At 46.3% G+C, this 57,671-nt stretch carries 55 protein-coding genes; 18 read left to right on the plus strand and 37 right to left on the minus strand.

From position 1 onward, the window contains the following. The 8 genes from mutL to ABD014_RS15595 all read right to left on the minus strand — a co-directional run. Window positions 1–1,205 (minus strand): DNA mismatch repair endonuclease MutL (mutL, locus tag ABD014_RS15560; protein WP_343862718.1); only part of this gene is annotated, 1,205 nt, incomplete at its 3' end. A gap of 482 nt (window positions 1,206–1,687) precedes the next feature. Then, window positions 1,688–4,606 carry a DNA mismatch repair protein MutS gene (mutS, locus tag ABD014_RS15565; RefSeq protein ID WP_343862719.1) on the minus strand — a complete coding sequence of 973 codons (2,919 nt, stop codon included), beginning with the start codon at window positions 4,604–4,606 and terminating at the stop codon, window positions 1,688–1,690. Between the two features lie 95 nt (window positions 4,607–4,701). Next, window positions 4,702–6,150: a putative amidoligase domain-containing protein gene (locus ABD014_RS15570; RefSeq protein WP_343862720.1), complete on the minus strand. Its 1,449-nt coding sequence runs from the start codon at window positions 6,148–6,150 to the stop codon at window positions 4,702–4,704. 678 nt (window positions 6,151–6,828) lie between these two features. Next, the gene (cotE, locus tag ABD014_RS15575) at window positions 6,829–7,371 is read right to left on the minus strand and encodes an outer spore coat protein CotE (protein WP_126998118.1); all 543 of its coding nucleotides are present in this window, start codon (window positions 7,369–7,371) and stop codon (window positions 6,829–6,831) included. Between the two features lie 272 nt (window positions 7,372–7,643). Further along, window positions 7,644–8,627 carry an aromatic acid exporter family protein gene (locus ABD014_RS15580; RefSeq protein WP_343862723.1) on the minus strand — a complete coding sequence of 328 codons (984 nt, stop codon included), beginning with the start codon at window positions 8,625–8,627 and terminating at the stop codon, window positions 7,644–7,646. Window positions 8,628–8,783: 156 nt separating this feature from the next. After that, window positions 8,784–9,620, minus strand: coding sequence for an ABC transporter permease (locus ABD014_RS15585; protein WP_343862725.1), 837 nt, complete (start codon window positions 9,618–9,620; stop codon window positions 8,784–8,786). Further along, window positions 9,592–10,401, minus strand: a complete 810-nt coding sequence (locus ABD014_RS15590) for an ABC transporter ATP-binding protein (protein WP_343862728.1) — start codon at window positions 10,399–10,401, stop codon at window positions 9,592–9,594. The genes ABD014_RS15585 and ABD014_RS15590 overlap by 29 nt, the downstream gene beginning before the upstream one ends. Before the next feature lie 27 nt (window positions 10,402–10,428). Continuing rightward, entirely contained in the window at window positions 10,429–11,433 is a 1,005-nt protein-coding gene (locus ABD014_RS15595) for an ABC transporter substrate-binding protein (protein WP_343862730.1), read from the minus strand. A 177-nt stretch (window positions 11,434–11,610) separates the two neighbouring features. On the opposite strand from ABD014_RS15595, the gene ABD014_RS15600 reads away from it, so the two are divergent. Further along, a complete protein-coding gene (locus tag ABD014_RS15600) occupies window positions 11,611–12,153 on the plus strand; it encodes a hypothetical protein (protein ID WP_343862732.1) in 543 nt (180 codons plus the stop codon). A gap of 116 nt (window positions 12,154–12,269) precedes the next feature. Here ABD014_RS15600 and ABD014_RS15605 read toward each other — a convergent pair whose 3' ends face one another. Further along, complete coding sequence (locus tag ABD014_RS15605) at window positions 12,270–13,787, minus strand: carboxypeptidase M32 (RefSeq protein ID WP_343862734.1); 1,518 nt, start codon at window positions 13,785–13,787, stop codon at window positions 12,270–12,272. Window positions 13,788–14,142: 355 nt separating this feature from the next. Here ABD014_RS15605 and ABD014_RS15610 point away from each other — a divergent pair, with 355 nt between their 5' ends. Both ABD014_RS15610 and ABD014_RS15615 read left to right on the plus strand, forming a co-directional pair. Further along, window positions 14,143–14,703: a beta-class carbonic anhydrase gene (locus ABD014_RS15610; protein WP_343862736.1), complete on the plus strand. Its 561-nt coding sequence runs from the start codon at window positions 14,143–14,145 to the stop codon at window positions 14,701–14,703. A 63-nt stretch (window positions 14,704–14,766) separates the two neighbouring features. Next, window positions 14,767–15,942, plus strand: coding sequence for a MalY/PatB family protein (locus ABD014_RS15615; RefSeq protein WP_343862737.1), 1,176 nt, complete (start codon window positions 14,767–14,769; stop codon window positions 15,940–15,942). 291 nt (window positions 15,943–16,233) lie between these two features. Here the strand turns inward: ABD014_RS15615 and ABD014_RS15620 are convergent, their stop codons facing one another. Continuing rightward, window positions 16,234–16,815 (minus strand): GNAT family N-acetyltransferase, encoded by a 582-nt coding sequence (locus tag ABD014_RS15620; RefSeq protein WP_343862739.1) that lies wholly within the window; start codon window positions 16,813–16,815, stop codon window positions 16,234–16,236. A 333-nt stretch (window positions 16,816–17,148) separates the two neighbouring features. On the opposite strand from ABD014_RS15620, the gene mprF reads away from it, so the two are divergent. Then, window positions 17,149–19,857, plus strand: a complete 2,709-nt coding sequence (gene mprF / locus ABD014_RS15625) for a bifunctional lysylphosphatidylglycerol flippase/synthetase MprF (RefSeq protein WP_343862741.1) — start codon at window positions 17,149–17,151, stop codon at window positions 19,855–19,857. Window positions 19,858–19,954: 97 nt separating this feature from the next. Here mprF and ABD014_RS15630 read toward each other — a convergent pair whose 3' ends face one another. Further along, a complete protein-coding gene (locus tag ABD014_RS15630) occupies window positions 19,955–20,998 on the minus strand; it encodes an HD-GYP domain-containing protein (protein WP_343862743.1) in 1,044 nt (347 codons plus the stop codon). 227 nt (window positions 20,999–21,225) lie between these two features. Here ABD014_RS15630 and ABD014_RS15635 point away from each other — a divergent pair, with 227 nt between their 5' ends. From ABD014_RS15635 to ABD014_RS15650, 4 genes are read left to right on the plus strand one after another with little or no spacing between them, the layout of a single operon-like run. Next, entirely contained in the window at window positions 21,226–22,815 is a 1,590-nt protein-coding gene (locus tag ABD014_RS15635; RefSeq protein ID WP_343862745.1) for a spore germination protein, read from the plus strand. Next, window positions 22,812–23,996: a Ger(x)C family spore germination protein gene (locus ABD014_RS15640; protein WP_343862747.1), complete on the plus strand. Its 1,185-nt coding sequence runs from the start codon at window positions 22,812–22,814 to the stop codon at window positions 23,994–23,996. The genes ABD014_RS15635 and ABD014_RS15640 overlap by 4 nt, the downstream gene beginning before the upstream one ends. A gap of 28 nt (window positions 23,997–24,024) precedes the next feature. Further along, window positions 24,025–24,246 (plus strand): hypothetical protein, encoded by a 222-nt coding sequence (locus ABD014_RS15645; RefSeq protein WP_343862749.1) that lies wholly within the window; start codon window positions 24,025–24,027, stop codon window positions 24,244–24,246. A gap of 21 nt (window positions 24,247–24,267) precedes the next feature. After that, the gene (locus tag ABD014_RS15650; protein WP_343862751.1) at window positions 24,268–25,371 is read left to right on the plus strand and encodes a GerAB/ArcD/ProY family transporter; all 1,104 of its coding nucleotides are present in this window, start codon (window positions 24,268–24,270) and stop codon (window positions 25,369–25,371) included. 47 nt (window positions 25,372–25,418) lie between these two features. Here ABD014_RS15650 and ABD014_RS15655 read toward each other — a convergent pair whose 3' ends face one another. Both ABD014_RS15655 and ABD014_RS15660 read right to left on the minus strand, forming a co-directional pair. Next, on the minus strand, window positions 25,419–26,258 hold the full coding sequence (locus tag ABD014_RS15655) for a prohibitin family protein (protein WP_343862753.1): 840 nt from the start codon (window positions 26,256–26,258) through the stop codon (window positions 25,419–25,421). A gap of 85 nt (window positions 26,259–26,343) precedes the next feature. After that, entirely contained in the window at window positions 26,344–27,126 is a 783-nt protein-coding gene (locus ABD014_RS15660) for an ABC transporter ATP-binding protein (RefSeq protein WP_343862755.1), read from the minus strand. Window positions 27,127–27,296: 170 nt separating this feature from the next. On the opposite strand from ABD014_RS15660, the gene ABD014_RS15665 reads away from it, so the two are divergent. Further along, window positions 27,297–28,130: a GNAT family N-acetyltransferase gene (locus ABD014_RS15665; RefSeq protein ID WP_343862757.1), complete on the plus strand. Its 834-nt coding sequence runs from the start codon at window positions 27,297–27,299 to the stop codon at window positions 28,128–28,130. Here ABD014_RS15665 and ABD014_RS15670 read toward each other — a convergent pair. After that, window positions 28,127–29,845 (minus strand): ABC transporter ATP-binding protein, encoded by a 1,719-nt coding sequence (locus ABD014_RS15670; RefSeq protein ID WP_343862760.1) that lies wholly within the window; start codon window positions 29,843–29,845, stop codon window positions 28,127–28,129. The genes ABD014_RS15665 and ABD014_RS15670 overlap by 4 nt on opposite strands. Before the next feature lie 241 nt (window positions 29,846–30,086). Between ABD014_RS15670 and ABD014_RS15675 the strand changes: the two genes are divergently transcribed. Continuing rightward, window positions 30,087–30,950 (plus strand): class I SAM-dependent methyltransferase, encoded by an 864-nt coding sequence (locus ABD014_RS15675; RefSeq protein ID WP_343862762.1) that lies wholly within the window; start codon window positions 30,087–30,089, stop codon window positions 30,948–30,950. After that, on the plus strand, window positions 30,950–31,714 hold the full coding sequence (locus ABD014_RS15680; RefSeq protein WP_379341005.1) for an RluA family pseudouridine synthase: 765 nt from the start codon (window positions 30,950–30,952) through the stop codon (window positions 31,712–31,714). The genes ABD014_RS15675 and ABD014_RS15680 overlap by 1 nt, the downstream gene beginning before the upstream one ends. Before the next feature lie 96 nt (window positions 31,715–31,810). On the opposite strand, the gene ABD014_RS15685 is transcribed toward ABD014_RS15680, so the two are convergent. From ABD014_RS15685 to ABD014_RS15720, 8 genes are all read right to left on the minus strand, one after another. Then, window positions 31,811–32,512 carry a DinB family protein gene (locus ABD014_RS15685; RefSeq protein WP_343862764.1) on the minus strand — a complete coding sequence of 234 codons (702 nt, stop codon included), beginning with the start codon at window positions 32,510–32,512 and terminating at the stop codon, window positions 31,811–31,813. A 46-nt stretch (window positions 32,513–32,558) separates the two neighbouring features. Then, window positions 32,559–33,311, minus strand: coding sequence for an alpha/beta fold hydrolase (locus ABD014_RS15690; protein ID WP_343862766.1), 753 nt, complete (start codon window positions 33,309–33,311; stop codon window positions 32,559–32,561). A gap of 49 nt (window positions 33,312–33,360) precedes the next feature. Beyond that, the gene (locus tag ABD014_RS15695; protein ID WP_343862768.1) at window positions 33,361–33,810 is read right to left on the minus strand and encodes a GyrI-like domain-containing protein; all 450 of its coding nucleotides are present in this window, start codon (window positions 33,808–33,810) and stop codon (window positions 33,361–33,363) included. 34 nt (window positions 33,811–33,844) lie between these two features. Continuing rightward, window positions 33,845–34,186, minus strand: coding sequence for a GRAM domain-containing protein (locus ABD014_RS15700; protein ID WP_343862770.1), 342 nt, complete (start codon window positions 34,184–34,186; stop codon window positions 33,845–33,847). A 230-nt stretch (window positions 34,187–34,416) separates the two neighbouring features. Then, the gene (locus ABD014_RS15705) at window positions 34,417–36,309 is read right to left on the minus strand and encodes a cellulase family glycosylhydrolase (protein WP_343862772.1); all 1,893 of its coding nucleotides are present in this window, start codon (window positions 36,307–36,309) and stop codon (window positions 34,417–34,419) included. A 63-nt stretch (window positions 36,310–36,372) separates the two neighbouring features. Further along, the gene (locus ABD014_RS15710) at window positions 36,373–38,802 is read right to left on the minus strand and encodes a glycoside hydrolase family 6 protein (RefSeq protein ID WP_343862775.1); all 2,430 of its coding nucleotides are present in this window, start codon (window positions 38,800–38,802) and stop codon (window positions 36,373–36,375) included. A gap of 622 nt (window positions 38,803–39,424) precedes the next feature. Then, window positions 39,425–40,018 carry a histidine phosphatase family protein gene (locus ABD014_RS15715; protein ID WP_343862777.1) on the minus strand — a complete coding sequence of 198 codons (594 nt, stop codon included), beginning with the start codon at window positions 40,016–40,018 and terminating at the stop codon, window positions 39,425–39,427. A 132-nt stretch (window positions 40,019–40,150) separates the two neighbouring features. Next, entirely contained in the window at window positions 40,151–41,962 is a 1,812-nt protein-coding gene (locus tag ABD014_RS15720) for a glycoside hydrolase family 30 protein (RefSeq protein ID WP_343862779.1), read from the minus strand. 269 nt (window positions 41,963–42,231) lie between these two features. Between ABD014_RS15720 and ABD014_RS15725 the strand changes: the two genes are divergently transcribed. Beyond that, window positions 42,232–42,912 (plus strand): M50 family metallopeptidase, encoded by a 681-nt coding sequence (locus tag ABD014_RS15725; protein WP_343862847.1) that lies wholly within the window; start codon window positions 42,232–42,234, stop codon window positions 42,910–42,912. Window positions 42,913–43,013: 101 nt separating this feature from the next. Here the strand turns inward: ABD014_RS15725 and ABD014_RS15730 are convergent, their stop codons facing one another. The 8 genes from ABD014_RS15730 to ABD014_RS15765 form a co-directional block, all read right to left on the minus strand. Further along, window positions 43,014–43,214 (minus strand): hypothetical protein, encoded by a 201-nt coding sequence (locus tag ABD014_RS15730; protein WP_343862781.1) that lies wholly within the window; start codon window positions 43,212–43,214, stop codon window positions 43,014–43,016. A 48-nt stretch (window positions 43,215–43,262) separates the two neighbouring features. Next, entirely contained in the window at window positions 43,263–43,892 is a 630-nt protein-coding gene (locus ABD014_RS15735) for a hypothetical protein (protein ID WP_343862783.1), read from the minus strand. Between the two features lie 148 nt (window positions 43,893–44,040). Further along, a complete protein-coding gene (locus ABD014_RS15740; protein WP_343862785.1) occupies window positions 44,041–44,463 on the minus strand; it encodes a DUF1801 domain-containing protein in 423 nt (140 codons plus the stop codon). An 81-nt stretch (window positions 44,464–44,544) separates the two neighbouring features. Beyond that, complete coding sequence (locus tag ABD014_RS15745) at window positions 44,545–45,072, minus strand: GNAT family N-acetyltransferase (protein ID WP_343862787.1); 528 nt, start codon at window positions 45,070–45,072, stop codon at window positions 44,545–44,547. A gap of 15 nt (window positions 45,073–45,087) precedes the next feature. Then, window positions 45,088–45,756 carry a VOC family protein gene (locus tag ABD014_RS15750; protein WP_343862789.1) on the minus strand — a complete coding sequence of 223 codons (669 nt, stop codon included), beginning with the start codon at window positions 45,754–45,756 and terminating at the stop codon, window positions 45,088–45,090. Window positions 45,757–45,774: 18 nt separating this feature from the next. Beyond that, window positions 45,775–46,575, minus strand: coding sequence for a phosphotransferase family protein (locus ABD014_RS15755; RefSeq protein ID WP_343862792.1), 801 nt, complete (start codon window positions 46,573–46,575; stop codon window positions 45,775–45,777). 74 nt (window positions 46,576–46,649) lie between these two features. Continuing rightward, window positions 46,650–48,035, minus strand: coding sequence for a sensor histidine kinase (locus ABD014_RS15760; protein ID WP_343862794.1), 1,386 nt, complete (start codon window positions 48,033–48,035; stop codon window positions 46,650–46,652). 1 nt (window position 48,036) lies between these two features. Next, window positions 48,037–48,747, minus strand: coding sequence for a response regulator transcription factor (locus tag ABD014_RS15765; protein ID WP_343862796.1), 711 nt, complete (start codon window positions 48,745–48,747; stop codon window positions 48,037–48,039). Window positions 48,748–48,912: 165 nt separating this feature from the next. Between ABD014_RS15765 and ABD014_RS15770 the strand changes: the two genes are divergently transcribed. The 4 genes from ABD014_RS15770 to ABD014_RS15785 are packed head-to-tail and all read left to right on the plus strand — an operon-like array spanning window position 48,913 to window position 51,737. After that, complete coding sequence (locus tag ABD014_RS15770) at window positions 48,913–49,824, plus strand: ABC transporter ATP-binding protein (RefSeq protein ID WP_343862798.1); 912 nt, start codon at window positions 48,913–48,915, stop codon at window positions 49,822–49,824. Beyond that, window positions 49,824–50,573, plus strand: a complete 750-nt coding sequence (locus tag ABD014_RS15775; RefSeq protein ID WP_343862800.1) for an ABC transporter permease — start codon at window positions 49,824–49,826, stop codon at window positions 50,571–50,573. The genes ABD014_RS15770 and ABD014_RS15775 overlap by 1 nt, the downstream gene beginning before the upstream one ends. Window positions 50,574–50,618: 45 nt before the next feature. Further along, window positions 50,619–51,350 (plus strand): ABC transporter permease, encoded by a 732-nt coding sequence (locus ABD014_RS15780; protein WP_343862802.1) that lies wholly within the window; start codon window positions 50,619–50,621, stop codon window positions 51,348–51,350. 21 nt (window positions 51,351–51,371) lie between these two features. Further along, the gene (locus tag ABD014_RS15785; protein ID WP_343862804.1) at window positions 51,372–51,737 is read left to right on the plus strand and encodes a YxeA family protein; all 366 of its coding nucleotides are present in this window, start codon (window positions 51,372–51,374) and stop codon (window positions 51,735–51,737) included. 83 nt (window positions 51,738–51,820) lie between these two features. Here the strand turns inward: ABD014_RS15785 and ABD014_RS15790 are convergent, their stop codons facing one another. The 7 genes from ABD014_RS15790 to ABD014_RS15820 form a co-directional block, all read right to left on the minus strand. Continuing rightward, complete coding sequence (locus ABD014_RS15790) at window positions 51,821–52,705, minus strand: IS3 family transposase (RefSeq protein ID WP_343862806.1); 885 nt, start codon at window positions 52,703–52,705, stop codon at window positions 51,821–51,823. Then, the gene (locus tag ABD014_RS15795; protein ID WP_343862808.1) at window positions 52,645–52,974 is read right to left on the minus strand and encodes a helix-turn-helix domain-containing protein; all 330 of its coding nucleotides are present in this window, start codon (window positions 52,972–52,974) and stop codon (window positions 52,645–52,647) included. Before ABD014_RS15795 ends, ABD014_RS15790 begins: the two co-directional genes overlap by 61 nt. Before the next feature lie 111 nt (window positions 52,975–53,085). After that, complete coding sequence (locus ABD014_RS15800) at window positions 53,086–53,595, minus strand: YcxB family protein (RefSeq protein WP_343862810.1); 510 nt, start codon at window positions 53,593–53,595, stop codon at window positions 53,086–53,088. A 50-nt stretch (window positions 53,596–53,645) separates the two neighbouring features. Then, on the minus strand, window positions 53,646–54,137 hold the full coding sequence (locus tag ABD014_RS15805; RefSeq protein WP_343862812.1) for an HIT family protein: 492 nt from the start codon (window positions 54,135–54,137) through the stop codon (window positions 53,646–53,648). Between the two features lie 22 nt (window positions 54,138–54,159). Further along, on the minus strand, window positions 54,160–54,429 hold the full coding sequence (locus tag ABD014_RS15810; RefSeq protein ID WP_343862814.1) for a PQ-loop domain-containing transporter: 270 nt from the start codon (window positions 54,427–54,429) through the stop codon (window positions 54,160–54,162). Between the two features lie 56 nt (window positions 54,430–54,485). Further along, on the minus strand, window positions 54,486–54,956 hold the full coding sequence (locus ABD014_RS15815) for an NUDIX hydrolase (RefSeq protein ID WP_343862816.1): 471 nt from the start codon (window positions 54,954–54,956) through the stop codon (window positions 54,486–54,488). 156 nt (window positions 54,957–55,112) lie between these two features. Then, complete coding sequence (locus ABD014_RS15820; RefSeq protein ID WP_343862817.1) at window positions 55,113–55,532, minus strand: MarR family winged helix-turn-helix transcriptional regulator; 420 nt, start codon at window positions 55,530–55,532, stop codon at window positions 55,113–55,115. 454 nt (window positions 55,533–55,986) lie between these two features. Between ABD014_RS15820 and ABD014_RS15825 the strand changes: the two genes are divergently transcribed. Next, window positions 55,987–56,802: a MerR family transcriptional regulator gene (locus ABD014_RS15825; protein WP_343862818.1), complete on the plus strand. Its 816-nt coding sequence runs from the start codon at window positions 55,987–55,989 to the stop codon at window positions 56,800–56,802. Between the two features lie 116 nt (window positions 56,803–56,918). Next, window positions 56,919–57,395, plus strand: a complete 477-nt coding sequence (locus ABD014_RS15830; RefSeq protein ID WP_343862820.1) for an SAM-dependent methyltransferase — start codon at window positions 56,919–56,921, stop codon at window positions 57,393–57,395. The last annotated feature ends 276 nt before the right edge of the window (window positions 57,396–57,671 follow it).

Genomic DNA, 57,671 nt, shown 5'->3' on the forward strand with positions numbered 1-57,671 from the left:
GCTTCCCGGCCCGCGGCCGCCTGCTCGCGAGCGGCCGTGTTATCCACGGTGCCCGACACATCACGGGCAACCGAACCATCGGCAGCGCCGCTCGTTCCCTCGCGGCCCTCCTCTGCGTCCTTCGTCACCTCAGGACGCGTGAAGTGGAACTGTTCTTGAATCACAGCCTGGGTGTTGCCTCTGCCGATATTCTGCTTCACCACCTGGGGAATCAGCACCTGCTCAGACAACAGGGAGCGGATGCTCTCCTCAACGAAGCCGTTCAATTCCGGCTCCTTACTGAATCGCACCTCCAGCTTGGCCGGATGCACATTGACATCGACCAGTGAGGGATGCATGTCCAGCATCAGCACGCCAAGCGGATAGCGATTAATCGGCAGCAGCGTGTGATAGGCGCGAAGGACCGCCTGATGCAAGCCCTGGTTGCGGATATATCTGCCGTTAACGATCGTCGACATTCCGCTGCGATTCGAGCGTGTCAGCTCAGGTCGGCCAATATAACCAGTTAAGCGATAATCCAGGTTTTCCGCCTCGATAGCCACCATTCCCTTAGAAGTGTTCACTCCATAGATCGCCGCAATGACCTGCAGCAGATCTCCGCCACCTTGGCTTTGCAGCAGCGTATTTCCGTTGTGGCGGAAGGTGAACGCAATCTCTGGATGGGAGAGCGCCTGCCGATACATGACATCAGAGATATGACCGAGTTCGGTCTGAATCGTCTTCATATATTTCAGCCTTGCCGGCGTGTTGTAGAATAATTCCTTAACGGTAATATCTGTTCCCTGGGGGGTGGCGATTTCTTCGTTCAGCTTCAAATTCCCGCCTTCGATCTCAATAGCCCGTCCCAAGCCCTGATCGCTATTCGCCGTAACCAATCTTACCTTGGCAACAGCAGCGATACTTGGCAGTGCCTCGCCTCGGAAGCCAAGGCTGCGGATTTGGAACAAGTCGCGGCCCTGCAGCAGCTTGCTCGTCGCATGACGATAGAACGCCGCCTCACAGTCGTCAGGCTCGATCCCCGAGCCATTATCGATGACCCGAATCAGGGACAGTCCCCCTTCCTCCGCCTGTACCTCGATGCTCGTAGCACCTGCGTCGATTGCATTCTCCACCAGCTCTTTCACCACAGAGGCGGGCCTTTCTACTACTTCCCCTGCGGCGATCTGATTAGCAATATGCTCATCTAGGACTACAATTTTAGCCATTGTTCATTCCCCCCTCAGTCAACCCATTCATCATCATGCTTCAATATGGTGATTCAACCTAATTGCAAACAGGACAACTAAAAAAGTAACAATCAGTATAAACATCATTTTAAATGTATGACGTACACTTAAAGTGTTTGTTATTACAAGCTCTACGAGCACGAGCAATTTCAAGTGCACAAATTACAATTACTACAGCAAAATTCGATTACTTGAGATTTTTAAGTGTATGTTATGCGCTTATTGATCGTTTTTGGTTATTAACCGCATTTAGCAATCTCTAACGAAACTGGATATCGCTATTTAGTAGTATCAGTGACGATAGAAATCGTAACGAAACTGGGGATCGTTATTTATGCAAATTATCAGCTTAAGGCGTTGATTTTTGCCGAATAAGGTTCTGTAGTTTCGTTAAACTTTTTTAGCCGCTGTTTTTGCGGAAATAACGATCTATAGTTTCGTTAGAGTTTATAGAAACTTGATCACAGCTCATTCGCCTTCATTTTCAACTCATTAATCAACTGCATCGCCTGAATCGGTGTCATGTTCATCAAGTCGGCATGCTTCACCATGCTTACCATCTGCTTCAGCGCAGCCGGCTGATGAACAGCAGATGCTTGCTTGCCGTGTCTCGGCTCGGGCAGATCATCCTCAAACATCGATAGCTGGACAACCTCGCTGGCAGCATCCTGAACTTCTCTAGGATTATCAGTATCAACTACATCCAATGGGACGCCCATACTTCCTGTTCCACTGCCACTAGTACCAAGCCCTTCCGGTTGACTAGTTCTGGCCATATCCGAGCCTTGCAGTGCCGTGTAATCCGCACCAGCCTCACTAACATCGGAGTCAGCTCCAATTCTGTCCGCAGAGGCCTGTTGGCTCAAAACCACGCTCTTCACATCTTCAGATGTATGTTGACGGCTCATACCAAGGCTAGCATCATTTGTGCCACGATTTCCGGTAACCGTTGCAACATGATCTTCCTGCTGAGCTGCCGCCGCTTCCACTGCCGACAGTTCAAAGCCCTGCAGCAAACCGTATGCGCGGCCAATGATGCCTTCCGGCAGCCCTGCCAGTCGAGCACAGTAGATCCCGTAACTGGAGTCTGCGGCGCCTGGAATCAGCTTGCGTAGGAAGTGGACCTTATCACCGCTCTCCTGAACAGCCATGCTGTAATTGCGGAGATTCCCCAGACTCTTCTCCAGCATAGCCAGTTCATGGAAATGCGTTGAGACGAGCGCCTTACAGCCGATATGATCATGTACATATTCAATCACGGCCTGGGCGATGGCCATGCCTTCGCTTGTCGACGTACCGCGCCCTAACTCGTCGATAATAATCAAACTGCGAGGAGTCGCTTTCTCTGTCATGATCTGAATGTCGGCCATCTCGACCATGAACGTGCTCTGCCCGCCGATTAAGTCATCGGCCGCCCCGATCCGTGTAAATATTCGGTCAACCAGTGGTATTTCCGCTTTTCCCGCCGGTACGAAGCTGCCGATTTGCGCCAGGATAGAAATAAGTGCAACCTGACGCATATACGTACTCTTCCCGGCCATGTTCGGACCGGTAATCAATAGAATACTTGCTGCATCCTTGCGCAGATCAGTCCCATTGGCAATAAATGCCGCATCGTTCATCACCGACTCCACCACAGGATGGCGGCCCTGTTCAATCACCATGTCATAGCCTTCGCTGAGGACCGGACGGACGAATTTGCCATCCGATGCAACAACAGCCAGTGAACGATACACATCGATCTCAGCGATTCTCTCCGCCAGCGACTGCAGTCTCGTTATCTCGTCGGCGATCTTCTCGCGCACTTCCTGGAACAGCACATACTCCAGATCAACCATTTGCTCCTCAGCTTCAAGGATGAGACGTTCTTTCTCCTTAAGCTCCGGCGTTACATATCGTTCGGCATTCGCCAGTGTCTGCTTCCGTTCATAACGGCCCTCCGGCAGCATGGACAAATTGGCCTTCGTTACCTCAATGTAGTAGCCGAATACTTTGTTATAACCGATCTTCAGCGACTTGATCCCGGTCAATTTCCGCTCTGACGCCTCAAGCTCGGCAATCCAGCGTTTTCCGTTCACGCCCGCTTCCCGGAGCTCGTCCAGATGAGCATGGAAGCCCTTCTTAATAATTCCACCATCACGCAGCGATATCGGGGGCTCGTCTGCAATCGAGGTCTCGATCATCTCGGCCAAGTCCTCGCATATATCTATGCTGGCAGCGATTTTACGCAACGTGTCAGATGCTGAAGTCGCGCACAGCTGCTTCAGTGCTGGTGCTCGTCGTAAGGAAGATTTCAGGGCGATCAGATCCCGTCCATTTGCACTACCAAAGGCAATCCGTCCGGTCAGACGCTCCAGATCATAGATCTCCCCAAGCAGGATGCGTAGATCCTCGCGCAATATGAAATCGCGATGCAGCGCATCAACCGCCTCCAGTCGCTCCTCGATCCTGCTCTTCTGCAATAGCGGTTTATCAACCCATCGACGGAGCAGGCGGGCGCCCATCGATGTCTCAGTCTTATCAAGTAGCCACAACAGAGATCCTTTCTTAGAGCGTTCCCGCACCGTCTCGACTAGTTCCAGATTACGACGGGTAAACGGATCGAGGATCATATATTGCTCTGGCTCATAGGCAGTGATCTTTGTAAGCTGCCCGAGCGAACGCTTCTGGGTCTCACTTAGATATCCGACAAGCAGAGAGATACCATGCTGGCGCTCCGGTTCAAGTCTCAGCCATGCTGCCTCACCGAATTGCTTGCGTCCCGTCTCTTCCTTCCCTCGATCCCAAGGGGTATACACCACTGGCTTACCAAGCGTGGATGCCTGACTCTTGATCCATTCAAGCAACTCGGCGTCGCCAATAATCTCGGACGGATCATACAATCCGATCTCATCACGCAGCCATTCTTTATTGGCAGGAGCCGATGTGACATAGAGCTCGCCTGTTGAGAGATCGCAGACCACCAGCGCCATATTTCCGCCTTGTTCAGTAACGCATAGTATGTAGTTATTCGTATGCTCCGCTACCGTCTTACCTTCCATAATCGTGCCTGGCGTGACCACACGAACAATTTCACGTCGGACGACGCCTTTGGCCGTGGCAGGATCTTCAACCTGTTCGCAAATCGCTACTTTATAGCCTTTTTCAATTAGACGCTGAATATAGTTCTCAGCCGAATGATAGGGAACCCCGCACATCGGAATCTTCTCAGAAGTGCCTCCATCGCGGCCGGTTAACGTAATCTCCAGCTCCTTGGATGCCAGAATTGCGTCATCAAAGAACATTTCATAAAAATCACCCAAACGAAAAAACAGAAAGGAATCCTTCGCCTGAGCCTTCACACTCAAATATTGTTGAATCATCGGCGTATAGTTAGCCATGACAAACCTCCACATTACCATTCATAAAAAGACATTCAAAGAGTCCATTTTTAAACTCGCACTAGAAGTCTATTATAACAGAAAGGAATGGAGGCTTACGAGTGATTTTGTATTTTCCAGGGCCTGCGAATGTCGGTGGATTCATCCCAAGTTACCCCTGACTTTACCGCTGCTAGAAAGGGACCCAAATATTTCTCATAACGACTAAAGCCTTCAGCCTCCACGATATCCGATAATAGCGGAAGTATGGATTGGCGGATTCGCTCCGGCTGGCCGTTGTAAAAAGCACGGAACACTTCCTCGTTCTGCAATGGTCTCTGCTTGAAATGCCCTGGATCTTCCGCGATTAGCTTAGCCAGGGCAATGACTCCTTTGGTGACTAAAGGCGAGATGAGAAAACTTGGCAGTGTGCGGTATTCGAATCCACCATAGCTCTTGATTCGGTAGTCTCCTAGAAATCCATAGTTTGGCCTGCGGCGAAAGCTGCTGTTGTCCTCGAGTAGAAATACGGGCAGCGCCAAGTAATTGTCTAGAACTCGTAAAAATTCGCTCGTCAGTGGGACTCCGCTGAAATGAACATGCCCGCCTAACGGAAAGCCGCGTTGTGGCATCCCCCCGGCCTGCCAGAGCAGATTCCGGTCGGATATGTAAGTATTCGCCGTTCGAAAAGCATGCAACAGATGGCGGACAATCTCCTCAGGGTCGCGCCCTGGCGCAGGACGCAGTTCCGCCAGCGGCAGCAGTCTACGTCCCTGGAAACGCAGCACATCACAACCCGCTTCTCCATGATGACTGAGGAAGCGCGAAGCAGGTACGACTTTGCCTGTATGGTGGTTAAAGAGTATAAATTCTGGATCCATACCGATAAGCCCCTCAGACTCCTCGTTAGAGAACTGATCCAGCTCCTGCAAATGATCCTCCATCGCATCCGCGTACAGCTGTACTGTTGCGGTATCAGTAAAATCAGGAATCGGTGAGACCTCTTCGACCGTATACTGGCCTTCCTCGCCTGCAGCGATAACCACATCCCCCATGTCAAGACCGAACGCGTACAGCGCCCGGATCGCCGTCTTCCCCAGTCGCCTCCATAGTGATGTCCCCTGTTCCGGCTCAAGCCCGGGAGAACGGACAATTCCTGAGCGTCCTAGCGGAATTGCGCGCAGGGCACGCAGATGAAATACGCTCACTACGAATCGGCGCTTGTATATTCGTTGTCTGCCCGATTTTGAGGATTCAAAAGAAGCAAGTAAACCAGCAGTAACCAGACGTCGCTCTCGTTCGGTTGAGGTAAGCTTCATATAACAGTCCAGTTCGTGGTTGATATTCCATTCAACAACCTCATCCGCCAGATAGGCCTCTGGCAGCCCATAGACGACGTTGTTCGTGCCAGTCCCAGATTCATTCCCCCACGTTCGGGGATTGGCGACAGGGTCTTGCAGAACACGATAGGGCCCAGCCAACGAGTTGAGCTTATAGGTCATTTCGCGTGAAGATGCACTGGTGGGCATACAAATTCGTAGGATATGGCTTTTTTTAGAATTCATTTCATTGACACCCCCACTCAGCTTGGAATAACAAAGTTTGGATTTCCCATCATAGATAACCGTTAACAACTACCTAGGCATGGACCACTCAATCCTCAAAATTAAAAACAAAAAGAGGGCAGCCGCCCTCGACGACGACGCCCCTCCCGCATATAGTAGACTATAATCCAATTACCCGCTTCTTAAGAGGTAGCTCAAAAAGTCCGCTTTTGATAAGAAAACCGATCGAAGTCATTCTAGGATGAACGACCGCGATTCAAAGGTAGGTTTTCTTGCGATATAGAATTTCATCAGCTTCCACTGATCACGAATAAATTCTATATCTAACACGAAGTAAATCAGGATGTATCTTCAACATCGAATCTTGAATTAGGCCGGGCCCTCCGGGGTTCATGTACACACTACGTACACTCCACTCCTCAGTCCCTAGCTTCATTCAACTTTCTCGGTGCTGAAAACCGGTCTTTTTGAACCGCACTTATAAGAGGTAGCTCAAAAAGTCCCCTCGGATCACGATTTAGACGATCAGCCAAAGCTTATCAAGACAACGCTTATCGGAGCAGGAATCTCGGTGCTGCTTGATGCTGATGGTCTGACTTTTTGAACATACGTGTTAAGGATGTCAAAAAGCTTCGGGGCTCAAACTGCAATGCAGCAGCTCGCTCTTGAAGCACTCTCCTAAAGCTCGTCGTCGAGGAGGTCTGGATCTAAATCCTCGTAATCCTCGGAGTCAGATCCGAAATCATATTCTTTGTCTTCAGCATTGCCAGGCACGACAAGAACATTCAATTTCGTCTCTGCCACGAGTTCTACGGCGAATTCACGTTCTACACGAATCGATACCCGTCCGTCGCCAGTCACACTTGCCTCAACAGTGCTAGGCTCCTGCGTTGCCTCCGCAGTAACCTCTACCGTTGAAGGGCGGTGTCTGGAATCCAGGTAATTGAGCGGAACGTTATCTACATAAGACACCGTTTCCTTTGCTACTTCAGTCTGCGAATTTTTATCATAGGAGTACCAGATGTTGATATCGTAAGTACCAATAACTTCAATTCCGTCGCCGGCCGCTACCGCTTCATACTGGTGGTTGATAATCCAGGCCCCCAGAATGCTAGACGGCTTATGAGGCGGAGTCACGGTATGTGTTACGGTAGAGAACTTACGACCTTTTCCGCAGATCGCTTTCGTGATAATCTCTCTACTTTGATATTTCAATGACATGTTAGAACCTCCTCCATACATCATTCCATACATATGTATGCGGGACATAGGCAAATGTTGAATATGTAAGCATAAATAATTATGTGAATGCCTATAAGTCAAGCACTATCCATCCATAATCCTTAAAATATATATATGTAATGATAACTCAAAATATTTGTTCTCTGGTTATTCTGCAATTGACAAAGAACCTCTCGGGCTTCTGTGCAAAAGCACCCCCGAGAGGTTCGTTATTGCCTACCATATGAACTAAACATACATATTTCCTTGGCTCAAGACTCTTCTGCATCAGCTTCAGCCGAATTAATAACCGTACGACGTGACTTGTCCTTCTTAGCGATCTCAAGGAAATAAGCTAGCTCGCGGGAGAGTTGTAGGAGATGGGCTCGTAATTCGAACTCTTCCCTCGATGCAGGGAGCTTCATCTGTTTGAATTGCTGGTCAAGCTGGATCTGCATTTCCTCCGTCTGCCCCGAATAGAACTCCCGGGTTACATCGACACTAAGCTGGTCAAATAGTGTGGCCACGGCTTCACCTTGTGGAATCCGTTCATAGACGAGAGAGATCAGCTCAAGCATCCCTTCGATTCGATCCAATTGCTGTTTACGCATATAGAAGTAGACATTCCATGCCTCGTTCGGCGAGATCAACTGGTTCTCAAGGGCTCGATTTGCAGAGGCTAGTCCTTCATCAACCCATTTGCCTGCCTCAATTAGCTCTTTGCCATCCCATAGATGCTCCGGATCACGAAGGGATGTCGCAATATGCTTGAAAATAACCGAGAATAGCCCGTCTACTTTATGGCGGATCTTGAACAGCTTATCTTCCTCCTTCGGCATATATAGCAGATTCACGATCATGGCGGAGCCAAGGCCGATCAATAGTAATTCGATCTGCGTTGCCATCACCTGCAGACTGATCACCTCGCCACCAAATACACGGAACACCACGACAGAGCTCGTGACGATTCCTTCTTTGAAATTCGCGCGGGAAAGGAGCGGGAATGCGATTAAGATGTAGACGGCCAACACCCAAATATGGAAGCCAAGTATGTAGAAAAGAATAAACGCCATAATTAGGCCCAAGATGGAGGCGAAGAATCGGGAAGATACCGTTGCAATGCTGCGCTTGCGCGTTACATCAACCCCCAGAATGGCCAGCAGGCCGGCGGATAGTGCGCCTTCGATGTTAAACGCGTCAGATATGATGATAGCCAGTACCGTGGCGATCGCTGTCTTAATTACTCTGAATCCCATCTAATCACCCTTTATTAACAGACTATAGATATACCTTTTGAACATTTACGCAAAAATAACCTGAATTTCTAGACACAAAATTCATCTATTTCACTTCATCATCGTACTCGATTTGCCAACGGCGGGCAATGCGATGGCAACAAAAAAAGAAGGAGCTTACCGCTCCTTCAGCAGTTTGCGTTCAATATATACGACCAGTTGATACATCGCCGTCGCCACAATAGCAATAATGACCAGGCTGGACAGCACCAGGGTGAAATTAAAGACCTGAAAACCATAGACGATCAAATAGCCTAGCCCTATTTTTGCTACGAGGAATTCTCCGACGATGACACCTACCCAGGCCATCCCGACGTTCACCTTCAAGGTTGATACGATCGTAGGGAATGAGGCAGGCAGAATCGCCTTTAAGAACACGTCTCGGCGTGTGCCGCCAAACGTTCGAATAACTTTGATCAAGTTCTGATCAACCTCGTTAAAGCTGTTATATACCACTAGGGTCGTAACGATGACCGTAATGGACAGTGTTGTAATGACGATCGCTGTATAGCCCGCTCCGAACATCACGATAAATATCGGCCCTAGTGCAACCTTAGGCATGCTGTTGAACACGACCATATAAGGATCCAGCACTCTGCACAAGAATGGCGACCACCAGATTACAACCGCTAGAGCCGTTCCGATTAACGTTCCAAGCAAGAAACCGACCGCCGTCTCAGCCACCGTAATCCCAAGGTGCGGCCACAGTTCTCCGGACATGGCATCCTTGGCAATTTGACGGGCGACCTTGGATGGGTAGCTGAAGATTAAGACGTCAATCCATTTCAATTGGCCAGCTAGCTCCCATAACCCGATGAATATAAACAGAAGCGATAATTGAGTACTTAGTACAAGATGTTTACGCCTGCTCTTTTGCCGACGGTGTTTATGCCATTGCTCCTTGATCCAATCCTTCTCCTTATGTTTAACTTTCAAAGTTTGTGTGAGCGACATCCTTCGCCCCCCTCTCCTCCGAAGTCTCCAGATCGCGCCATATCTCCTGGAATAACTCGTTGAAGCCTTCTTCCTCTCTGGCATAAAAAGGTTGTAGTTCTCGAATGTTGTCCGGGATATCATAAGTGCTCTTCATTCTCCCCGGCTTCGCGGCAAGGACAATAACCCGATCGCTCACCGCAATAGCCTCTGACAAATCATGCGTGACCAGTATCCCGGTCTTGCCCCTTTGCCTAAGCGTATCCACGACAAGATCCTCCAGCTGAAGCTTCGTCTGATAATCGAGCGCTGAGAAAGGCTCATCCAGAAGCAGCAGATCCGGGTCCGTTGCCAAAGTACGGACGAGTGCCACCCGCTGCCGCATCCCCCCTGAGAGTTGATGCGGATACTGATTCGCTGTATTTCCTAGCCCCATCCCCTCCAGAAGCTCCATCACCATAAGGGTGCCACGTTCATTCAATCTTCCGGTTAATTCAAGACCAAGCTGTGCATTACCTAGAATCGTCCGCCAAGGAAATAAATAGTCCTGCTGCAGCATGTAGCCGATCTCAGGTGTTGGCCCCATTATCGGCTTGCCATGCAGCAGCACCTGTCCCCGGGACGGGGACAATAATCCGGCAATCAGTGATAGAAGCGTGGTCTTGCCGCAGCCGCTAGGGCCAACCAAGCTGATAAATTCACCCGCATTCACGGCCAGATTGATCCCCTTGAGTGCAAGTATCGCTTCCCGATCCGTTAAATATAAATGATCCAAATCCTTCAGTTCTACGACAGGAACCACCGCTCACACTCCCTTCCGTCCGGTTAATTATTTGGAACCTGCCTTAACTGCGGATTCCGCAAAATCATTGTTAACCACCTTCGCCATCTCTACGCGTTCCTTCAGTTCTCCCGCACTATCCATAACATCAAGCAGATTGTTCCAGGCTTCTTCATGTAGGACTGGTGTTGAAGCGTAGGTTCCTTGCTCGAGATAGCGCTTCACTGAGCTGGTGAGAATGTCCATATCTGTATCCTTGAAGTAGGGTGCTATCGTCTTCGCCGTCTCCTCCGGCGTATGTGATCCAACCCACATCTGTGCTTTATAGATCGCGTTCGTAAACTTCTGGACTGCATCTTTATGCTTGTTCATATAACTCTGCTTGGTCATGAATATGGTATAAGGCAGCTGTCCACTCTCCGTCCCAAACGAAGCTACAACATGGCCCTTTCCTTCACGTTCAAATATCGAAGCTTGCGGTTCGAACAATTGAACATATTGTCCCGTACCTGATGCGAACGCAGCGGCTATGTTGGCGAATTCAATATTTTGGATCAACTCCAATTCGGCATGAGGGTCGATTCCATGCTTCTTGAGTGTAAACTCACCAGCCATCTGCGGCATACCGCCTTTTCTTTGACCAAGGAAGATACTCCCATTCAACTTCGACCAATCGAATTCACCTGTCTCTTCCCGTGCAACAAGGAAGGTACCATCTGTCTGTGTCAGCTGGGCAAAGTTAATGACCGGATCTTCCGCACCTTGTTGGTATACGTATATGGATGTTTCAGCTCCGACCAGAGCTACGTCTATTGCACCGGACAGCAACGCCGTCATGGTCTTGTCTCCACCAGCTGTCGTCTGCAGCTCAACATCAAGACCTTCTTCCTTGAAGAATCCCTTCTCCAGAGCAACATATTCGGGTGCATAGAAGACCGAACGCGTAACCTCACCGATTCTGATCTTCGTCCCGCCACCGCCTGCACAACCCGCCAATCCCGACGTGAACAGCACCAGGAGAGCAATCATCAGCATCGCATTTCGCTTGAACATGCCTGTCACCTCTTTCACAGTCACCATAAAATTAAGCTTTGTTCTATGTGTATGCGTGAACTGGGCAAATGGTTAAGTACACAGGAAGGGTGAAGATCCATTGTCAAGATGCCACATCATGTTTATCCCATTTCGATCTTCTACTGTATAATGTTGGAGAGGAGAGTGATTTATATATTGATTTCAAAGGTGAAAAGATGGGAATTGGATTCGCTAAGTCTTGAAGAAGTGTGCAATGTTTGTTTCGAGCCGCTAATACGCGCTTACAAGCAAAGAATGGCCGATCATACTTTAGAAAATAGCTCGATGATCAAGGAAGAATTTTATAGTGATCTTACCGAGGGTCAACGGGCGTTGTTCTCTTTTCACGTATTTTATGATCACGCCGTTGAATCCCTAGAAGAATTTTATTGGTGGAGTGCTTATTTTTTTGCGCAGCCTAAAATTTGGTCAGCAATCAAATCCGGAGTTCACTATTATGGGGACGAACATATGCTACAAATCCTCGAAAGCGTCGAGTCGCTTCTTAAAACATATCATCATCCGAGAAGTTTGGATGAGTTTAATGTGACGCGTGAAGATTTTGTCCGTAATCAAAAATTGCTTGAATCAATATACCCTTTATCCAATAGATTTAATGAAGCCTCTCCATTAACCATACAGAAAATTGGCAGTTATATTCGAGACAACCTTCAAGAGTTTATTTTGATTGAAGACTAATTATAGGAAATTACCGCTATACAAAAGTTGGTGGTCACAAAGACAGGGTACGAGAACCTTTATGGTTTTCGTACCCTGTTTGCTACGTATAGTAATTATTCAGAGGTTTTTTGAAATTATAATTTGTAAACCTCTTTGTATTTCTGCTCCAAATAATCGGCCAGATAGTCTGGATTGAGATCTTCGCCAGTGACTTGCTTAATAATTTCCGCAGGCTTCAGCGACTTGCCGTATTTGTAGATTTTATCAGTAAGCCAGTCCTTGATCGGCCCCAGATTGCCAGCAGCAATCAGGCTGTCGAACTCAGGCAGCTCCTTGCGGATCGTATGGGCAAATTGGGCTGCGTACATATTGCCAAGCGCATAGGAAGGGAAATACCCGAAGCTGCCCCCGGACCAGTGCACGTCCTGCAGTACTCCTTCTCCATCATTGGAAGGGGTTACTCCGAGATAGGACTGGTATTTCTCATTCCATACTTTCGGCAAATCACTAACTGCCAAGCCTTCGTTGAAGATCATCTTCTCGATCTCATAACGAATAATGACATGGAGGTTGTAGGTTAACTCGTCTGCCTCAATACGAATAAGCGAGCTCTCCACCCGGTTGATTGCCCGGTAGAATTGATCGACAGAGACATCCTTCAGTTGTTCAGGGAAATGCTGTTGCAGTTCTCCATAGTAGCGATTCCAGAACTCACGGCTGCGACCAATAAAATTCTCCCAGAAGCGGGATTGGGATTCGTGAATTCCCATCGAAGTACCTTGGCTAAGCGGAGTACCATTCAGCTTGGAATCCACATTCTGTTCATAGAGCGCGTGACCGCCCTCATGCAGCGAACTGAACAAAGCGCTTGTCAGATCATCCTCGTAATAATGCGTAGTTATCCGCACGTCTCCCGGATTAATCGTCGTCTCGAATGGATGCTCTGTCTCATCGACCCGACCACCGTCGAGATCATAGCCAATTTCCTTCAGCATATCCAGACTGAATTTATGCTGCTTTGCAATATCAAATGTATTGTCCAGGAAGGACGCATCCGGTCTGTCCGAAGCTTCTGCAATTTGCTGGACCAAAGGTACAAGCCGATCACGGAGGCGTCCGAACACTTGATCCAATTTCTCCACCGTCAGCTCCGGTTCATACATATGTAGTAGCGTATCGTAACGGGTGGCCTTCGGTCCCCAATAGTCGATGAATTCCTGTGTTTTCTCAACAATCTTAGTTAGATAAGGCTCGAATCCGGCATAATCACTATTTCTCTTGAAGTCGGTCCAGAGTGTCTCCGCATGCGAGACGAGCTCCGTGTACTCCTGGAACTTCTGCGGCGGAATCTTTACGTTATAGTCATATTCCTCCTGTACGGTGCTAACGAGACGTCTATCCGTCTCATTAAGCTCAGCCAGCACCTCAGGCCGGTTCAGATAAGATAAGTAAACGCCCATTTCCTCGGAAGTTTGCAGCTTGAAATTTTCCGTAGCCAGCATGCCGATGGTAGCGGCACGCGCCTCGGCCCCATTCTTCGGGGCCCCAGTTCTCAGGTCCCAGTGTAATAAGGCGAGCGCTTCCCCATAACTTGTCATTTTACGAAGAAGATCCCGGAACTGCTCCCATATTTCCGTCGTTTTTTGATCCATCCGATATTCACCTCTTTTTTTAATTTGAGCCCATCTTTGTTCATTATCTAAGAAGATGTTATCCAGCCACATAACGTAGAACGAACACACCATGACATTATCACAGAAGAGCCACATAATTCAACGTAACCTGAAGCTGGCCCCCCTTAGCCCGAGCCAAGAATAAATGGGTGTATGAAATGCACGCAAATTTTATCTTCATCGTATTTGGTTGCAGCAGATTGGCAGATTCTTTATTTATTTGATCACTTCTCTTGCTGATACTTTTTCAAATACGTATAATTAAATTTTAAGCGGATTTATTATTTGTCATCCATAATCAGAGCTCCGCTTAATTTGAAAGGAGGTTCACACTATGAACCGTGTAGAAACTATTCTAGAGCATAACCGCCATTTTGTTGCCCACAAGGACTACGAGTCTTATATTACTGACAAATTTCCCGATAAGAAGCTAGCCATTGTCACCTGCATGGATACAAGATTAGTGGAATTGCTTCCAAAGGCAATGAATTTGAAAAACGGCGATGCGAAAATTATTAAAAATGCCGGTGCAATTATATCGCAGCCTTTCGGTAGCGTTATGCGTAGTCTTATCGTAGCTATCTATGAGTTAAAAGCAGAGGAAGTGTTCATCGTCGGACACACCGGATGCGGGATGGCTTCCATAAACTCGGATAGAGTTATCGAAACGATGCGGGAACGCGGCATTTCCAACGAAGTCCTGGACACCTTGGAGCATTCTGGGATTAGACTGAACAAATGGCTGCGTGGTGTGAATAATGAGAAGGAAGGCGTCATCCATACTGTTGGCATTGTTAAAAATCATCCCCTGCTTCCAGCCAACCTTCCAGTTCACGGCATGCTGATCGACTCGACCACAGGGGAACTGGAACTGGTCATTAATGGTTATGAATAACAGCATGATACATCTGCAGATTAATAGATAATATCGCAGCTTAGAAAGGAAGGCAGCAAATCTATGACTTATCATTTTGACGAACAGTTCGAACGAAAAGGCACACTTTCTTTAAAATGGGACCTAGCTGAAAGCTTGTTCGGCGATCCAGATGTTCTCCCATTATGGGTAGCAGACATGGACTTCCGTTGTCCGCCAGCTGTCATCGAGACCGTTAAGCAGCGAGCTGAATTAGGAATGTATGGTTATACGATTAGAACTCATGAGTATTTAGATGCCATTACGAGCTGGTTCAGTAGGCGCCATCATTGGCAGATCCAGCCTGAATGGCTGACGGATACGCCAGGAGTTGTTCCTGCGCTCGGTATTGCTATTCAAGTATTATCCGAACCGGGTGATTCGGTTATTCTTCAGTCACCAGTATATAATCCATTCTACGATGTCATTCGCAAGAATGGCCGTCAAGTTGCCCTGAACCCTTTATTGCTCCGTAACGGTCGTTATGAGATGGATTATGAACAGTTGGAGAATCTGATGCGTGACGGTGCCAAGTTATTGTTGCTCTGCAGTCCCCATAACCCAGGCGGCCGCGTATGGGATCGTGAGGAACTAGAGCATTTGGGACGGCTATGCGAACAATATGATGTCCGCGTCATCTCCGATGAGATCCATTGTGATTTGATACTGGCCGACAAGAAACATATTCCGTTTGCAACGCTATCGAAGTCGATCGCCGATCGGACAGTCACCTGTCTCGCACCGTCTAAGACCTTCAATATGCCTGGCCTTAATTCCTCGTTTACTTGCATCTCGAATCCAGGGATGAAGCGGTTATTCGATGAACAGGTTCAGTCACTTGCTGTAGGTGGAGTCAGCTTCTTCGGACCTCCTGCTACAATTGCTGCCTATAACGAGAGTGAAGATTGGCTTGAAGCACTGTTGGGCTATGTACGCGGCAATATGGAGTATGCTATCTCCTTCATCAAGGACCAGATGCCTTTGCTGAATCCAATCGTATCGGAAGGAACCTACCTGCTATGGGTGGATTGCCGCAAGCTCGAACTAAACCCGGATGCTCTGAAGCAATTGATGTATCAAGAAGCCAAGATCGCCTTCAACGAAGGCTCAATCTATGGTGAACAAGGAACAGGTTTCCTTCGTATCAATTTGGCCTGTCCCCGCGCTCTGCTTAGCAAAGCGCTAGATCAATTCAATGGAGCTATTGAAAGAATGCTTTAATAGCAGCTATAGGGGACCTCTTTGGGGTCCCCTACATTGTATATTGACTATTGACTTATGTGCCCAGTAGCATGAATTGCTGTCCTCTTGCGCTTTAACAATATGTAAACCAGATAAATTCCATATAACAGATACAATATATTCAGAATTGATACGGCCAGAACTTCCCAATAAATGTCATTATAAGTAAACATAAGAATAATAAAGAGCATCCTCCGTCAAGTCGAAAATGCTCTTTCTTATGATATTTACTGTGCGAAAGCTTTAGAAGCAGAGCCGTTTACAATTACATCAATAATGCAGCAGACAATACTGCTGCAATGAACTTCCCGGCAATGGAATTGTCTTGACAATATGGTAATTATAATGCTCATACATCGGCAGATTGCTCTCCGTCTGTGTCTCCAGTGAGCATATCGCCTTTTCCTCCTGGCATTTCTTCAATAGAGGTCCAACAATCTGCGAAACATAGCCTTGCCCCTGATACTGTTCCTGAACGGCTAACATATCCAGATGTAAATATTTATGTCCTCCAAGCATTGACAGCCAGGTAGAGTCCATTTGGCGAAGAATCGATATGCCGCGTACGAACCCTCGAAGCCCTATATAGCGGCAGATCGGCAAAGATTTACCTATAGCCCTAGCGATTTCACTCCAATAGCTCACTTTTGAACGCCATGTCTTCGGCTCCAGTTCCGAATGGAAGATCAGGGCTACCGCTTCATAGCGATCCGAGGTTGTCACTAGGTCGGAATAGGGGTACAGCATCTCGATATAATGCTGGAAAAATATATTCAGCACTTGCAATCTTGACTTCTCATTCGGCAAAATATACTGATATAGCGGGTCATCCTTAGCAAAAGCTTGGGCCATTATAGCAGCCACTCTAGGAATGTCCAGACGACCGACTTGAAGTAATTTACTACAAATAGTTCCACCTCATTGGTATAAATCCAAGTGTATATCCGATACCCCATTATATCATTTCATACCAAGAATTTCAGGATCCTTTCATGTTCGAAGATACATTTGTCGATTCATTATAATTCAGAATATGCCCAGAAGAGATGAATGACACTGGTAAAGTTGCCTATTGGATCCATCCATAGCAACGCCTATTATGATCGGTGTGACGGCAATGTTTGACATATTCTTTCACCGGACACCATAATATAATTACTTATGTCATAGGGGAGCTTATTCAATATGCAGCGCATTCGAAGTCTCATCGATAGATTACAGATAAAAAAATGGATCTCCACCCTGTATCAAATTAAAGTACTTCGGCTCATTCCTCCGATCGTTATCATCGGTCTCGTATATTGGGAAGGGCAAAAGGAATTCCGCACGATTCATTGGGGCAAAACCTTGTACTACCTACGCCATATTCACCCAGAGACATTATTGTTCTTATTCTGCTTCTCCCTCATCGCAGTCTCGATCATGACCCTATATGACCTGTTAATCAGACGCCATTTCCAGCTTCCACTAAGCCGCTGGCAGACTTTCAGATATGGATGGATCGCGAATACCTCCAGCAACCTGCTAGGCTTCGCTGGTCTGACCGGAGCAGGTATCAGGACTGCGCTGCTACGCAGCCGCGGAACTTCGTACTCCACAATTGCCGCTGCTGTTGGTTTCCTATCGACCATCCCGTTTACCGGATTATCTTTGCTTGCCTGGTTCAATATTTTTGCTGTCTTCCCTGCCCGTCAAATTACAGAGGTTCATCACTGGCTCATATATGCAGTATGGGGTTCCGCTTTATATTTGCCGTTATTTGTACTTCTACAGCGAACGACGCTGTTCTCTAAATGGTTCAATCGCGACCGTGGACAAATGCAGTGGCGAACGATCTCCTCGGTCATTACCGTCTCTTTCATGGAGTGGTTGTTCGCAGGGCTCACTTTCTGGTTCATTTGCAGAGCTTTTTTCCCGAATCTATCCTTTAGTGCTATCTTCGGGATATACATATTAGCAGCAATTGCCGGTATGATCAGTATGGCGCCTAGCGGGATTGGCGGGTTCGATCTGACGGCCCTCCTTGGACTTCAACTGCTGGGGCATTCTCCTGAAAAAAGCGCAGTTGTACTTATTCTGTTCAGACTCCTGTATTACATTCTGCCTTGGTTGATCGGCCTTATTATGGCGGCCTTCGAGTTTTCACGGGATCGTAAGAAAGGCACTTCTCCTGTATCTAATGAATCTTCACAAATGTCGCCTGCAAAGAAGTCATTGGATGAGAGCGGTGAGGCGGCAAATGTCACAAATACATGGCTGAAGCTCCGCAGTTGGCCTGGCCCTCTCGGTTTCATCGGAGAAGTCAGCGCCTGGTCATTAAGCAAGCTTGTGTTCATCGCGGGTGCGCTGTTGATTCTATCGGCGGCTACTCCCGCCCTTCTATACCGGTTTCATTATATAGAGAATATTCTTTCATTACCGATTATGCGATTATCCCATCAGCTCAGCATCGTCATCGGCATTATGCTGATTGTGCTGTCGAGGGGAATATCACTGCGCGTCAAACGCGCTTATTCCTGGACACTGCTCCTGCTTTGTACCGGTGCTATCTTTACTTTTGCCAAGGCATTTGATTATGAAGAGGCCATCATTCTACTGCTCATCGCACTCTTACTTTGGATGTCCAGACAACAATTCTACAGATTGTCGGTTCCCCTAAGAAAATATCATATCATCGGTTGGATGATCATGACGGCATGTATTACTGGAGTTTATTACTTCATCGGGGCCAGTACACGCCCTTTTCTAAAGAAGCCTTTTCATTTTCACGTCGGCGAGCATGCGCCAAAGCTGCTCGGATCTAGTGCATTCATTCTCTCGGCAGTGAGTGGGCTGCTTCTTGCTTGGCTTCTGCTAACCCTTTATTACTTACTTCGTCCAAAGCAGCTGAATATGCCTAGCATTAGTAATACAGATCGTGCTAAATTAAGTGATTTCCTAGAGCGCTATCCTGGTAATATGCTTACCCATATGTTATTTGCGGGAGATAAGAGCTTCTTCTGGGCGATAGACAATCAGGTTCTGATCCCTTATGCGAAGATTCATAACAAGCTTGTCGTATTGGGAGATCCGCTAGGGCCAAGGGAAATGGTTAGCGAAGCTATCCAGCAATTTCAGAACTATGCTGACCAATATGCATTAGAGACTGTGTTCTATCAGACGACTCCTGACTATTTACCGCTCTACCATGAGAATGGGTACCGCTTCTTCAAGCTGGGCGAAGAAGCGCTAGTTGACTTGAGCAGCTTCACCTTGAGCGGCAAGCGAAATGCTGCTCTCAGAGCGGTTCACAACCGCTTCGAACGAGAGGGCTTCCGGTTCGAGATTGCATCTCCTCCCCATCAAGAGAAGCTGATGGAGAGGTTGAAATATATTTCAGATCAATGGCTTCGAGGGAAAAAAGAAAAAGGATTCTCGATCGGCTGGTTCGATGAGAATTACTTACAACTCGCTCCGCTTGCTCTGATTACCGATCAAGAAAATAAGGTTATCGCCTTCGCTTCCATCGCTCCTGTCTACGACCATGACGTTACTTTGTCCGTGGACCTCATGCGCCATCTTCCTGAAGTTCCAAATGGAACCATGGATCAACTGTTCATCAGTCTGTTCGAATTCGCTAGGGAACAAGGCTATTCTTGCTTCAATCTTGGGATGGCTCCGTTAGCTAGTGTTGGCAAGAGTCGCGCAGCGATGCGGGAAGAGAAGCTCGCGCATATTCTGTTCGAGCATGGCGAGAGTCTTTACGGATTTACTGGCCTCAGGAACTATAAAGAGAAATTTTCGCCCCGATGGGAGCCCCGATACCTGGCTTATCCGACAAACATATCTCTGCCTGTGCTGCTGCTCGAGTTGGTCAGCTTGGTATCACGCAAGCCACACAAACTGCGGAATTAAACTGAGCAGCTTCATCTAAAAATATGGAGCTGAAACCCTATAAACAACATCAAGGCCGCTGACCGGGAAATTCCGGCAGCGGCCTTGATGTTGTAAATTACATAAAAACATCTGTAATCTCGATATTCCGTTCCGTCGATAAATCGTAAAAATTCTGCTCGGATTGAACTAACGGTCTGAAGATATCCGAAGGGTTCGTCCATACAATGGTTGCGATCTCCCCGTTGCTGAGTCGTACCTTCTTACCAATAAAGTTGGGCATCAGATTACGGGTCAGTACTTGAACTACGCGTTCATTCAATACACCGAAACCAAGTTCATATATTTTCCGAAGCACCGTCAATAACGCAAGCTTGTTGCCGTTCTCATCCGGGGCGGTCATATCAACGTAAGCATTCGCTACCGCCACGATTTGAGCATACGGATGAATTTGATCTTTGTATAATCCGTGCGGATGTCCAGATCCATCATCTCTTTCATGATGCTGCAAAGCCGCCAAGGCGATCCGTTCATCAGACATCGAATCCCGGATAATCTCATAACCGTATCTCGTATGTTTTCGAAGCTCCACCTTCTCCTGATCGTTCAAAGGATGGGACTGATTGCGAATTTCCTGTGGTACCCTGCTCTTGCCTATATCATGCAAATATCCCGCTTTACTGACAGCTACACACTCTTGCTTAGAATAACCTAACCAATATGCGATGTAATAAGACAAGAGTCCTACTTGTAAGGAATGATTATAAATATTGACGTCATCTTGCCCGAAATAAATCAACAAGGACACGACATCCTTCTTCTCGTCTATCACCTCAAGCATGGGCTGAAGCTTGTCATCCACCATTGCTTGATTGAACTTCCCGGTAGTCAACGCCTCCAGGAAGATCGACTGGTACCCCTTGATCGTGAGCTCGAAGTTCTCTTGCAATCGGCTGGAGAATCCGCTGCGATCAAGCCCGAATAGAGCGGTTGAATCCACCCTTGGCTCGATATCGATATAGTCGATGCTCTGCCTGTACAGAAGAGCAATTTCTTCTTTATGTACGCTCGTTCCCTTCGCTAATACGTGGAGCCCGGCACGATTGAACAAATCGGATTGTAACCGGTCCCCGTCCTTGAGATCGGTAATATGCATTTTCATAAATATTCAGCCTCCTCTCGACAAATTTAGGCCTTCTTAGTCTGACGGATCTATTACGTATAGGTGTATGTAACTGAATCACAATAATCACGATACTTTGCACTATTAATATCGAATAAAAAGCGCTTTCTCTAAATAGTACTTAAGATTCATTTGCATAAAACTTCCTCTATTCGCGAACCTTATAGTCTGAACGGAAATTATTTTGGTTGAAAGGAGATGTTAACATGTGGCCCTGGGGACGCAAAAGACGCGTTCATGATCGCAATCCAAAATCATCACCTTCCAAAAGCGGACAACCTCCACGTACAGAATTGCCCGCCCTAAAGACGACCGACAAGCGCCTCAAACCACGTCTGGACTGGTTCAAGCAGCAATTTAACAATTGCTCGGACGTTATTTTTCGGGAATTTGAATTATCCTCCGGCGAGGGCTGTGCCATTATCTATCTCAATGGAATGATAGACCAGAACTCACTTCAACACTTCATATTGCACGATCTATTAGCTGATACATCGGACTCTTCAAATGTGTACAAGACTCTATTTGAACGCAGGTCCCTGTCTGTCTCGCACTATACTATTACTTCCGATCTGAACGAATGCCTAACCCATATCCTTAGTTCCTGCGCCTCCCTGCTCATCGATGGTGATAACCGTATGATCAATTTTGAAGTGGCCTCTTATCCGACTCGTTCCATCGAGGAGACACCGAATGAGTCCATTATCCGCGGTTCAAGGGAATCTTTCATCGAGGATCTGCCAACCAATCTAACCTTAATGCGTCGTCATTTGAAGTCACCGGCCCTCAAGACAGAGAGCGTTATTATCGGCAAGAAGACCCACACAAAAATAATCATCAGTTATATAGAGGGTGTATGCAAGCCAGAGCTCGTAGTCGAACTGAAACGCAGATTATCCTATATTGAGATAGATGGGATCGTAGGGACATTTTACATAGAAGAGTTCCTTAAGGACAACCCATATTCTCCGTTCCCTCAGATTGAATATACGGAAAGACCGGATACCGTTAGCGCCTCTCTGCTGGAGGGAAGGATAGCGATTATGATGGAAGGAACTCCTGTCTGCCTGCTTGCACCGGTTACTATGTCTATGTTGATGCAATCGCCGGACGATTATAATATGTGGTTCATCGCCGGTTCTATGATTCGACTGATCCGTTATTTCTTCTTGTTTGTCTCCTTGCTGCTGCCGTCTTTATACATTGCCATCGCTACATTTCATCCGCAGATGATCCCCTTTCCTCTACTGGTTACGATCGCTTCCTCCCGGGAGATTGTACCCTTTCCGGTTATCTATGAAGCGTTCATGATGGAGATCGCCTTTGAGGCATTGCGGGAAGCTTCGATTCGTATCCCGAAATCGATCGGTCAGGCGGTGTCTATTATCGGAGCGCTCATTATCGGCACGGCTGCGGTACAAGCCGGGATTGTATCAGCTGCTATGGTAATTATCGTCTCGTTAACTGGCATCGCCTCCTTCATTATCCCGCACTATGATCTTGGAATTGCAATTAGGGTACTGCGATTCCCTACCATGATTCTGGCATCCATGTTCGGACTTTACGGAATTGCCTGTGCTCTGATCTTTATCTACATTCACCTGGTCAATCTCAAGTCATTTGGAATTCCTTATCTATCTCCATTGACGCCGTTTATTGAGGAAGATCAGAGCGATACGTTAATAAGACTGCCTTGGACATCTATGCGTACCCGCTCTCCCCTAACCTCTAACAATCGCCACAGAGTTTCAAAGAATGCCCGTGGATGGGCCAAGCCAGAGGGTGAGAATGAATGAAGAAATGGCCAGCTAGGCTATGCTTTAGTGTGCCACTACTATGGTTAGTGCTTATGTTGAGCGGATGCTGGTCATCCACTGAATTGAGTAATAGGGTTTTCCCTACGATTATGACTGTCGATCTATTGAAGGATGGCAATTTGGAAGTCTCATTCGGCATTCCTCTCCCTAATCAGATGGTCCCGAGCCAGACCGGGGGCCAAAGCAAGGGTGGCGGAGAGCCGTTCACCTTCATTTCCAAAAAAGGTAAAGAGATGGGACAAATCTTGCGGGATCTTCAATTAGACACAACGAGGGATATCTTCTTCGGCCAGACCCGAGTCATTGTCGTTGGTAGTCGCTTCGCCGAGCAAGGGATGGATCCAGTTATTGATCTAGTTAGTCGGCAACCTAATTTCCATATTAGCGCCAATTTATTCGTAACCGAGGATACGGTCGAGGATATTAAAAATTCTCCTGCAGTAGGAGAACGCTTCATATCAACGGTCCTCACCAAGTTTATTGACGAACATCTAACACTCAATACAACGGTCAAGGACTTCTTAATGTCCAAGAATAAGAGCGGGGATATTCTAATACCACGGCTCAGCTTCAAAGAGCGTCTAAATAGCGATGTTGTAAATCCGGACAAACATCTCTGGGCTAGACCGGACGGGGCTGCATTGTTCAAGAATGGCAAAATGATCGCCGGTCGCCATCTAAACTCTGATGAGCTTAGGGGTGCTCTCTGGATCACATCACAAATTAATGATTCTATATCTTCTATCAAATCACCAACGGACAATAAAGAAATCACATTTAGAATTACTAATATTAAAACAAAGATAAAGCCTATACTCAAAAACAATCAAATCAGCTTTCAGGTCAAGAGCCAGGGAAGCGCGTATATCTTCTCATCCAACTCGAATCTTGATATCAAGAATAGTGAGGTGTTGATCAAACTGCGGGAAACATTAAATAAAGACCTGGCACAACTTATGCATCAAACATTTCAATCTACGAAACAGATAAAATGCGATGCTTTCCGGCTCAGCGACTACTTGGACTGGCGTTATCCGAAGGCATGGAGACAGATACAGCATCAATGGGATGACTATTATGCCGATCAACTGAAGATCGAAATCGATGTAGATATTACATTAAATCATACGGGGACTTACTATCGCTCTATAGAACGATAGAGAGAAAATTGAGCTGCGGAGGGAGGATATGGGCTGGATCGGATTCGTGTTTGTTCTGATTATCATCTTTGACTGGTTCAAACTGCGTAGCCTAAAGGCAAGTCTGAAGAAAAGAATTATCGGTCTATCGATAACAATCCTTCTACTGATCCTGATTGAACTGCAGTACGCATTCAAGGAGACGTACAACCTTTACACGGTGTTAGACTACATTGAAAATCACATCATTATAAAGCCGGGAAGAAAATAGCCTAGAAAAGGAGCAGCGAAAATGAAGAAAATTACTTCACTGCAGATTTTTACGTTGTACAGTATGTCCATGTATACGACTTTCGCAGCCTTTATTGAAAACACTCTGGCTGATACCAGCAAATATTCCTCTCTCCTTGCCTCACTAATAGGCCCACTTCTGGCCTGGCTGCTGATCTACCCTGCCTTGAAAGTAAGCAGGGCCAGACCAGATGAATTTGCTGTCGAATACGGGCATGAACTGGTCGGTAAATGGCTGCATACATTTTTTATGATTTTAATAATATTTGCCAATATCATGCTTAGCGCGATCAACATAAGACAAATGTCAAACTTCCTGCTCACAGAGTATTTAATCGGCACGCCATCCTGGGCTGTTCTCCTCACCTTCAGTCTGGCTATAGCTTATGCTGTCTATTCCGGGGTGTTTACGATATTCCGGGCTGCACAGGGCATTTTTCTACTTAGTGCCCTGTCCTATTTTATTCTTCCGTTTCTGGCTGCCGGTGAGCTACAGGTAGCGATATTACCGGCCTTCTTTACGCATCTTGAACCCGCCCATTTGGGGAATGGGATTTTTTTAAACATCGCCTTATTCGGCGAAATATCTTTCCTGTTCCTATTAATGCCTTATATAAAAACTCCGAAAAAAGCGCATAAAACGATACTGGCGGCGATTTTACTCTCAGTCTTTATGAATTTATCGCATCTATTCATTGTAATGTCCGCCTTCGGACCCGAGATCACGGCAAATTTGTCGTACCCCGATCTAGAAATAACGACCTTCATTTCGACCGGTTCATTCCTGCAAACAGGTGACCCGATTCTGATCATCCTGTGGCTAACGAGCTTATTTGTCAAAATATGCTTCACGGTCTTCATGACTACGTTCTGCATTTCACAGCTCACTAAGGTCAAGGATCATCGACCTTTTACACTGTCACTGACCGCCTTCATAACGATACTATCCATGATTATAATCAGGACTCAGACCGAACTGAATGATCTACATTCCTTCAAATTGCCCGGATTGCTAATCGTGTGTGAGATTCTAATTCCTATCATCTATTGGATCGCCTATCTGATTCGTAGTCGTTCCTCTAAGCCTGAGCAGCAGCAAACATAAAAATGCCGCCCAAAGAGGGCGGCATTTTGAAATTATACAAATGTAGGTTATTTGTTAGTTAACGATTGAATATCGATGAATGGCGTTGCTCCTCCTGTTACAGATGGAAGCTTCCCATCCCATTTCTCCAGCGCCTTCTCTTGAACTTCGATCTGCTTCAATTCGATGAGCTCTGGCGTAACTTCCTGCTTCTTCAGCTTAAGAGACTCCGCCTCGGCCTCAGCCTGGGCAACCTTCTGTTTGGCCTCTATCTCAACCCGCTTCAGATCATTGCTGGCTTTGAGTGCCTGTTGCTGAGCTACCTGCTTCGCTTCAATAGACTGATTGAAAGCATCGGAAAATTTAAAGTCGACGATGTTAATCTCATTGACGATAAGATCATACTTCGCGAGGCGGGCTGTCAGCAGCTCGCTAATCTCTCCAGCAACAACATCCCGCTTGGCAATCAGATCCTCGGCCTGATATCTCGCAGTGACCTCTTTTACAATCTCCTGTACGGCCGGGTTAATAATGATCGTGTCGAAGGACCCGCCGATATTATTCATTAGATTGTAGGCCGATTCCTTATTCACTGAATAGTTGACGGCAACATGTGTCGACACGGGCTGTAAATCCTTCGAGGAGGCCGTTGTATCCGTCTCCGCCTTGGTCACCTGGGTGTTCACTTGAATGACCGACTGAATGAACGGAATCTTGAAGTGGATCCCTGGGGACAACACCTCGCTATTCAATTTCCCAAATGTCTTATACAACCCAACATGGCCGAATTCTACCTGAGTGAAACTGCCCATTCCTATAATTCCAACAACGATAACCGTGATAATAAGGCCTGATAATCCACGCAGCTTGACTGTCTTCTTTGATCCAGGGTTTGTTCCCGCCTCCATTGACATCCCTCCGTCTATTCATATCTTGCCACATTACTAATAGTACGTTGCACCCTGGAAAAAGTAGCAAAATTTGCAACAGAGTTTATTTCCGCGACAGCCAGGCCCGTCCTTGATTCCAATTGAGATCAACCGGAATCTCGAAGAACTCGGACAATCGTTCACCATTCAGTACCTCCTGTGTCTTGCCCTGGGCGAAGATCTCCCCACGCCGAATCAATAAGGAATGGGAGAAGATCGGTAAAATTTCCTCCGTATGGTGTGTCACATAAATCATGCTTGGGGCATCAGGTTGCTTCGCCAGCTCACTGATACTGTCAAGCAGGCCTTCCTTCGATATAAAGTCAAGCCCATTTGCGGCTTCATCAAGAATAAGCAGACGCGGTGCCGCCATCAAAGCTCTGGCAATCAACAGCTTCTGCTTCTCACCTTGAGAACAGGTTTGGTATGTTCTATCCATGAGATGTCCACAGCGTAATTGCTCCATGAGGGCGGCTGCCTGCCCGAAATCAGCCTCCGTAGGCTTATCATAAAGACCGATTGAGGCGAATTTGCCACTTACAACGAGATTTTGTGCCTTCTCATTACCGTGCAGCCGTTCTTGCAGCGAAGAGCTGACCCATCCGATTGACTTACGTAATTCTCTTAGATCTATCTCACCAAATTTATGACCAAGTACACTGATCTGTCCGGTTGTCGGCCAGATGTAGCCGCAAAGTAAATTTAGAAGCGTGGTCTTGCCTGAGCCATTCAGGCCAAATAAAGCCCAGTGCTCTCCTTCCCGTACGTTCCAATCGATTTGCTGCAGCACCGTCTTCCCTTCACGCCGCCAGCTAACATCCTTCATCTCTACAACATTCTTCTCCATAGCTCCACCCTGCCTCTCCCCGTTTTTTGTATAATAATCCCAAGCTACTCTGCTGTGATGATTTTGTCAAGAATTTGATATATTCTGCAGAAGAACGAAAAACACGGATCCTTTCCGTTGCTATTTCTTTATTCCTTTACTAGAATACTAGCAAAGGATGGTAGATACATATGTTGAGACTAAATGTAGATGAATTGCAAGAGCTGCAGGTGATCTGTGAACAAAATGATCAGATCAGCCTCAAGCTGAATTGGGATATGCTGCTTAATCCGGAAGAAGACAACAGCCATCACCTCACAGAATATCGGGATGGACGGCTCATTGCCTTCTTAGGCAAGTATATCATCGGCGGAAATATGGAGATTTGCGGGATGGTACATCCTGATTATCGAAGACAAGGGATTTTCACAAGATTGCTGCAAAGTGGAATTACTAGAGAAGAAGCCGTAAGGTACTCTTCCATCTTGCTGAATACGCCTGCGGCATCTGCCTCAGGCCAAGCTTTCCTGAAGACTGTCAGCTGTCGCTATTCCTTCACCGAATACCAGATGCAATATGTTGTGGCGGAGAATAAACTCAGCAATGTGCGGCCAGGCATATCGCTTCGTCCTGCCACACCGGAAGATGCGGAATCGCTCAGTCAGCTGGACGCTGACGGCTTTCAGTGTGACTATGAACAGACGCTTCAGGATTATATCCGGTTGAGCCCGAAGGACATGGCCGAGAACGAACTGATCATTGCAGATGGCCAGACCGTCGGCAAAGTTCGCGTCACGAGGCTAGAAGACCGAAGCTGGATCTATGGCTTTGTCATCCACTCCCGTTATAGAGGCGAAGGGATCGGACGTGCTGTTCTAGAGCAAGTTATCGCTCGTGAGCATGCCGCCGGACACAGCATATGGCTGGATGTAGCCATAGAGAACCCGGCTGCCATGAAGCTCTATGAGACAGCCGGGTTTCAGTTGCGCTGCGCACAGGACTATTTTACTTATGATCGAACTTAAATAGCGCCAAATTGTGCCTGGTGCAGGCGGCTGTAATGGCCGCCTGCGGTCACGAGCTCCTGGTGACGCCCCTGCTCTGATATGCCCTCTTCCGTTACAACAACGATGCGATCGGCATTTTTGATCGTTGCCAGTCGATGCGCAATCACGAGCGTAGTTCTCCCTTCCGATAATTCGGCAAGAGATTGCTGGATCGCCAGCTCCGTCTCTGTATCCAGTGCCGAGGTGGCCTCGTCCAGGATCAGAATTGGAGGATTCTTCAGGAACATACGGGCAATAGCCAGACGCTGCTTCTGTCCGCCAGAGAGCTTGACGCCACGCTCACCAATTACAGTATTCATTCCCTCGGGTTGTGCTTCAATGAAATCCTCAAGCTGGGCGCGGCGCGCCGCCGTCCAAATCTCTTCGTCACTGGCCCCTAGTTTACCGTAAGCAATATTCTCGCGGATACTGCCGGAGAATAAATACACGTCTTGCTGGACGATCCCGATGTTGCGGCGTAATGAAGATAGGGTAACATCTCGGATGTCTGTGCCATCAACTGTAATCCGGCCCCCATCCACCTCATAGAACCGTGGCAGTAGACTGCACAAGGTTGTCTTACCGGCACCGGAAGGACCGACAAAGGCGATGGTCTCCCCAGCGTGAATATTCAGACTAATATGGTTCAACACTCTGTCTTTGCCGTCGTAACCAAAGCTCACATTCTGGAAGGCGATATCTCCCTTTAACTGACCCGCTTCCAATGCGTCCGTTCTATCCGCTACATCTGGCTCCGTATTCATAATCTCCATATAGCGCTTGAATCCGGCAATCCCTTTCGGATAACTTTCAATGATCGCATTGATCTTCTCGATCGGTCGAACGAAGACGTTAGCCAGAAGCAGGAATCCGACGAATTCCCCATAGGACAGCTCGCCGCGAATAACGAACCAGGTCCCGCAAATCATGACGAATAAAGAGACAAGCCGCATCAGCATATAGTTAACCGAGAAGCTACCGGCCATGATCTTATAGGCGCGTAGCTTCGTACGACGGTATAGACCGTTGTTCTCGGCGAACAGCTTCTTCTCATGCTCTTCATTGGCAAAAGCCTGAACGACACGAATGCCGCCAATGTTCTCTTCAACTCGAGAGTTAAAATCCGCCAGCGCCCCGAACAGCCCACGATAGGTTTTCGTCATCTGCCGATTGAAATGCAGTGCAGCCCAGACGAGAACGGGCACAACTAAGAAGGTCAACACAGCCAGCTTCCAATTGATCGATAGCATAAGCAGAAATGAACCGACCAAGGTCATACCCGCGATAAATACATCCTCCGGCCCGTGATGAGCGACCTCCCCGATATTATCGAGATCATTCGATAAGCGGGACATTAGGTGACCGGTCTTGTGATTGTCATAGAATTTGAAGCTCAGCTTCTGTAAGTGCTCGAACATGTTCTTACGCATATCCGTCTCGATGTTAACCCCTAGCATGTGTCCCCAGTAAGTAACAATATAGTTCAATACCGTGTTCAAAATATATATTCCGAGCAGCGCGGCACAGGCCATCGCGATTAGCGACCAGTCCTTGCCGGGAAGCAGCTTGTCCACGAATTGGTTGACTGCAATCGGGAATCCCAGCTCCAACAGCCCTGCGACGACAGCGCAGGTGAAGTCTAACAGGAACAGATTCTTATAAGGACGATAATATGAAAAAAAATCTCGAAGCATTTCGGCGTTCTCTCCAATCTGTCATGCAGGAAGCATTTTTTTGTAAAGATTATCATAGTTATGGGTCATTTCACAGTCCTAAGTCGGTTATAATTATTTATGGTTCGGTCAAGATTCGTCAATCAGTAGCATGGAGACCATTAAATAAGGTACAATAACTACCGAATGAATCGTCCCGGAGGTCTACTGGTGATCGGGAATTCAATGAACTACCTTGTCTTGGAAGGATGGATTATAGTAAATGTACGTTTCTAATGAATGGAATGACTATGAAGTTATCGATACAGGAAATGGAGAGAAGTTGGAGCGTTGGGGCGACGTAATTCTGCGCCGTCCAGATCCGCAAATTATCTGGCCGATCGCTAACGAGGATAAGACATGGCGGGATGTGCACGGACACTATCACCGCAGTTCTTCCGGCGGGGGCAGCTGGGAGATGAAGAAGCCGATTCCTGAACGCTGGACGATTTCTTTTGATCAGCTCAAATTTTATATTAAACCGACTAGCTTCAAGCATACGGGTCTCTTCCCGGAGCAAGCTGCCAACTGGCGCTGGATGATGGACAAGATCTCCAATGCGAAGCGCCCGATTAATGTACTTAATCTGTTCGCCTATACCGGCGGCGCTTCCGTCGCTTGCGCATCTGCTGGCGCTTCTGTCGTGCATGTCGATGCGGCAAAGGGAATGGTGCAATGGGCCAAGGAGAATCTCGCTCTATCTGGACTCGGCGATCGTCCTGTCCGTTTCATTACGGACGATGTATTCAAGTTCGTGCAACGCGAACAGCGGCGCGGCAATCGTTACGATGCGATCATCATGGACCCCCCTTCTTACGGCAGGGGACCATCGGGGGAGACGTGGAAGCTGGAACAGAGCCTGTATCCGTTCGTGGAATCCTGCTTGTCGATCCTGTCGGATAAGCCGTTGTTCTTCCTGATTAATTCCTATACAACAGGAATTTCACCAACGGTACTGAACAACATTTTAACGATGACTGTGAAGAAGCGGTACGGCGGACGTATCTCTGCTGGTGAGCTCGGTCTCCCGATTACGAAGTCCGGCATGAATCTGCCTTGCGGTATTCTAGGCCGCTGGGAGGAATAATGATGGAGCCTGCATTGTCTTGGACGACGGGACATCCAGCAATGAAAATTTTGTATGAGGACAATCATCTGCTCGGCATTGAGAAGCCTGTGAACATACCGACCCAAGAGGATGCTAGCGGAGATCCGGACTTATTAAATCTGCTGAGAGCAGATATTAAGGAGAGATATAATAAGCCCGGGAATGTATATCTAGGCCTTGTCCACCGACTGGATCGTCCAGTCGGCGGTGCCATGATCTTCGCGAAGACGTCCAAGGCTGCCTCGCGCCTCTCAGATGCTGTGCGTACCCGGAAATTCGCGAAGTCCTACGTTGCCATCGTTCATGGACAGCCACCGCAGCAGCTTGGACGCCTGATCGACACGCTGCTGAAGGATGAGCGGACCAATACGGTATCCGTCGTGGCCAAGGGGACGCCTGGCAGCAAGGAGGCAATTCTCGATTATCATGTGCTTGGCGTTTCAGCTGAGCACGAGCTGGCGTTGGTACAAATCGAGCTGCACACCGGGCGTCCACACCAAATCCGCGTGCAAATGAATCAGCTTGGCTGTCCGTTATATGGTGATCAGAAATACGGAGCACATATTAACAAGCCAGGCCAGCAAATCGCACTCTGGTCGCTGTACGTTGGATTCCCTCATCCAGTAACCAAGGAGCCTGTCGACCTTGTCTCCTCCCCCCCGTCCCAATTTCCATGGGATTTGTGGGATTCTCGGACGTATTCGCAGATTGCTGAGAACTTAGTCTCGAGCAGTAGTATGTAAATGCGTATAGACGCTTCTAAACCACGATATTATCAGGTAGAAGCGTCTTTTTATACATATTCACTACTAGCGGCAGATCCATTTCCTAACCATTCTTCATCCAAGTTCATTGTGTTTTTGCAGTTTCTCTTTTATCCGCACCGCTTTATTCAAATGCAGAAAAATATGTCGGGTCGCAGGCATCAGAATTAAACCACCTAGCCTTTTATTACCCCAATATTCAAGCAGCCATGATTCTTCCTGCTTAACAGCACCATTATCATTCAGCTTCTTGATTCTGTTCGGGTCAACCTTCTGGTTGAACTGTCCAGGCAGCATAGAGGCTGCGATCTCACGAGTCCTGTGCCCAACTTCAAGCCGATACGCTAGCAATGCAGAAAGATTTATTTTCGAACTCAAATCAGCAACTTCTTCCTCCGTCATCCCGTTCCCAGTGTGGATATAATTCACCTGCAGCCTATCTTTCCAATTCCCCATTTCGAAGACTTGATCCACATCGTTCAGAAGGACATTCATTGTCATATCCTCGATTCTGGTGATATGCCATAAATGCCAGGCAATGGAGTTCTTCGTACCCGGCACTTTCACAGGATAAGTGCGAAATGTATGCTCCGCCATCTGGTCTAATAAATGATCTTCTAACGTCGTTACACTCGAATGGTTCATTTGTGAAGAATGTAAAAGAGCGTGCTGATTCAGAAAAAGCTCAACTGCCTGCGAATGCTTTTCCTCCGCGAAGATCAGGCTCGTTAATTGCTTGTGATTCTCGTTCCAACGCTTTCTTTGCCCTAGGTCCATATGTACCCCACCTTCTAACCTAATATAAGAAATAGCTCTGACAAGCTTAGATTGAAGTTCGACTAAGAAACTGAAGGATCGAATCATTAACGAGCACCGGCTTCTCTTTAACTGTGTGTGGCCTATGGCTGCAATCGGAGATCACCAGATACTGCGACTCTTGAACGAGCGAGCTTAACTTCCGAATCTTCTCTTCTCCTGCAAAAGGATCATGTTCACCAGTAATGAACAAGGATGGGCAGCGAATCCCGCTTAACTGCTCCTCCGTCAACTGTGGATAATAACGCCATTCATGGGCCGATTGACGCATAAATTCCTGCCAATTTCCTCGGTGCGCTTCTTCATGTCTTTCGAGCATTTGTTCGATCAGCTCTTGCTGTCCGTGCCGGGCCAGCCACTCCGGCTCGAACTCCTCGACACCGGCGGGTTCAGCAAAGCCGCTTGTTCCAATCGTAACTATGGAGGCAACCCGCTCCGGGTGCTTAACAGCACAATACAGCGCTACATTCGCTCCTAAGCTATAGCCAATCAGATGGGCCTTAGGAATATGAAGCACATCCATGAAATTAATGATATCTTCAGCCAATATGGGAGAATTCCAATCCATACTCTCGCAACGTGTCCGGCCATGTCCTCTTAAGTCGGGATAATAACAAGTGTAACTCTTTTGGAAATCGAGCAGTTGGCTGGCAAAAGCCAGAATCCCCCGTGAATAGCTGCTATGTAAAAAAATGATCGGTTTTCCTGTACCGAGCTTCTCGTAAAACATCTGCAAATCTTGAACTCGTACGTGCGGCATACGCCTAACCTCCGACATTTGTATGATAGAGAAATATCCGTATCTTCGACTATACTTCCTTAATCGGAACAAACACATCGACTTTTCCCGGCCATTCGGGATCAGCAAATTGATATATTTCCAAAGCAAGAGCTGTTGGATTATGATCGATTTGATTGTCTTTGATGTAGGTATGGAGTACTTCATAGGGGTCAGTATCCGATCTCGTTGTCACATAATTACGCGCTGGAATCGTGAAACCGATCATCCCTTCCGGTATATCCTCAAGTGTACTAACTTCCATACAGTAGAAATAAGTAAACAATACCTCTGAGGCAAAGTGTGGGCACACGTATACTTCAGGATTGACAATATCTCTGATCTCATGCTTGCGCTCAAGGAACTGACGTTTTGCCTCCTCTATCCGGTTAGGATCATGGAATGAAAAGCTGGAAGTGACGGGGAACCCGACGAATTTCTTCTCTTCCAAATGCACTGTTTTAATCGGATTTTGACTCATTATACACTCCTCCTAAAATAGTTATTATAAATCTTTATAAGATCTTATTAGAATCTGGTGACATTCCGTAAACCCTGTACTGATTAATAAGTTCAATCAATTGAGCCCTTTTGTATACGACAAACTTGAATTCACTACCATAGCGATTCGTGATCTTGATGCCATTAGGTACTAGCCCCATCGTGTTCCGCTTCTCGACTCCGACTATGTCAGCCATATTGATCTCAATAGGTTCTGTCTGAATGTTGATCATATGCGGAGTGAACAGCAGCCTTTCATTGGTAATTGTTAATCTCCCCCCGACCGCTTCAACACTTTTAAATAGATTGGCCGGTATTCGTTCCTTCACTACATATTCCGACGGACTCAATTCCATATTTTTCACGCACCTCCGCATTGTTTTCATACCGAACCGACATATTTTGCGATTCGATCCTTAACTATCAGATTTCAACACTCTTTTCAGTTATATCATGCATTCCATATTTTGAGAATCACCCTATATAATGAAATTGACTTATTTAACCTGACATATAAATTGGGGCTATAAAATACAAAGAAAAGAACCGCCGAAGCGGTCCCTTTCCCAATTCAATATTATTCCTCTTAAGGCTCTACTCCCCATACCAACGTGCCATTCTGATACAAGGTTACCTTATTCCAATCAGCAAAGGCTGTCTTGGTTGGATCAAAGGAATAGTCATTCGTCTCATCGAAGTTCGACCAATCCGACTTGGCCATTCGCAGCTGAATTTCTCCCGTCTGGCCTCCTGCCTGGATTGAGCCTGCTGCAGAAGTAAAGCTGAGTTCAACATAAGTGTCGTTAAAGGTCCGTTGAATGTTAGCTACTCCGATGGACGCCCAATCGATCCAGGACTCCATGCTCTGTGAGCCATCCTTCGAGAAATAATATCGAAGCTTGAGATCACTTAAGTTTACAGCTGTTGTCCCGTTGTTCTTAATATTGAAGAAAGGCTTAATCTGGTTATCTGTTGCGTTAATATCACCAGCTCGATATTGTACAACTAGATTGCCAATAGGAGTAGATCCTCCTCCTGTTGGCGTAGCAGATACAGCAGCTGAATTTGCACTTTCACCTGCGGAATTTGCAGCACTAACTGCATAGTAATACACGGTTCCGTTCGTCAGCCCCTGGTCGGTATAAGACGTACCTGTAACTCCTGCAGCCACAGTCGTGTATGGGCCGCCGCTCGCCGTTGCTCTCTTCACATGATAAGTGCTCGCTCCAGCAGAAGCCGACCAACTGAGATTCACCTTGGCATCACCTGCCGTAGCCGTCAATCCGGTCGGAGCGGCAGGTACGGTCGTTCCCCCGCCTCCACCACTTAGCGGCTGCATAATCTTATCCAGCATCGTCTGCTTCGGTGCATTCCACGTAGTCCAGTCATCCAGCAGGAGCCCCCCCGTATCCCCGGAATTCGGGTTCAAGCACCAATAAGTCCAGTAAAGATTGTTCGCACCGATATAATCTACCAGTTTGTTCTGCCATTTGCCTTCGACACTAGTCAGATCAACACCGCGACCGCCAAATTCACCGACGATGACCGGAGCGATGTTCTGTTTGCTGATATATCCCCAGTACGCATCCCAAATCCCCGGCATATTATTGGGGAATGACGGATCTGAGAACCATGTCTGATTAGAGACGCCAGGACCATAATCATGGGCGGAATAGACAAGTTGATTCGGAACGTTCAGTCTCACTGGATAGTTGGCAACTCCCTTGAGATTGCCTCCCCACCAGTAGCTGTCACTGAAGCCCTGCACATTCTTCTCGATCCCTTCTACAATGATAAGCCAGTTCGGATTCACGGATAGAATCGCATTGCCAGCACGCTCAGCAGCGAGTCTCCAATCTGTTGCTTGATTCCCGGTCCCCCAGCTGGCTGTGCCGTGTGGCTCATTGTGCAGATCTCCACCGATAACGGTGTCATTTCCATTGTAACGAGTGGCCAGCATCTTCCAGTCATCGATCCAGCGTTGCTCCGAATAGGCGGAAGTGTACCAAAGCTCGGATTGTCCACTGGAATCGGGGCGATGACGATCCAGGAATATTTTCATTCCACGGGCGCCCGCTTTGTCAACCAGCTTATCCATGATCTGTATCGGAGTTAGACCGTTCAGATCCGGATTCTTCGCATAATCGATCCCGTTCGCGGCAGAACCTGAATCAAACATCTGGTTGCTATATGGAAGACGGATCAAATTGTAGCCGTGAGACTTCATCTGATCGAGTACATCATCCATAGATCTGGTCCACAAGCCATGGGGCGCATAATTCGCTGTCTCGAATCCGAACCAGTTAATCCCGTTGAACACGGCTGGCTTTCCAGCAGAATCGACGATCTTATTCCCTGATGTATGGTAATAATTAGCGGCAGCCTTAGCCTGCTGAGTTCCGGCACCCACTACGCCTAATCCCATAGCTCCAACAACCAGCGAACCGATCAAGAGAGTTTTAGCTAATATTTTGAACATTCATTCTCACCATCTTTCATGGATTCAACGAACTTGAATGAATATGAGATGGTCCAGGCTTCATTAAGGCTCAATTCCCCAGACCAGTACACCGTTCAGATATAGGGTTACATGATCCCAATCTGTGTAGGCTGTTTTTGTGGCGTCATAGGAATAATCATTGCTCTCGTCAAAATTGGACCAGTCCGCCTTCGACATCCGAAATTGAATATCCCCCGACTGCCCTCCTGCTGCAATAGATCCGGCTGCAGCGGTAAAGCCCAGCTCAATATAGGTGTCCGCATTTGTAGCCGATGCTGTACCAAAAGTACTATTAATATTAGCTGAGCCTACTTGGGCCCAATCGATCCAAGCATTAACGTCCTGATTACTATCCTTCGTGAAATAATAGCGAATTTTAAGGTCACTTAAGTTTATAGCAGAAGTGCCGTTATTCTTGATATTCAATTGAGGCTTAATCTGATTGTCAGTAGCGCTAGTGTCTCCAACCCGATATTGAAGAACCAGATTGGACGTTCCCGTTCCACCACCGCTTGGCGTTGCCGTCACCTGCGTGGAATTGGTGCTCTCGCCTGCGCTGTTCACTGCACTGACGACATAGTAGTACGGCGTGCCGTTCGTCAGACCCGTATTCGTATAGCTCGTCGCCGTTACTCCGCTCGCTACTGTCGTATATGGACCACCGCTTGTCGTTGCCCGCTTCACGTTATAGCCTGTCGCTCCGCTTGTAGCTGCCCAGCTCAGGGTTACTTGGGCATTCCCCGCTGTTGCGGTCAATCCTGCTGGTGCTGCTGGTACAGTCGCTGTCGCTTGCGGCGTTGCCGTCACCTGCGTAGAATTCACGCTCTCGCCTGCGCTGTTCACTGCACTAACGACGTAGTAGTACGGCGTGCCGTTCGTCAGCCCCGTATTCGTATAGCTCGTCGCCGTTACTCCGCTCGCTACTGTCGTATATGGGCCGCCGCTTGTCGTTGCTCGCTTCACGTTATAGCCTGTTGCTCCGCTTGTGGCCGCCCAGCTCAGGGTTACTTGGGCATTTCCTGCTGTTGCGGTCAATCCTGCTGGTGCAGAAGGAACCGTAGGTGTTCCACCGCCACTTGTTGGAATCGCCGGATATGCATTTTGGACCAGCTCTACGAATTGATTATGGAACCAGTGTCCGGATACGGGAGCATTTGGCAATGCGCCTGTCAATGTTCCATTGGCATTGGTGTAAGTTGGGTCACACATTCTATCGAAGCCTTTGCCTTCATTGTTCGGAATCTCCGAGCTCGAACCGTCCGATTCACCTGGCGGCTTCACCCATACAAAGGCATCGAGATGCGAGTTCGGATAACCTGCAGGTGCAGCTTGCGGTGGTTGGCCAATACCGGCACCGCTGACATTACACCAGTTGCCACGATGAAGACGTTTGTCGACACGTCCGGAATCAACATATGCATTAACAGTTGTACCGCTTGCGCTAGTTGGTCGGTTCGGTCCACCCCAGCCGTTCCGAGATGTATCAATCAGGAAGCCAATGCTGGATGGCCAGCCTTTGGCCACGAAGCCCGAATACAATGCAGCAGTGAAATCAGCTTCATCGAAATATGGATTCCACTCATAATAACTTGCTGATTTGATCTGATTGCCATTAATCGTCAAATTCGGATCAGGCAGATTCGGCTCCTCAAGTGGAGTTGTATTTGCTGTATTCGTAATAAATCCGTCCACACTGGCAAGTCCTGCAGCAGTCCCACTAACAACCGAGGTGAAGAGATCGATCGTCGGTTGACGGTTGCTGTCCCAGCCTAACCACCCGGAGTGGCCAATGTCCATGTAATTGTAAACATTAGGAATCGCATGCAGCTTATCGAGTGCATAACGTGTGGCATCCCGATAAATATTGCTGGAATTCGCTTGAGCACATCTGGAATCGCTCAGATTCGTCACCAGATTCGGCAGCGAATCAGGCTCGATAATGGCAACGATACGGATGCTGGAATATTTCGGATCTGCAAAAATCCCGGCAATTCGGTCAATATAATCTGTCTTATAAGTTTGCAAGCCAGCGGCTGTCAAAGGCAGCTCTCCATTGGAAGCCAAGGCGTGACAGTCCCGACCAGGCAAATTGTAGATTACAAATTGAGCAACGATAGGCGTATTTCCTTGCTTCTGAGCTAGTATTGCATCCATCGTCTGCTCCAGACTCTTCCGTCCGCCATTCTCTGCACCGCCATTAATCGCCGCGATGCGGTCTAGCCAGACGGCTGTTGGATATGATTTAACGGTCTCCATCTTGGCCTTCAAAGTGCTGTCGCTAACTTGAGCGATGGAAGTATCGATCAGCGCCGCGTAATCGGGATTCACATACATCGTTGCACCCAGGAACGGATTGTCGACATGCGCTTCAGCAGCATAACTCTTCTCTGCCCCAAAAGGCTGAAATAGCGTCAGCGCCAAAGCTGCAACTCCCGCAATCGCCACTAATCGTTTGAACAATTTCGAATTCATGGGATCACTCCTTAATTATTGATGGTTTGCGGTTCAATTCCTTACTAGCGTACCGTCCGGTACACCGTCACTTGTTCCAGTCAGCGGTCTGTGCCATGAAGGAATAATCGTCTGCTCTCATCCTTGAATTTATTTACTACCACCCCCTTTATTGGAGCGAAGGTTCGCTCCGGGCCTGTGTGACAAAAAATAAATAGTTGGCTAAAAGCTGTAGGTTCCTAACAAAGCTATATCTGGTACTCTATGAATCTTTGAATGTAGTGAAAAAGATTGCGCGGTTAAGGGCATCGTGTATTATTAGAATTGAATGAAAGTGTCGTCATGCGGAGTGTTGGTATCGTTTTCAATTAACATCGCTATTCTTTTGTAGGGTGGATGAAAAATTTCCTTCTAAACCTATGTGTTGGATAACAAAATAAAAAAAGATATTTATGTAATAAAAAGTAAAAACTTGGCACTTTAATATTATTGATCTTCGTGATATTTGTATAGTTGAAATTTTTCTGTAGCTTGGTTTAAAATCTTCTATTGCCAGGTACCCATAGCTGCACACAAAAATCCGCGCCTTCGCGCGGATTTCTTCTACTTCTGTATTTATTCTTAAGGAATACTACAACAGTGATCAGCGAATACGCTGTGCAACTCCCGTTAAATGTTGGGCACAATTAAAGAGCTCACAACTCCAATCGACTCCATTGCATTCTAATACAGTCACGGACGTATTAAGTATATGCTGGTTAATGTCCTGCTCAGGGACGAGGGCTTTAACTGTTAAAGCAATCAATGCCCCGTGACTAACAACTAGTATATTCCTGCCCGGATAAAGAGCTATGACCTCAGAAATAAACGAAGTGCCTCGACTAGAAATAGATGAATCTGCTTCTATCCCTAATTCTAGGTTCTCCCATTTCTCTCCCCATCTAGCAATTCTCTCCTCCAAGGTCGTACCTTCTGTCTTGCCTTTATGCATTTCTCTTAATCGCTGATCCGTATAAACTGGCAGTCCGATAACTGATGCAACAATTTCTGCTGTCTCCTTAGCCCGCGACAAATCGCTTGAGTAAATACAATCCCATCCTTCTTCCTTCATTCGCTCAGCCAACAGTTGTGCCTGAAGTCTTCCAGATTCATTGAGCGGAATATCGGACTGGCCCTGTGCCCGTCTCTCCTTATTCCATTCAGTAACCCCATGCCTTACAAAACCGATTCTAGTCAATGTTATACCTCCCATCTCAACTATCTTCATTAATATTCTCGTTACTAATATTAAGTTCCTCTCCTAATTTATTGGAGAAAAGAGAAAGAGAGCATGCACGATGCACACCCTCTTCAATGAATATTCTTACATCTACATAGCATATTTAATTGTCATCCGGGACACCTGCTTCTCCCAAGAATCACTGCCCGATAATTCGATCTTCAAATATTGTGTCCCCGGCGGTGGAAGCTCTGTAGAATAATAGGTCTTCTGATACCACTGGCTGCCGGTATAAACTCCCGGAGTGCTGGCATGAGCCAATTTCGTCCAATTCACCTGGTCGGAGGAAACATAGAAGGCTATGCCATCCCATACGCTGAACTGATACATATCTGCTCTTAAGGAAGTGATATTCGGAAGGTTATATACGAAGCTCTCCGTCGTTCCATTAAGACGCTTAACCCGAGATTTATCGCCATTAAAATAACCGCTATTGCTGGAATCCATCACAAGTCCACTCGTATGGGAGGATGTCTTGGACCAATCGTCCAACTCATCAACAAGTGTCTGCTCTTGAGGAGCTGGTGCTGAGCCTTTCTGCCCGACAAAAGTTACGACGCTACGGGCTGGGATAATGGTCTGGAATTTGCCATTGGTAGCCGCTACAGCAGGCCCCTGGGCCAGATTCAATTGATCATCGGTCGTGTACGGGGTCAACGTCCCAAATGTAAAGCCGTTCGGAACCAGATTCACCTCTGCAGTCGCATCACCGCTATTGACCGCCACAATCGTGAACTTATCTGTAGCAGGATCTTTGTAAGCTGAGAAGTATACATTGGATTTAGGATTCTCGGTCGCACCGATCCGCACATATCCTGGTTTAATAAATTTGCTGAAATTCCCGAGTGTATAATAGCGCTTCGTCATCTTATAAGTACTGGTATCTTTATCAACATTAATCAATCCTTCATCATTGTCGCCGGGGATCGCCCCTGTCCAATACATCCAGGCATTGACCCCCGCCTTCGTCATAAAGTCATGGGTTTGCTTCGCGAATTTGAGACCGGAGTTGATGCTAGGATCATAGGAATCCACTTTAGAAACTTCAGTCATCCATACTTTTTTGCCTTTGGAGACAGCTGTGGAGAACGGCGTAGTCGGAAGCTCCAAATTCAGGATCGGGATCGGGTAGTTATGTCCACCAACGATGTCCAGTCTCTCGGCCGAAGCAGGATCATTTAACGAATCCTTGATCAGATCCTCAGACCACCAGGAAGATTCACCGGCGATTACTTTCGTCTGGGACACGCCTTCATTAATCATCGCCTGCTTCAAATAATCCTTCAGGAACACCTGGAAGTTCGTTGAGTTCCACTCCGATGAATCCCAGGTGAGGAAGGTCATTGAATTCGGTTCATTGGCGATGGAGACAGCGTACAAGTCAAGATCAAATTGCTGTTTGTACTCTTTAATGAATTTGGACATCAGAAGCGCATAGTCGCCGTAATTCTCCTGCTTCAGATATCCGCCATGCGTCGTTGAATTGTTGGTTTTCATCCAAGCCGGAGGACTCCATGTCGATGCGACCAGCTTGTCGACACCTCTTGCCTTGGCTTGCTGCATAACCCAAACCTGATCTGGTCTTACGGTAAAATCAAATTGACCCGGTGCTGGATTGAATTCGGCGAATAAAGCACCCCTAAGAATAGACAATCCGATTCCTTGATCCTGCGTAAATAAGAGATCCATAATTTCGCTCCTCGCCGGCTCCTGCAGATCATATATCGCACCTGACCATCCAGCCTGGGAGACACCAAAACCGTCGATTTCCTGCTTTACGTCATTCCAATTGATGCTGACATCCGCAGCTGCGGCATGCGTGGTAAGCGGCATCGTCATTACTGTCAGAAGCAAAGTGCTCATTACGGCGGCCATTAGCTTTCTAACCATTTTTGTCCTCATTTCAAAACCACCTTTGATTTAGAATGATGTGACTAAAATGCTTACGCGCCGATTATAAACGGACAACGGGAATGGAGACTACTATTATTGTGACCTTATTCTAGCATTTTGGTGACTTCTTGATTTCTATACTGCTAGGAAGAAGGGATAACGAAAATCCAGTCGCATTTTGCATATTTTCCCTTATAATAATTAGTATCCGCGTATTTGTTTGCTATCTTAAATCATCTAAGCTTATGAAAGGATCCTCTATGAAAAATAAGTACGCTATGAATAAATGGCTTAAGGCATTGTTGTTTCTGCTAGGCGCTGCATTTCTGACCAGGTTGATTCCGTTCTCCGGCTGGTTTCGTATTCTCGATACGATGTTTCATGAGCTTGGCCATGCCCTGCTGACGTTGATCATGTCCGGAAGCGTACTGCGCATTGAGCTTAATCCGGATCATAGTGGAGTGACTTATTCCTTATTGCAGCCAGGCTGGAGCCAGATCACCGTCTCCCTTGCTGGTTACATCGTTTCCTCCTTATGTTCTATCGTCATGTTCTACGGCTATTACAAGCAGAAGCAAGCAGCTGGACTCATCGTGATCAGCTCGCTGGCCTTGATTACCATTGTATTATTTGTGCATTCGGGCTATGGGCTATGGTGGCTCCTCATTTTCATCCTATTAAATGTACTGATTTACTTCTTAGGAGAACGGGTTCGTAATTTCTATTACTTGCTGCTGGCCTTTCTCTGTCTTGAAGAATCAGTCGTAGGTCCAATCTTCCTGCTGGCGCAATCTATCATTAGCCCTAGTCAAGCGGGTGACGCGACCAATCTGGCCAATATGACAATCCTTCCTTCGGTTGTGTGGGCTCTACTGTTCGTACTCATCGCATGCATCTGCGCAAGATTAGCGCTACAATTTTATTGGAAAAGCAGCAGCCGGACCACGAGCAGAAAGTAACATCAATGTAGCAGGAATAGAACAATACAATCGAATTACGATTCCTGCTCTTCAGTAAGAAAGCCCCTCTTCTCGAGGGGCTTTTTCTTTATTGGATTTGTTTATTTCTCTACTGCTCCTGAAGTTAAGAATTGGACATAAAGATCAACGATATATTGTAATCGACTCAAATTCTCTCTAACGTTACCTACTTCCAGTCCATGATCCGCTCCAGCAATTTCTATAATTCCACGACTATGCTCTGGAGCGATTTGCTGTAAAGCCTCATCTCCGAATAAAGAGTCTTCACTACCGTAGATCACTATTCTATCTGTAGAATTTATAAATGGAACCGTTAAAAATAAGTATTGCTATCTCCCGATCTCGCGAATCTCTTCCAAAGCCATCTGTACATCCCGTTCTGGATTCAAGGCTAAGATCATCTCTTCACTGACGGGCTCACCCTTGTAAATCTTAGCAACTATATCGACAGGCAGCTTCATTTCATAATAGTCCTCTGCCCAGTCTATATAATCCTGCGGAGCTTCATAGATCATTCCTAACAGAAAACGAGAACCGTCATCCAGTCCCTTCGAATCTATATCACCACATCTCCATACTTGATCCCCAGACTCTCTCCACAAACAGAAGGTAACGTCCTCCTTGCACAATGCTTCGTCATTCAGCCTGCTAAGCAAGGAATGCGGTGTCTCCTCATAAATTCCCGGCCATACCTCTTCATCATCCCTAGCATAGGGACTCATTTCTGATTCATGATCAAAACCCTTCACAATGACTCCTTCTGGAGTGAATACAATATAAATTTCGTCTCCTGCACCATTGCTTACTGAGGCCAGCGCGGCATCCTCATCCCACCGAGGGTTATACTGGTATCTGCGCAGCCAATCCTCTGAACACAATATAGCATCTAGAATACTCATTGCTGCTATCCGCTGTCTCAACATTTCCGGTTCCATAAACGACGTAGGCCAATTGCTCATAATCTCCGCTCCAGTCTATTCTATTTAATAATGATTGAAATCGCACTATATACTAACAATATCGCCATAACCCTGTGAACTGGAGGCTAAGGCCCATTAAGAAGAAGAACCTCGCCTCTGGCATTCCAGAGATGAGGTTACTAGTTTTCTATGAATTTGGATAGGTTCTCTTCAAGAACTCAACAGATTGCTGAATCAGTTCTTTCAAGACCGTCACATCAATATCTGCTGTTTTGTTAAAATAAACACATGACTTTCCCGCTGTATGTTTTCCGAACTTCTTCAGTAGTTCCTCCCGTCCAGGGTCGCCTGTGGCAAAATACAAACTCACCTTCGCTTTCCTAGGCGAGAAACCAACGAGCGGTGCATCACCCTCATGACCAGAGTCGTATTTATAATGATAACTCCCGAAGCCGATAATGCTTGGCCCCCACATTTTTGCTTCATAGCCTGTCGTTTCCGTGAAAATATCGAGCAGTTGATAAGCATCTTCACGCTTTTTCAAATTCTCGATACTCTCAATAAACTGGATAACGCTGCTATCAGTTTCTTTTGTCTTCAATACATACATTTTGGGTTCCTCCTTAGGCGAAATCCAAGTTTTCCTCATTCATCACGAAGCTTCGGTTCAGTCCTGCGATAGCTTAATCGATCAGTCTGCAGCCTTCTTCTTCACAAACCAAATGCTGTCTTCCAGGCGATCCCCCACCTGCACAGCTTGTCCTTCTCTTCGAACAAATTCAAATCCATTCTTGATAAGCACAATCTGCGAGCCTCTATTGGAAGGTGAAGTCCCTGCTTCCAGTTGCTCAATCCGATGACGCTCAAAGGCTTCATTTATTGCCAGCTTCACAGCCGCTGTGGCATATCCCTTCCCGCCATGCTTCTGGCCAATTCGATAGCCAAGCTCCGCTCTTCTACATTTCTCCTGTACAATATCAACTATATTTATCCGGCCGACCATTTCGCCTTCCTGATTCCGAATAACGTACATATAGCATAGATCCTGAAGCTGTTCTTCGATCAGGCTATTGATGATTTCCTGGAAAATTGCGGGTTGATAATATTCATCCCCCCTTGATGGAACGAAGGCTTCAAAAAAATCCCGGTTTTCCTTTTCAAATTCGAGAATTTCTTTTGCGTTCGCCTGTGATATTAATTCAAAGGTCAGATTAGTCACGTATATCCCTGCTCTCTATGCTTCTATAATAGTAAACGTTGAATCCTCTGCAAAGGTAAGCCAGCCAATCCCTTGTATGGAAACTCGCAGCGGGTAATACTCGGCAGGCTTCTGATTCGAGAAGAACCAGGTCCTCCCCTTCTTGACGACGATGAATAAGCCATGCTCATCTCCTACCGGAGTAAGTCCCTCACTGTCCTCTTTCCAGTTAGGCAGACCGATCTCATTCAAGGTTCTCACAAACGGGATTACCTCATTAGCAACTACACCGATCTCACTCACGCCGTTGATCTCACCGCTGTTATAAGAATGAAAGATCGCATTAGAGAGATTATGACGAGCGATAAATTCAACAATATTGCCCGAAGGATCTTCGAAATATAAAGAGTGGGCATTCCAGGAGGTAAAGAATACTTCGTCGTCTCCTTCTTCCTGAATTAATTGTACCCGGGACTGAATCCAACTCTTCGCTTCGCGGAATTTATTCTCGGGAATATTCAGCGCAAAATGATAAAATGGACGATCATATGCCTCCGTTGCTTCAAACCTAATACGGGTCGCCCCTGCCTGTACCGTAAAAGTATCTTCCTTGTCTTCAACAAGCTGCAATTCTAGCACATCTTGATAGAACGACTTCGTTGCTTGCAGATTTGCTGTCAGCAATTCAAGTTTTTCTAGAATCATCTTATTTCACCTTTTTTATTATGATGTTTCTCTTAGCCGTTTCTTTATTTCTAGTACCAATTCATTTTTTTCTTCTTCAGGGATCCATTCTACCAGTCTAGCAGCCGCAACCGGCAATATCCATTGATCGATTTCCGTAAAATTTCTTCCTGTAATCATTAAGTAATGCTTCAGGTACTCGTTCTTGATTTTTTGGCGTAACATCTGGATTATTACCCCTATGAATTTCGGGGTTCCAGGTGGCAACGCACCAAAGCTCAATAAAATTACAGTTCTAGCGGCATCGCCCGCTGGATGGCCGGAAGCCCCAGTCATCCAGTCAATCGCCCAATGCTGCTCACCAAGCAAAATGTTGTCTGGATGAAAATCCCCATGACAAAGCTTATGGTCATCTGGTAATCGATCCAAATAATTGATGATCTTGCCCTTTTCTTCTTCAGGTAATAGAGGAGCGGACTTAATATTATAAGCCAGTATTTCCTTCTGCTTTCTCTTTAAATCACTCGCTTCACAGGCGTGTAATTGACTATGAAGGGACGCAAGAATTCTAGCATATTTCTTAACAAGCAATGGTCTTCGGGTTATCGCATCAAGCAGTGATACGCCGGACACGCGTTGAAATACAATCCCCCGTCGTTCATTCTGCCACAGTAAATCTAACGGCTTGGGAGTATGAATCCCTAAAGAATGAACAAATTCGCTGACTGAGAACTCAACATCTATCGCCTCATGGAAGATTCCTTTCTTATACAGCTTCAGAATACTGCTCTCATCAACCTCAAATATATCTGCCGTCCTACCCTGACCGATTTGCTTCATAAATAATTGTCACCTCTCCCATGATTATACATGGGGATGATTAGAGGGAGAAGTTTTTTCTTTTCAAGCCAATTCTATTCAGACCATACGGGAAGCTCAATGACCGCTGTCATTCCTTGGCCTTCTCTGCTAATCAGGAGTAACTGCCCTTGATGAGCCTTAGCAATCCGGGCAACCATCGGCAGACCTAAGCCGTGTCCATGATGGGCCGGCCGCCGTCTTCTAGACGAATAAGGCAGCTCAAGCAGGTCAGGAAGATCTCCCTCCGCTACTCCTTGCCCGTCGTCCTTTACAATAACCCGACAGGTCTGCCCATCTGAAAGGGCACTCGTCTGCAAAATAATTCGGCACCCCTCGGGGTTATGATGAATACTGTTCTGCACCAAATTTGTAATTGCACGGGTCAACAGCTTCTCATCTACATTTACCCGTAGTTGTTCCTCTGAGATATCCACATCCAGCATGAATTTATTATCCAGTCCCTGATTTAGAAAATCTGAAGCAATCTGCCGGGCCAGCACCGAGAGACGCAATTTTCTTGGATAAAGCGGCTGCATCTCATACTCTAGCATAGAGACGAGGTTCAAATCGCTGACAAGGGAACGAAGCTTCTCGCCTTGTTGCCGGATAATGGCGGCATGTAGACGCTGTTCTTCGGGCACAACCGGGCTCTCCTCTAGTTCGCTTGCATAGCCCAGCACCATGGACAATGGCGTGCGAATGTCATGCGATATGCCGGCGATCCAATTGGAACGAGCTTCATCTCTCGCTTTGAGTGCGGCATCCTTCTGCTCCAGCAATATAGATGTGTGATTGATACTCTTAGCCAGGCTACTGAACATTCCTTTAGGCTCTACAAAGGCGTTCTGTTCATGAGCAAGCGAATAGATTCCACGCAGAATCGGTTTGATCGATTTAATAAGACGGGAGCCAATCAAAAGAGATAGCAAAAGAGCAAGCAGCGCATTCGCAATCAGAAGAAAAACGATTCGGGAAGGCAAATTCTGAACCCATCCAACGGGCACATTAAATTGATATTTTGCCATACTGGTCTTCGGAAACCCGACCACGAGCAGCCCATTAACATGCTCCCATACATACACCGGGTAATCCATTAAGTAATTACGCGTAAATTGGGCTACTTCGGTAAGCGTATAGGATCGGGGCAACGAGGTAGGCAATTCATAATCCCAAGCTACTTCCCCCTTGCTATTAATTAACATGGCCCAGGCTCGGTTCTGTTCAAGGATCTCCTGGCCCTCCTTATAGAAGGAATACCCGTCAGCATTTAATTGAAGGGCCCTTGCTGCCTTTTGCGTAACGCTATCCGGAGATTGTCCCTCATTCATTCCCTTGAAGATCCAGACTGCTAGTAAAATGAAGTTAAATATGAGTAGAAACACAGAGATAACGATGGTTGCCCCTGCAAAACGCCTTAAAATACGAGCAGCGCCGTCCATGTTACTCCTCCTTCATCAACAGCTTATAACCGAGCCCTCTTACAGTCATTAAGTGCTCCGGGCTAGAGGGATTGGTCTCAATCTTCTCCCGTATTCTTCTGATGTGCACCATAAGCGTATTCTCATATCCAAAATAATCGTCTCCCCACACCGTCTGGCATAATGCATCGCTGGTAACGATCCGCCCTCGTTCGCTATAAAGCTTCACTAGCAGCGCATGCTCTTTGGCGGTTAAAGCCTGTACTCCTTGCTCGCTGCGTACCTCCGCGCCTTCCAAGTCAACGATATAATCGCCAAGCCGGAAGACCGGCATATGCTCTGCGGTCGGAGAGGCGTATACTCTCCGCAAAATAATGTTAAGCCTCAGTACTAGCTCACGTGGCAGAAATGGCTTCACCATATAATCGTCCGCCCCAAGCCCAAGACCCAGCAGTCGGTCCTCGTCCTCCCCTCTAGCCGACAGAAACAGGACAGGCATTGAAGAAAAGCGGCGGATCGAAGTGAGCAGGGCAAACCCATCACCATCAGGCAGCATGACGTCCAAGATAGTAATATCCGGCTTATCTGACCGGCAGATAGCCAAAGCCTCCTTGCAATCAGCCGCATGAAATATACGAAAATAACCTTCCTTACGCAAAAAACGATCCACCATTTGGCGGATTTCATACTCATCCTCAACGATCAGCAATTTCTTGTGCTTTAAATCTTCCATGTGTTCATCACCTATGATCATTATACCAAGGGAGCCCTGCCGAATCAGTAGTCGCACCGTTTTGCACAGTGATTTAAGGTTCTCGTAAGGTAGTCGTCAGGTTCAAGAAGGGTCCTGGCTATATGCTGAGAGGGTGAACTAGAAATTGGATGGGAGAGAAGTCAAATGAACGCAATTGTCTCAACACATAACCTTTCAAAATGCTATGGAGATACCTATGGTGTCAACAATGTGAATTTAAGCGTCTACGAGGGTGATGTATATGGGTTTCTAGGACCAAACGGAGCGGGAAAATCAACCACGCTCAAGATGCTCCTTGGATTAGTCAAACCGACCGACGGCAAGGTCACCGTCTTCGGTAAAGATTTCAGCAAAAACCGTCGCCTTATACTCAGTCAAACCGGCTCGCTGATTGAATCGCCTTCTTTTTACGGACATCTGACTGGCTATGAGAACATGCGGATCATGCAGAGCCTGCGTAATGTCCCGGATCGAAATGTGAACGAGGCGCTGCAAATTGTCCGCTTAGAGAAGCAAAAGGACAAGAAGGTAAGTCAGTATTCGCTAGGAATGAAGCAGCGTCTGGGAATTGCTATGGCCCTGATCGCTTTTCCCAAGCTATTGATCCTCGATGAACCGACAAATGGGCTTGATCCGGCAGGGATCGGGGAAATACGGGAGCTGATTCAATCCCTGCCTCAGCGGTACGGCATAACTGTGGTGATCTCCAGTCATCTCTTGTCGGAGATCGAGCAGATCGCTACCTCGGTGGGCATTATCAGCCAAGGCAAGCTGGTATTTCAAGGGAGCATGGATCAGCTTCGAAGTAAGAGCGAAACCTGCATCGCCCTGAAGACGGAAAATAATGCAGATGCAGAGCGGATCCTGTTTAATCAAGGGCTGTCGCCGCTGCCCTCAGGTGAATACCTGACGCTGAGGAGTATCGGGGATCGTGAGATCGCCAAAATTAACAAGACCCTTGTGCATGCTGGAGTAAATGTCATTCGCATTGAGGAACACAGAAAAAGTCTGGAGCAGCTGTTCCTGGAAATGACGGGAAAGGAGAGCAGCCTCTAATGAGTATGCTGAGTCTGGAATTTTACAAGCTGCGCAGAAGACGCCTGTTTCTCATGATTGCCCTGTTCCTTAGTGTAGAGTTAGCCTGGATCTTCCTTTCCACAAGCATTTCCCTCTCGCGTAATCCGGATCTTGCAGGATGGGAAGGGCTGATTATGACAACTGCTTCCATGAACGGGTTATTCCTTCCGATCTTGTCCGCGGTAGTCGTATCCCTCATCTGTGATATGGAGCATAAGGGCAGCACCTGGAAGCTGCTGCTCTCCGTCTCCGTAACTCGCGGAAGAATCTATGCCGCCAAGTATTTATGCGCCTCAGTCCTGATGCTTTTCGCTATCTTGCTTGAGTCTGCGGCGATTGTTGGCTTTGGTAAGATGCATCAATTTCAAGGGTCCGCACTGCTTCCTCTACTTATGCCATTTTTGGGCGGAGCTATTTTGACCAATCAGGTGGTTATCGCGCTGCAACAGTGGCTGTCCCTGTCTATCAAGAATCAAGCCTTTAGCCTTTGTCTCGGAATGATCGGCGGGTTCATCGGTATGGCGGCGCAGTTGTTCCCGGCCATGGTCAGACATCTATTCGTCTGGTCCTACTACACTGAGCTATGTCCAGTAACCTACGACTATGCGAATTCAATCATGCGGTTCGTAACACGACCGATTGGATTTATACTGCCAGGCATTCTAGTAATCATGGGTATCGTTATATACATCATTGGCCGTTTGCAAGTATCAAGGCAAGAGGTTTAGAAGTAGCCTTATACCGTTGAACAAACCAATTATAGGAGGACCATTATGTTAATCAGATGTATTCGAGCTGAGCAGCTCAAGCTACGTCATTCTCGCATGTGGCTGATCCTTGTCGCGCTGCCTGTCCTAGCAGTGTTGATCGGCTGCGCCAACTTTTATTTGAACCAGAGCGCTCTGCAGAATGAATGGTATAGCCTTTGGACGCAGGTAAGCCTGTTCTACGGCGAGTTCTTCCTGCCTGTATTAATAGCTATCTGCTGCGCTTATGTGTGCAGGCTGGAGCACTTGAATAAAAATTGGAACATGGTCATGAGCGCCCCAAGCTCTGCTGCGCATATATTTATCTCCAAGCTAGTCATCATCAGCATTCTTATTCTCACGGTGCAGCTGCTATTTCTTGCTTTATACGGCACTGCCGGTATTCTACTTGGATTGGGGCAGCATTTCCCACCGGAGACCTTGGGCTGGATCACCCGCGGCTGGGTCGCTGCAACCATGATCGGTGCTATTCAGCTCCTGCTCTCGATGCGTATCCGCAGTTTCGCGGTGCCTATCGGTATTAGCGTGTGCGCTGTCTTTATCGGATTGGGGATGTATGTTATGAAAATTGGCTTGTATTTTCCTTATTCGCTGTTGACCATCGGGATGGGCGTATTAAGTCAGGAGAGCTTAACCGCTGCAGATACCCTACAATTCTTCCTGATGAATAGCTTGTTCATCTTATTGACATCCGCTATTGCCATCCGGTGGCTGAAGAACTCGGATGTGGCTGCATAATAATAGAGGAAGGGGATAGATATGATGAAAAGAGGCGTTACATTAGTCAGCCTATTCATGATAGTAATCATTATTGGTGCTGCCGTATACTTCATGAATCCTGATCGGCTGACTCCAGACAACCCCGCTGGTAAGACCATTTACTATACGATAATCAACAATTCAGAAATAGAATCTGATAATAATGAACGATATAACTATTCTCTCGATGTGTATAACAAACAAGGCAAGAAAAAGGAGTTAACTTTCAGTGCTAGCAAGCGACTGCATGAGGGAGCTTTGCTTGAACTGTACGTCACACCGCTGCGCGGGGTCACTTTCTGGCAGGAAATTCAGCCAGAGCAGCTCCCCTCCCGAATCCGGAACATTTTCACAGTAAAACATTAACCTTGTTGCAAGAAAAATCTCCCAGTTCTCGTGGAGAAGTATCCCGAGGTCAAGCCCCAATTTTGTGGACATTGAAAAAAGCCCTAGGCTGTGAACTGGCGTCGGTACTCCACCGGCGTCAGTTTCTTTAATTTTAATTGAATTCGTTCTTCGTTATAAAAACGAATGAACTCTACGATTCTTCTTTGTGCTTCATCTATGTTTCGTATATCATAAGGATAGAGCGCTTCCGTTTTAAGATGTGAGAAGAAGCTCTCCATAGCGGCATTGTCAAAACAATTGCCGCGGCGAGACATGCTGATTTGGGCGCCAACCTGTGGCAGCATGTCATGGTACGCATGAGACGTGTACTGGCATCCTTGATCGCTGTGAACGATCAAGCCAGTCATGTCTTCTTTCTTTATAAATGCTTGTTTAAAGGTTTCTAAAACAAGCTTCGTATCGTTGCGGAAGCTCATTTGGTAAGCAACGATTTCCTTCGTGCACAAGTCCTTAATGGCAGAGAGGTACAGCGATGTATCTCCAACAGCATATTGCGTGATGTCGGTCACCCATTTTCGGTCAGGTACTTCTGCTGTGAAATTACGCTGCAGGAGATTTTCTGCTATCCGAGGAACTAAGCCATCTCCCTGAGGTTTCGACTTACGCTTACGGCGTATAATCGATCTAATTCCCATCACTTGCATCAAACGTAAAATTTTTTTATGATTGACCTTCCAACCTTCACGCTCAAGCTCTCCCTGGATACGTCGATAACCGTACTTCATTTGTCGCTTCACATAAATCGCCTGGATACGCTCCTTCAGTTCTTTATCAGGGTCCTCACTTTGTCTCTTTAAATATTGATAATATCCGCTCCGTGAAAGCTGTAAATACTCACACAACTGCTTGACCGTAAATTGTTCCCTTAAAGCTTCGACGACCTGCCGTTTTTCTTGTACACCTCCTGATTCAAGATGGCTAACCACTTTTTTAAAACGGCATTCTCCATCTCCAAACGTCTAATATATCGATATTCCTCGGTGGATTCCCGAAATGGATTTCCTCTGCGATCCTCGAATACACGCTCGCCTTCCTCACGATACTTTCTCATCCATTTTTTTACTCGATCTTTATCATGAATCCCCAAGTGTTCTGTGATCTCTCGATATGTCCACTTCTCCTCCAAATGCAGCCGAATGGCTTCACGTTTTACGGATTCTGGATAATGCTGAAACTTCTGACCTTTATTCGCCATGAAAAATGCACCCCTTAGATTTCATCGGATTAACCAAGGGGTTTTTCCAATGTCTATTCTAAGGGGTGCACTCTACCCGAGGCTGGGTGATGCTTTTTTGAGACATCTTAATTATTTGATCCGTAATTTACTACCTTCCAGAAATGAACGAAGAATTGTCTTAAGTCTAGCAATGTCCACGGCGTTTTTAGAAATGAGTACACCTTGATTTTTAGCCAGATAGACAATAATCAAATGCTTCGACTCGGTTACCTTAGCGACATCATTCCATCGAATCAACGAATCATTCGAATCTATCGTCATCTGTATTCCGTCCTCGCATAGGGTGAGGGTCTGTTCATTCTTCAACATTCCACTAGATTCGAACACCCGTCTTGCCTTATAAAGCGTAAGCAGCCACATGAACAAAGTCAGGGCAAGGCTAACCACAATGCCTATTGGCACCTTCATCAGCATCACGTTAAAATCGGAACTTTTGATCCATGTAGTTGCTGTAAACACCAGAAATATGAACACACTAAGGAAAATCAATTGATTCTTCGAATGAGCCAAGGTTAATGACTGGTATTCTTTGTAAGTAATCGAGAAACTAAATTTGTAGGGAAGCTGCTTTTCTGTCATTTACGAAGTATCTCCTTTGAATTCTGCATTTCTTTTATTTTAATCTGCATCTATATCCCCTGCAATCCCTCTCTTAATTGATCGATACCTCCTAGCACCTCATTCATATTCTCAGCATCATTCATATAGTTTCTAGCATGCACAAGGACTGGTCTCAACGATTCTACTGAATTCCCAAACTTCTTCATCCACTCGTATCTCGGAACCATCCATAAATGAAAATGATGTGTCGTATCTTCATTATAGAAATAGTAAACCTTCTCTATTCCAAGCCTGGTTCTTTGAGCTCTTCTAATTCTGTGGATTAACGAGATATATTCCGATTGTTCTTCATCTGTAAGCTCGTCCATACCATAAAAATGTCGTTTTGCTGCTAAAATGACTAGTCCCTTAATGGGATATGCAACATCCTGATGAACATGGAAATGATCAGATTCATAGATCACCCCACCCGTCGGCACAATTAATCCACTTGTTAATGCACAGCTAAGGCAATCTACTTCAACAGTTCTTCCATCAGCCAGAGTAATTTGTCGCGGCACGGAACACCTCTTTTCAAATGGATCAATTATTTCTATAACGAAGAACGAGCATAATTACAAATAGCACCACTAATAAAGATAGACTGTTCGTCATTAAAAAGGCAATCCCGGAGCCGTTAGCGACTAAATCAATGGCATAAATCTCCATGAGTCCTATTCCCAGTAACATGAACAAATAGGATTTCAGACTTAAATCCCTGACGGACTTCGTCTTCATAATCTGCAGAATCTGAGGAATCCAGCCGATGGCCAGAATAACTCCGCCGATGAGTTGCAATATTGAGAATATCACTATTCAGCACCACCCTACAGGTTGATGGGTTCAAGATGGAATGGACATATTAGCTTTTATTTAGCCGCTCGTAAAATTTGCTCTAATTTTGGACCTAATTCATATAATTTCTCCCGAATATACGGTTGTGTACTGGCAGGCACTTCCGACAAGCTGTAAAATCTCGCTTCAATGACTTCAACACCATCCGGGACGATTTCCCCTTCAAATTCAGTACAAATGTAGCCGATGATGACATTATAGTATTCATGCCCATTTCTCAGTTTCGTATATAGCTGCTTCCCTGAGAATACGTCGAATAATTGAAGCTTCCCCAGATCAAGACCTATCTCTTCTTTCGTTTCTCTTCTAATACACTCTTCAGTCGACTCTCCAAGCTCCATCAGTCCCCCCGGGATCCCCCAGGAATCGTCACGATACTTCACTAATAAAATCTGCCCAAATTCATTTATAATTGCAGCGCTCGGCCTCACTAAGATCAAAGGTTGATTCCCTACCTGCTTTCTCAAATCCTCAACATATCCCATAAGGACACCTCCATTATGTTGTTAAATATATTCCCGGCACTTTAATTTCATCCTTTATTCAGCAAAAAAGACAAATCGCTACCTCTAGCGACCTGTCTCTGGTGTGAATTGTCCTATATTTAATCCATTACTCTACGATTCCCCCCCTTGTTCTGTTCAAGATTTCGCTCCTGAAATTTTCCCAAGCAAATAAACTAGCAATTGCTGATTATGCGTTGAGATTCGATCAAGAATGCTGTTGATGTATGTATCCCGAATAGAGACTCCACGCTCGAGTTCTTCTTTTCCCTTCTCCGTAATGGATACCCATACGATCCGGCGATCGGCCTCATCGCGCTCCCGACGAATCAGTTCACCCCGTTCCATCCGATCCAGCAGCATCGTTACGGCAGCAGGTGTAGTGGAGAGAAACGGAATAAGATCCGAAGGCTTTAAGCTGTGATTCTCCTGCTGAATCATGACTTCCAGAACGCTCAATTGCGATGTTGTTAAGGAAGGTGCAAGATGGTCTTCCATATGGGTCTGAAAATCTTTCATGATCCTTCCAAGTAATTTGACAAATTCCTCTGTATGCAATCCGATCCCTCCCTAGGTTGAACTCCAGTCAATAACTCTACTCATTAAAAATATATGGATATCCCGCTCATTATCGGAATATATCATGCATTTGTGAAGTTGATGATCGCTTGACTAACAAAGTAACAGACAGACGTAACAGATGTGGAATGATCACAATCGGGTGTAATTAATTTTTCGACATTCATTTTCAAAATCCTGCCATGGGAGAGAAAGTGGTTTGTCTCTATCCAATTATTTCTAATCACAACGCCCCTTCCGGGTAACCTAAGATCATTGCCGTCCAGACCGAGATGGACCAAAAAAGCCGCCATATTTTTTTACGACGGCTTGGATGCTACGACCTCCTAATACCAAAAAGTGAGATAGACAGCCAACAAGCGGGTAAATGTATAAAGGCTGATTGTAGTTCAGAAATATACAGGATATAATGTCGGAAATAGGGGTGATGCGAATGTTCAAGATAGGCGAATTTTCCAAGCTCACGCAAGTATCAATCCGTATGTTGAGATATTATGATGAAACAGGCTTATTAAAGCCAGCAGAAACTGATAAATTTACAAATTACAGACTATATTCCACAGAGCAAATTCCTGCTTTGAATAAAATAATCTTCTTGCGCGATTTAGGTTTTAATGTTTCTGAAATCGCGGTTGCCCTTAATCGGTGGGATGATGAATTTATTACAAAACAACTTGAGAATAAGCGTTTGGAAATCGAAAACGCGATTAAAGTGGAACAAGATAAACTATCTAAAATCGAGTTAGCGAAAGATGATATTCGGCGTGAAAAAATAGCTATTAACTACAATGTTTCAATCAAATCTATTCCCAGTTATCAAGTATTTTCTTTAAGGCGAATTGTTCCCGATTATTATGCAGAGGGGCAGTTATGGAAAGAAATGTCGGCCTTTGCAGTTAAACATAGTATTCCTATTTCAAATGATACTTTTACCATATATCACGATATGGATTATAGAGAAAAAGATGTTGATATGGAAATATGTGCACCTGTATCCCGGATGGGCGAAAATACAAGCGGGTTCGTATATCGTAATACTGAGCCCATACCAACTATGGCGTGTACTATGGTATATGGGTCTTTTGAAAATATTGCGGGGGCCTTTCTCGCCTTTGCAAATTGGTTGCAGGAACATAATCAGTATAAAATGACCGGGCAGAGTAGGCAAATCGTTCATAGGGGGCCGTGGAATGAAGAAAACCCCGATAAATACTTAACTGAAATACAAATCCCGCTGGAAAAAATATAGCAAAAGCGTCTTGCAAAAAATATTTGCAGGACGCTTTTTTCATATTTACTCTCACATGATGTGAGGGACTAAACTGAATTTGCAGGCAAATAAAAATCAGATGGAGGAAATGAGATATGCAAAATTTTATGGTTAAGTCTATTGGCAAGGTCAACGTAAGGGAGAACGGAATGTTTATCAAACTTGAGCCAAAATACATTCCTGCTCTGCAAGCGTTGAATGGTTTTAGCCATCTCAATGTCATTTGGTGGTTTAGCGACTTTGACAATGAGGAAACAAGGAACGTTTTTGAAACACAACAGCCATACAAAAAGGCTCCTGAGATAATGGGTATTTTTGCTACAAGGTCGCCTGTTCGTCCTAATCCACTTGCTTTAACAGCAGTACAAATCATCAATATTGATTACGAAAGCGGCGTTATTCAGATTGCTTATATTGACGCTAACGACAACTCACCTGTACTTGATATAAAGCCTTACACACCAAGCCTTGATAGAGTGGAAACACCCGGCGTGCCGGAATGGTGTTGTCATTGGCCTAAAAGTTTAGAGGAATCCGAAAACTTTGATTGGGAACAAGAGTTTAATTTTTAATATTTCTATAGCGCCATATTTAGCCCGCCGACCCCTCCGTCTTTTCTGTCACGTTTGGAGCGAAAAAGAAAAGAAACGGAGGGAATCACATGAAAATATCTGCTGAAAGACAGAAAAGCATATACCTTAATAGATAATGTTGCAATAGCATATCGTGATAATTTGGGTAAAAATAATATGTCATATGGCTTACCGCAAGGTTCACCAATTAGTGCCATTCTGTAAAATATTTACACGCTGGAGTTTGACAAAGGAGCTAAACATATATTAAAGCTA

It is taken from the genome of Paenibacillus motobuensis (assembly GCF_039521865.1).
GTDB lineage: Bacteria > Bacillota > Bacilli > Paenibacillales > Paenibacillaceae > Fontibacillus > Fontibacillus motobuensis.

What these genes read in the sequence shown, in the direction of transcription:
- mutS (WP_343862719.1), bottom strand. Translation starts at nt 4,606, where the DNA reads ATGGCTAACTATACGCCGATGATTCAACAATATTTGAGTGTGAAGGCT.
- ABD014_RS15570 (WP_343862720.1), bottom strand. Translation starts at nt 6,150, where the DNA reads ATGAATTCTAAAAAAAGCCATATCCTACGAATTTGTATGCCCACCAGT.
- cotE (WP_126998118.1), bottom strand. Translation starts at nt 7,371, where the DNA reads ATGTCATTGAAATATCAAAGTAGAGAGATTATCACGAAAGCGATCTGC.
- ABD014_RS15580 (WP_343862723.1), bottom strand. Translation starts at nt 8,627, where the DNA reads ATGGGATTCAGAGTAATTAAGACAGCGATCGCCACGGTACTGGCTATC.
- ABD014_RS15585 (WP_343862725.1), bottom strand. Translation starts at nt 9,620, where the DNA reads ATGTCGCTCACACAAACTTTGAAAGTTAAACATAAGGAGAAGGATTGG.
- ABD014_RS15595 (WP_343862730.1), bottom strand. Translation starts at nt 11,433, where the DNA reads ATGTTCAAGCGAAATGCGATGCTGATGATTGCTCTCCTGGTGCTGTTC.
- ABD014_RS15605 (WP_343862734.1), bottom strand. Translation starts at nt 13,787, where the DNA reads ATGGATCAAAAAACGACGGAAATATGGGAGCAGTTCCGGGATCTTCTT.
- ABD014_RS15610 (WP_343862736.1), top strand. Translation starts at nt 14,143, where the DNA reads ATGAACCGTGTAGAAACTATTCTAGAGCATAACCGCCATTTTGTTGCC.
- ABD014_RS15615 (WP_343862737.1), top strand. Translation starts at nt 14,767, where the DNA reads ATGACTTATCATTTTGACGAACAGTTCGAACGAAAAGGCACACTTTCT.
- ABD014_RS15620 (WP_343862739.1), bottom strand. Translation starts at nt 16,815, where the DNA reads ATGGCCCAAGCTTTTGCTAAGGATGACCCGCTATATCAGTATATTTTG.
- mprF (WP_343862741.1), top strand. Translation starts at nt 17,149, where the DNA reads ATGCAGCGCATTCGAAGTCTCATCGATAGATTACAGATAAAAAAATGG.
- ABD014_RS15630 (WP_343862743.1), bottom strand. Translation starts at nt 20,998, where the DNA reads ATGAAAATGCATATTACCGATCTCAAGGACGGGGACCGGTTACAATCC.
- ABD014_RS15635 (WP_343862745.1), top strand. Translation starts at nt 21,226, where the DNA reads ATGTGGCCCTGGGGACGCAAAAGACGCGTTCATGATCGCAATCCAAAA.
- ABD014_RS15640 (WP_343862747.1), top strand. Translation starts at nt 22,812, where the DNA reads ATGAAGAAATGGCCAGCTAGGCTATGCTTTAGTGTGCCACTACTATGG.
- ABD014_RS15645 (WP_343862749.1), top strand. Translation starts at nt 24,025, where the DNA reads ATGGGCTGGATCGGATTCGTGTTTGTTCTGATTATCATCTTTGACTGG.
- ABD014_RS15650 (WP_343862751.1), top strand. Translation starts at nt 24,268, where the DNA reads ATGAAGAAAATTACTTCACTGCAGATTTTTACGTTGTACAGTATGTCC.
- ABD014_RS15655 (WP_343862753.1), bottom strand. Translation starts at nt 26,258, where the DNA reads ATGGAGGCGGGAACAAACCCTGGATCAAAGAAGACAGTCAAGCTGCGT.
- ABD014_RS15660 (WP_343862755.1), bottom strand. Translation starts at nt 27,126, where the DNA reads ATGGAGAAGAATGTTGTAGAGATGAAGGATGTTAGCTGGCGGCGTGAA.
- ABD014_RS15665 (WP_343862757.1), top strand. Translation starts at nt 27,297, where the DNA reads ATGTTGAGACTAAATGTAGATGAATTGCAAGAGCTGCAGGTGATCTGT.
- ABD014_RS15670 (WP_343862760.1), bottom strand. Translation starts at nt 29,845, where the DNA reads ATGCTTCGAGATTTTTTTTCATATTATCGTCCTTATAAGAATCTGTTC.
- ABD014_RS15675 (WP_343862762.1), top strand. Translation starts at nt 30,087, where the DNA reads ATGTACGTTTCTAATGAATGGAATGACTATGAAGTTATCGATACAGGA.
- ABD014_RS15680 (WP_379341005.1), top strand. Translation starts at nt 30,950, where the DNA reads ATGATGGAGCCTGCATTGTCTTGGACGACGGGACATCCAGCAATGAAA.
- ABD014_RS15685 (WP_343862764.1), bottom strand. Translation starts at nt 32,512, where the DNA reads ATGGACCTAGGGCAAAGAAAGCGTTGGAACGAGAATCACAAGCAATTA.
- ABD014_RS15690 (WP_343862766.1), bottom strand. Translation starts at nt 33,311, where the DNA reads ATGCCGCACGTACGAGTTCAAGATTTGCAGATGTTTTACGAGAAGCTC.
- ABD014_RS15695 (WP_343862768.1), bottom strand. Translation starts at nt 33,810, where the DNA reads ATGAGTCAAAATCCGATTAAAACAGTGCATTTGGAAGAGAAGAAATTC.
- ABD014_RS15700 (WP_343862770.1), bottom strand. Translation starts at nt 34,186, where the DNA reads ATGGAATTGAGTCCGTCGGAATATGTAGTGAAGGAACGAATACCGGCC.
- ABD014_RS15705 (WP_343862772.1), bottom strand. Translation starts at nt 36,309, where the DNA reads ATGTTCAAAATATTAGCTAAAACTCTCTTGATCGGTTCGCTGGTTGTT.
- ABD014_RS15710 (WP_343862775.1), bottom strand. Translation starts at nt 38,802, where the DNA reads ATGAATTCGAAATTGTTCAAACGATTAGTGGCGATTGCGGGAGTTGCA.
- ABD014_RS15720 (WP_343862779.1), bottom strand. Translation starts at nt 41,962, where the DNA reads ATGAGGACAAAAATGGTTAGAAAGCTAATGGCCGCCGTAATGAGCACT.
- ABD014_RS15725 (WP_343862847.1), top strand. Translation starts at nt 42,232, where the DNA reads ATGAATAAATGGCTTAAGGCATTGTTGTTTCTGCTAGGCGCTGCATTT.
- ABD014_RS15735 (WP_343862783.1), bottom strand. Translation starts at nt 43,892, where the DNA reads ATGAGCAATTGGCCTACGTCGTTTATGGAACCGGAAATGTTGAGACAG.
- ABD014_RS15740 (WP_343862785.1), bottom strand. Translation starts at nt 44,463, where the DNA reads ATGTATGTATTGAAGACAAAAGAAACTGATAGCAGCGTTATCCAGTTT.
- ABD014_RS15750 (WP_343862789.1), bottom strand. Translation starts at nt 45,756, where the DNA reads ATGATTCTAGAAAAACTTGAATTGCTGACAGCAAATCTGCAAGCAACG.
- ABD014_RS15755 (WP_343862792.1), bottom strand. Translation starts at nt 46,575, where the DNA reads ATGAAGCAAATCGGTCAGGGTAGGACGGCAGATATATTTGAGGTTGAT.
- ABD014_RS15760 (WP_343862794.1), bottom strand. Translation starts at nt 48,035, where the DNA reads ATGGACGGCGCTGCTCGTATTTTAAGGCGTTTTGCAGGGGCAACCATC.
- ABD014_RS15765 (WP_343862796.1), bottom strand. Translation starts at nt 48,747, where the DNA reads ATGGAAGATTTAAAGCACAAGAAATTGCTGATCGTTGAGGATGAGTAT.
- ABD014_RS15770 (WP_343862798.1), top strand. Translation starts at nt 48,913, where the DNA reads ATGAACGCAATTGTCTCAACACATAACCTTTCAAAATGCTATGGAGAT.
- ABD014_RS15775 (WP_343862800.1), top strand. Translation starts at nt 49,824, where the DNA reads ATGAGTATGCTGAGTCTGGAATTTTACAAGCTGCGCAGAAGACGCCTG.
- ABD014_RS15780 (WP_343862802.1), top strand. Translation starts at nt 50,619, where the DNA reads ATGTTAATCAGATGTATTCGAGCTGAGCAGCTCAAGCTACGTCATTCT.
- ABD014_RS15785 (WP_343862804.1), top strand. Translation starts at nt 51,372, where the DNA reads ATGATGAAAAGAGGCGTTACATTAGTCAGCCTATTCATGATAGTAATC.
- ABD014_RS15795 (WP_343862808.1), bottom strand. Translation starts at nt 52,974, where the DNA reads ATGGCGAATAAAGGTCAGAAGTTTCAGCATTATCCAGAATCCGTAAAA.
- ABD014_RS15800 (WP_343862810.1), bottom strand. Translation starts at nt 53,595, where the DNA reads ATGACAGAAAAGCAGCTTCCCTACAAATTTAGTTTCTCGATTACTTAC.
- ABD014_RS15815 (WP_343862816.1), bottom strand. Translation starts at nt 54,956, where the DNA reads ATGGGATATGTTGAGGATTTGAGAAAGCAGGTAGGGAATCAACCTTTG.
- ABD014_RS15825 (WP_343862818.1), top strand. Translation starts at nt 55,987, where the DNA reads ATGTTCAAGATAGGCGAATTTTCCAAGCTCACGCAAGTATCAATCCGT.
- ABD014_RS15830 (WP_343862820.1), top strand. Translation starts at nt 56,919, where the DNA reads ATGCAAAATTTTATGGTTAAGTCTATTGGCAAGGTCAACGTAAGGGAG.